The organism is Glycomyces salinus (genome assembly GCF_016428645.1).
GTDB classification, from domain to species: Bacteria; Actinomycetota; Actinomycetes; order Mycobacteriales; family Micromonosporaceae; genus Glycomyces; species Glycomyces salinus.
The window spans coordinates 1-40,925 of the sequence record NZ_JAELXW010000056.1 but is presented as its reverse complement, the minus strand read 5'-3'; the positions used below and the strand labels follow the sequence as shown (position 1 = coordinate 40,925).

Genomic DNA, 40,925 nt, shown 5'->3' with positions numbered 1-40,925 from the left:
CTGGCCCGCTATGTGCGCCTGCGCGAAGCCATGCGGCCCTACACCCGCCGCCTCATGGCCGAAGCCCACGAAGCGGGGCAGCCGGTCATGCGCGGCATGTTCCACCAGTTCCCCGGCGACGAGACCTGCTGGGACCTGGCCGACCAGTACATGTTCGGCCCCGATCTGCTCGTCGCCCCGGTCCTCGAAGCCGGTGCCACCGACCGCGGCGTCTACCTCCCGGCCGGTGCGACCTGGACCGACCTGCACACCGGCACCCGGCACGACGGCGGCCAGTGGATCACCGCCGACGCCCCGCTGGACCGCATTCCGGCCTACACCAGGGACGGCGCCCTGCCCGAACTCATCGGCGCGGTCTGACCACCAGAGGGGGACCGTTCCCTCCGATCGGCGAGCGGTCCCCGGTCCGGCCCCTGCGCTCGGTGCCGGATCGGCGGAAGGCGGCACCGCCGAAACCGGGCCGCGCCCGCACCCGGAGATGAAAATTGTTTTGCCAACTGGTTGACATTCTCGCTCATCGATCGTAATTTTCTTCATAAGGATTCTTTTATGAAAGGAATTTCGGTGAGCGTATCGATGACCAACCAGAGCGTGATCGGCCGTCTCAGGACGGAACTGCCCACGTTCCCCGATGCGCTGCGGCGGGTGGCCTCGCAGATCCTGATCGACCCCGACGCCGCGGCCCGCGCCTCCATCGTCGACCTCGCCGAGCGGGCCGGGACCTCCACGGCCACCGTCACCCGCTTCTGCCGCGTGCTCGGCTTCCCCGGCTACGCCGCCCTGCGCGTGGCGCTGGCCGCCGAGAACGGCCGCGTCGCGCAGGCCCGCTGGGAGACCGACATCGACCGGGAGATCGAACCCGGCGACGGCCTCGACCGAGTCCTCTCCATCGTGGCCGGGGCCGACTCCCGCGCGATCCAGGAGACCGCGGCCCAAGTGGACCTGGACCGCGTCGACCGCGTCGCCGAAGCCGTCGCCGCCGCGCAGCGCGTCGAACTGTTCGGCCTGGGCAGCAGCGGCACCGCCGCCCGCGAGATGGCCTTCCGGCTCGAACGCATCCGAGTCCCGTGCTGGTTCAGGGCCGACGCCCACTCCGCGCTCACCAACGCCGCGCTCCTGGGCCCCGGCGATGTCGCCATCGCGCTCTCCCACAGCGGCCGCACCAGGGAATGCGTCGAAGTGCTCGCCGAGGCCCGCGAGCAGGGCGCCCTCACCGTCGCGGTGACCTCGTTCGCCCGCTCCCCGATGGCCGAGGCGGCCGACGTGGTGCTCACCACCGCCGTCCGCGAGACGACCTTCCGCCTCGCCGCCCTGTCCGCCCTCCACTCGCAACTGCTCGTGCTCGACCTCGTCTACGTCGCGGTCGCGCAGCGCACCTTCGAGCGCACCACCGAGGCGTTCGAAGTCACCGCCCGCGCCGTGCACGCGCACCGCTTCGCCGAGGGAGCCGAACCGAACCGACGCAACAAGACCAAGGAGCGCGAATGAGCGAGACCCCGGCCCCGGCGACCCCGGAGGCGTACCTGGCGCTGATCACCGAGACGGTCCAGCGGGTCGGCCGCGACCAGGCCGACGCCGTCCGGCTAGCCGCCGACCTGATCACCGCGAGCCTCAACGAAGGCGGCGTGCTCCAGGCGTTCGGCAGCGGCCACTCCGAGGCCCTGGCCATGGAGCTCGCCGGCCGCGCCGGGGGACTGGTCCCGTCCAACCGCATCGCCCTGCGCGACGTGGTCCTCCACGGCGACCGGCCCCGCGAGACCCTCTCGGACCCCCTGCTCGAACGCGACCCCGCCGTCGCCCGCGAGCTGCTCGAAGTCAACCCGGTCGACCCGGCCGACGTCTTCGCCCTCGCCTCCAACTCGGGCATCAACGGCGTCGTCGTCGAGCTGGCCGCCCTTGTCAAGGAGCGCGGACACCGGCTGATCGCGTTCACCTCCACCGAGCACAGCTCCAGATCGGAGCCGCGCCACCCCTCGGGCCTGCGCCTGAGCGACCTGGCGGACGTGGTCCTCGACAACGGCGCGCCCTACGGCGACGCCGCCATGCCGATCCCCGGCGGCGGCGCGGTCGGCGCCGTCTCCTCGGTGACCGGCGCCGTCCTGGCCCAGATGGTCGTCGCCGAGACCGTCGGACGACTCCTCGCCGAGGGGCAGAAGCCGCCGATCTACCTGTCGGCCAACATTCCCGGCGGCGACGAGCACAACAGCGAACTGGAAGCGCGATACGCCGGACGCATCCGGCGCACCGCCTGAGACACCGGAAGCAGAGACCCCCTCATGACCGTGACTCCCGACGACCACAGCATCCACACCACCAGACGGACGCTCCTGCACGGGGCGACCGCCGCCGGAACGGTCGGCCTGCTCGGCGGCTGCGTCACCGCCGGCGGCGGCGACGAACCCGAGGCCGCGGGCCCGGTCACCGACCAGAACCCGCTCGGCGTCCCCGAAGACGCCGACCTCGAAGTCGTCATGTTCGACGGCGGCTACGGCGACGAGTACACCAGGCACGCCGCCGACCTCTACCAGGGCCTCCACCCCGAAGCCGAAGTGGACCACCAGGGCATCCAACGGGTCGCCGAGACCCTCCAGCCCCGCTTCGTCGCCGGAGACCCGCCCGACGTGGTCGACAACTCCGGCGCCGCGCGCCTCGACCTCGCCGCGCTGTCCTCCTCCGACCAGCTCCACGACCTCGCCGAACTCCTCGACGCGCCCAGCCTCGACGAGCCCGAGGTGAGCGTGCGCGACACCCTCATGCCCGGCGTGGTCGAGGACGGCACCCTCGACGGCCGCGTCGGCTTCCTCAACTTCTCCACGGTCGCCTGGGGCATCTGGTACTCCACGGCCCTGTTCGCCGACCACGGCTGGACCTACCCCGCGACCTGGGACGACATGCTGTCGCTGTGCGAGGAGATCCGACAGGCCGGCATCGCGCCGTGGACCTGGCAGGGCAAATACCCCGAGTACATGATGGACCCAATCCAGTCCATGGCCGCCAAGGCCGGAGGACTCGAACTGGTCGAGGCCGTCGACAACCTCGAACCCGACGCGTGGAAGAACGACGCGATGCTCACCGCCGCCGACGCGATCGCCCGCCTCGTAGCCGCCGGGCACATCATGGACGGCTCCGAGGCCCTGTCCCACACCGAGGCCCAGAACGCCTGGTGCAACGGTGAGGCCGCCTTCATACCCTGCGGCTCCTGGCTCGAAGGCGAGCAGCAGGAGGTCACTCCCGACGGCTTCGACATGGCGATGGGCCCGGTGCCGGCCCTCACCGCCGCCGACGCCATGCCCGACGGCGCCGTCCAGGTCGCCAGCAGCGAATCGTTCCTCGTCCCCGCCCAAGCCTCCAACCCCCGCGGCGGCCTCGAATACCTCAGGTGCCTGTTCTCGACCGACGTCGCCCGCGGCTTCGCCGAGACCGCCAAGGCCCTGCCGGTCGTGCGCGGCGCCACCGAGGGCGTCGACCTGGCCCCGGGACTGGGCTCGGTCGCCGCCGCGCTCGACGCCGCAGGAGACGACGTCTTCGGCTTCAAGTACCGCCTCTGGTACGCCCCGCTGGCCAAGGCCGTCGACGACGCCACCGGCGAACTCCTCACCGGAAGAGTCGACCCCGAGCAGTGGGCCGACCGCATCCAGACCACGGCCGACGAAGTGGCCGCGGACGACTCGATCGCCAAGCACGAGCGCTGACCGGACCCCGAAGGGAGGCCGACCGTGCGACACGGCAGAACCCGCTTTCTCATCGGAGCGCTCACCGCGCCCCTGCTGCTGTACGGCGTCTTCGTCGCCTCCCCCTACGTGCAGGCCTTCTACCTGGCCTTCACCGACTGGAACGGCCTGTCCGGGCAGGCCCGCAACGTCGGCTTCGACAACTTCACCTCATTGTGGAGCGACACGGCGTTCCTGGCCGCGCTCCGCAACAACGGCCTGATGCTCCTGGTCGTACCGGTGGCCACCATCGCGCTGGCGCTGTTCTTCGCCGCCATGCTCACCATGGGCCGGGCGGCGACCAGCGGCGTGCGCGGCTCCGGCGTCTACCGGATCGTCTACTTCTTCCCCCAGCTGCTGTCGGTCGCCATCCTCGGCGTCCTGTTCCAGTTCGTCTACACCCCGAAGAACGGGCTGCTCAACGGGGTGCTCGAGGCTCTCGGGCTCGGCGGCCTCGCCCGCGCCTGGCTCGCCGAGCCGGCCTGGGCGCTGCCCGCGGTCATCGCGGTCATGATCTGGGCCGCCGTCGGCTTCTACGTCGTCCTGTTCGCCGCCGCCATGGAGTCGATCCCGCGCGACGTCCTCGAGGCCGCCCGGCTCGACGGCGCCGGGCGCGCGGCCACCTTCCGCCGCATTACCCTGCCGTTCGTGTGGGACACCGTCCAGGTCGCCTACGTCTACCTCGGCATCCTCGCCCTCGACGGGTTCGCGCTCGTCCAGATCATGACCGTCGGGCCCGGCGGACCCGACAACGCCACCGAGGTCATCGGCCTCACCCTCTACCGCTCCGCGTTCACCTACGGGGAGTTCGGCTACGCCTCGGCCATGGGAGTCACCCTGTTCTTCATCACCTTGGCCCTGACCGCGCTGGCGCTCAGGGCGACCAGGCGCGAACGGGTGGAGTCCGCATGAGACGCCACGCCACCGAGCCGCTCCTGCACCTGGCGCTGCTGGCCTGGGCGGCGCTGGTGACGCTGCCACTGGCCTGGGCGGTGCTGTCCTCGCTCAAGACCGACGCCGAGATCTTCGCGAGCCCCTGGACGATCCCGGGCCAGCTCCACTGGGAGAACTGGGCCCGCGCCTGGCAGGAGGCCTCCATCGGCCGGTACCTGCTCAACACCCTGATCGTCGTCGGCGGCGCGCTCGCGCTGGTGATGCTGCTGGGCTCGCTCACCGCCTACTGCCTGGCGCGCTACGAGTTCCCCGGCAACCGGCTCGTCTACTACGCGCTCGTCGCCGGGATGCTGTTCCCGGTGTTCCTGGCGCTGGTCCCGCTGTTCTTCGTGGTCGACCGGCTCGGCATGCTCGGCACCTACCACGGCCTGATCCTCGTCTACGCCGCCTACGCGCTGCCGTTCACCGTGTTCTTCCTCCACGCGTTCTTCCGATCGCTGCCGACCGCCGTCGCCGAGGCGGCCTTCCTCGACGGCTGCTCCCACGCGTCGGCGTTCTTCAAGGTGATGCTGCCGATGGCCCGCCCCGGCATGGTCAGCGTCGGCATCTTCAACTTCCTGGGCCTGTGGAACCAGTACCTGCTGCCACTGGTGCTCAACCCCGACCCCGACCGGTACGTCCTCGCCCAGGGACTGGCGGCCCTGGCCGTCAGCCAGGGCTACCGCAGCGACTTCAGCGGCCTGTTCGCCGGCCTCGTCATCGCGATCCTCCCGGTGCTGGTCGCCTACGTCCTGTTCCAACGACAGATCCGCTCCGGCCTGACCGCCGGAGCGGTCCGCTAACGAGTTCATCAGGAGAGGGAGCTCGACATGTCCGTCATCACCAGATCCAAACGCCGCATAGCGTTCTTCGCGGCCGCCGCCGCCGCGGCGGCCACCGCGGTCACCGCCGTAAGCCTCACCAACCTGACCGGCGCCGCCGCCGATCCCGTCTGCGAAGAGGTCCTGTTCGACGACTTCGCCTACGACTCGGCGAGCGACCCGGACATCGACGCGCGCGGCTGGACCGTGCGCACCAACGCAGGCGGCCCCGGCGTCCCCGGCGCCTCCTGGCCCGCCTCGAACGTCTCCTTCCCGACCGTCGACGGCGCCGACTCCCTGCAACTGCGGGCCGCCACCGACGGCACGGCGGGCGGCACGAGCCACGCCGAGTTCTTCCAGGAGCGCAAATTCTACGAGGGCACCTACGCCGCCCGCGTCAAGTTCACCGACGTCCCCGACAGCGGCGAGGACGGCGACCACCTCGTCGAGACGTTCTTCACCATCACCCCGCTCGACGCGCCGATGGACCCCGACTACGGCGAGATCGACTTCGAGTACCTGCCCAACGGCGGCTGGGGCGAGCAGGGACCGATCCTCTACGAGACCACCTGGGAGACCTACCAGGCCGACCCGTGGGTGGCCGACAACATCCACACCTCGCAGCGGTCCAGCTTCGCCGGCTGGCACGACCTGGTCTTCACCGTCTCCGACGGGCACGTGAAGTACTACATCGACGGGCAGCTCGTCGCCGACCACAGCGGCAAGTACTACCCGGAGACACCGATGTCGATCAACTTCAACCTGTGGTTCATCGACACCGCCGGGCACTCCGGCGGGACCAGCGTCTACAACCAGCAGGTCGACTACCTGCTCCACAGCGCCGACGAGGTGCTCAGCCCGGCCGAGGTCGAAAGCCTGGTCGCGGGCTACCGGGTCGACGGCGTCGACCACACCGACACCGTCGGCTCCGGCGGCGGCGACTGCCCGACCCCGACCGACCCGCCGACCGACGACGACCCCACGGACGACCCGACCGACGACCCCACCGATGAGCCGACCGGCGGCCAGGACTGCGACAGCGCCACGGCCTGGGACTTCGACTCGGTCTACGTGGAGGGCGACACGGTCGTCCACGAGCGCAGCGCGGGCGGCGACCCCGCCGGACCGAAGTCCGGCGACGGCCCGCACCTGTGGCGGGCCAACTGGTGGACACAGGGGTCCGAGCCCGGCTGGACCCCGCAATGGACCGACCTCGGTGCATGCTGACCTGAACCGATGAACGTGCGGGCGCGCTCCGGCGCGCCCGCACCGCTGGGAGAAGCACATGGAGCCGTTGGCACTCGGCATGGACATCGGCGGGACCGCCTCCCGCGCGGTCGTCGCCACACTCGGCGGCGACCTCGCCGGCGAGGGGCGGGCGGGACCGGGCAACCCGCTCAGCGCCCCGCTCGAGCAGGCGGTGGCGGCCGTAGCCCAGGCCGCGCGAGAGGCGCTCGGCCGGGCGGACCCGGTCCGCGTACAGGCCGCCGTCCTGGGCCTGGCCGGCGTCAGCGAATGCTCGAACCCCGAGACCGACGCCGCGTTCCGTCGCGCCCTGGAGTCGATCGGCCTGCGCTGCGAGGCGCGGATGGTCGGTGACGCGGTGATCGCCTTCGCCGCCGGAACCGACAGTCCGAACGGGACCGTCCTCATCGCCGGGACCGGCGCGGCCGCCGCGACGGTGGCGGGAGAGGAACTGACCCGCGTGAGCGACGGGCTCGGCTGGCTCCTCGGCGACCGCGGCTCGGGCTTCTGGATCGGCCGCCGCGCCGCTGCACTGACCGCGTCGAGCCTCCAGGAGGCGGCCGGGCCGAGCCGCTTGGCCGAGACGGTGGCCGAAGCGGTCACGGGCGCACCGCACCCGACGGCCGACGACTTCGCCCGCGCCGTGTACCGCCGGCCCCATCGCGACCTGGCCCGCCTGGCGGCACTGGTCGACCGGGCCGCCGAGACCGGAGACGAACTGGCGGCGTCGATCCTCGCCGAAGCGGCCGACCACCTCGCCGCCACGGTGGCGAGGGTCCGAGGCGCGGACGAGACCGACCCGATCGTGCTCGCCGGCGGCGTCCTGCTCCGGAGCCGACAGGTCCGCGAAGGCGTGAGCGCCCGGCTGGCGACCGCCTGGCCCAACGCCGCCATCAATGTTGCAGGACCGGCGGCACCGGCGGCCGCCCGCCTCGCGGCGGCCCGAGCACGCCTTCGGTGAACTCGACCCCGGACCCACGTCGCCTTTCCACGGCCGCCGGGGCCCGGGATCTGCCGACCTCTGTCAGCCCTTGATGGCTCCGGTGAGGACGCCCTTGGTGAAGTACCGCTGCAAGAACGGGTAGACCAGCAGGATCGGGACGGTGGCGAGGACGATGACGGCCATCTGGAGCGTGATCCCCGGAGGCGGCGGCTGATCGGGCGAGACGGTAGCGCCCGGGATGCTCACTCCGGCCAGCACGTACTGCTGGAGCACGACCTGGATCGGCCACTTCTCGGCGTCGTTGATGTACAGCAGCGCGTTGAAGTACGTGTTCCAGTAGCCGACGGCGTAGAACAGGCCCATGACCGCGAGCACCGGTTTCGACAGCGGCAGGACGATGCGCAGGAAGATCCGCCACTCGCCGGCTCCGTCGATGCGGGCCGCCTCGATCAACTCGGTCGGCAGGTTCATGAAGAAGTTGCGGATCACGATCATGTTGAACGCCGACACCAGGCCCGGGATGATCAGACTCCACAGCGAGTCCAGCAGCCCGAGCGACTTGACCAGCAGGAAGTTCGGGATGATTCCGGCGCTGAAGAACATGGTCGCCAGCACCATGATGAGGATGAACTTCGAGCCGGGCACGTCCTTGGTGCGACTCAGTCCCCAAGCGAGCATCGCCGAGGCGGTGAGGGACAGGAACGTGCCGACCACGGTCACCCACAGCGAGTTCTGCAGGCCGGTCACGACCGTTCCGCCGTTGAAGATCGCGCGGTAGGCGTCCAGGGAGTACTCGGTGGGGAATACGACCCCGGCCCGCGCCTGCTGCGGCGAGGCGAAACTCATCGCGATCACGTACACCAGCGGATAGAGCATGGTGACCACGATCGCGACGATCACCGCCGCCTTGATCCCCCGGAGCCACAGCGGTGCGGGGTTCAGCCACGGCGGCAGTCCCGCCTTGCGGCGCTGCCGCACCTCCCTGGGCAGTTCAGCGGTCGCAGTGGACATCAGTAGATCCCCTCTCCACCGAGTTTCTTGGCGATCTTGTTGGCGCTCAGCACCAGAACGGTGCCGATAGCCCCCTTGAGCAGGCCCGCCGCCGTGGCCACGCCCCATTCACCGCCGAGGACGCCGCGGAAGTACACGAACGTGTCCAAGACCTGGGCCGCGTCGGCCCCGACCATGGGCTGCTGCAGCAGGAGCTGCTCGAACCCGACGGTGAGGATGTTGCCGAGGTTGAGGATCAGCAGCAGCGTGGTGACCGGGATGATCCCGGGCAGGGTGACGTGCCATATCCTGCGCCAGGCAGAGGCGCCGTCGACCGCGGCCGCCTCGTAGCGGTCCTGCGGGATTCCGGCGATCGCCGCGAAGAAGATGATCGTTCCCCAGCCGACGTCCTTCCAGATGGCCTGGGCGACCACCAGGAGCTTGAACGTGTCGGCGTTGGTCATGGCGTCGAAACCGCCCATGCCCCAGCCGGACAGGAGGTTCGCGACCAGGCCGCCCCCGCCGAGGACCTGCTGCCAGACCGAGATGATGATGACCCAGGACAGGAAGTGCGGCAGGTAGACCACGGTCTGGACCATCCGCTTGACCCGGTTCGACATCAGCGAGTCCAGCAGCAGCGCCAGTGCGATCGGGGCCGGGAACGCGAAGATCAGCTGCAGGAACGCGATGACCAAGGTGTTCCGCAGGGCCGTGACGACTTCGGGGTCGTTGAAGATCGCCACGAAGTTCTGCATGCCGACCCACGGCGACCCCGAGAAGCCGCGGAACGGCGAGTAGTCCATGAAGGCCACGACGTTGCCGAGCATCGGCACGTACGCGAACACCAGGAAGAACAACGCGCCCGGCGCGATGAAGGTGTACATCCACCGTTCGCGCCAGATCCGCTGGCGGAGGGTGGCCTTGCGGCGCTTGGGGGCCGCCCCCGAGGCGCGGCCGGCGCCGCGCTGCTCGGGGACGGCGGTCGTCTTCACTGTCACTGGTCGCCGCTCTCGAGCGCGTCGGTGTACTCGGTGCGGATCTGCTCGCCTCCCGCCGACATGTACTCGGCGATGAACGAGTCCAAGTCGTCCACGCTCTCGCGCCCGGTCACCACGCCGCGCTCGAAGTCTTCCAGCATCTCCTTGAGCTGGACCCCCTTGCTGACGAATGTGTCCGATTCGGTCTCCAGGCCCTCGAGATCGCGCACGATCGAGTGCTCGGCGGCACTCTCCATCACCTGGGCGAACGATTCGGCCCATCCCCAGTTGGACGGATAGCCGCGCCAGGACTGCTCGCCGGAGTCCACCGCGACGTACTGCACGCCGAGCTCGGTGGCGTTCTCCTCCATTCGGACCGGCAGACCGTTCTCGTCGAACTCGAAGTTGTGGCCCTCGATGCCGCTCTGGACGAACAGGTGCTCCTCCGAACCGTAGGGAGCCGAGATGTAGTCGAGGACGTTGAGCACCTCGGTGAGCCGGTCCTCGTCGTCGAGCAGCTGGTAGGACAGGCAGGTGGAGCGGCCGTAAGGGATGTTCTGAACCACGACTTGGCCGGTGCCGTCGAAACCGGGAAGGTCGAAGAAGTCGTACTTCGCGCCCGGCAGGTCGCTCTCCCGCTGCGCCAGGCCGTCCGCGCCGAGGAACTCGCCGTGATGCGTCCATGTGAGGCCCGCGCCGGAGACGATGTCGGCGGCGTTGGTCGTCATGGCGACCGGATCGAACACCCCCTCGTCCCAGGCCTGGGCGAGCCAGGTGAGCATCTCGCGGTAGTTCCCGGTCTCGATCGAGTGCAGCAGCTTTCCGTCGCCGTTCAGCTGCCAGTCCGCGCCGACCTTGAACAGGCGGCGCCACATGATCGGGTCGTACAGATTGACGCCGTAGACCTTCCGGCCCTCGGAGTCCTCGCCGAGCGCACTGACCTCTTTGAGCATGGTCAGCAACTGGTCGGCGTCGGTCGGGGCGAGGCCCACGCTGGTCTGCTCGAGCAGGTCCACCCGCATGATCGGGAAGTTGGTGATCGGCGGGACCAGCGAGGGGATCTGGTAGATGCGGCCGTCCTTGAGACTGGCCCGCCAGATGTTCTCCTTGCGCGCGGCCAGGTTGGGCCACTTGAGGATGTTGTCACCGGAAAGGACCTCGGACAGGTCGGCGAAGGCGCCGTCGCGGATCCCCTGGAGGTTGCTCGCGTCCTGGTCGTTGACGAACACCAGGTCGGGGATATCGCCGGAGGCGAGCATGGTCGAGAACTTCTCGGCGAAGACCGGCTGCGGCACGAACTGCGGCTCGAAACTGACACCGAGCCGCTCATTGAGTTCCTGCCAGTACGGGTTCTCGTCGAGCGGCTTGGACGGATCTCCCCAGGTGAGCTGGAACGTGGTGACCGTGCCGCCCGAACCGGGCTCCCTGTCGACCGATTTGAAGAACGTCTGCGGCGCTTCGGTGTAGATCGGGATCATTCCCGGGGTGTCGCTGGTGTAGAACGGCTCGACCTCGACGGGTGGCGCGGCCTGGTAGGTGGGCAGCTCGAAGTCGCCGCCCCCGCCGGCGGATCCGCTGCTGCCAGAACAACCGGCCAGTGCCGAGCCGGTGACCATGCCACCGGCCCCGACGCCAAGGGCGCCGAGGAAGTTGCGACGTGAGAATTCGACCATGTGAGGGGTCCTCCTAGCGACGTTGATGAAGTTGACTGCTTGTTCGAAGGGTTGAAGGCGCGAGTGTGGGCCGATGAGGACGGTCACGTCCGCGAACTTCGGAGGAGAACGTTATCACCATTATTGACAACGGTCAATGGTAGTCAAAGTGGAACCTGCCTGAAATACGTTCGTCTCGCGGCGCGCAATCGATAAAATAGCAGGTAGTACTGGTACGGGAAACATTTGGATAACGATATCCGATCATTGCGTCGCCACTGCTGGAGGCCGAACTTCAGGAAAACGAGAATCCCAAAGGACGGGGTCGGTTCCCGGAGATTTCCCGGTACTCGTATCCTCGTGACCATGACCTCCTCGAAGCCCTACCGCGCCCCAGTCCTAGCCGACGTCGCCAGAGAGGCCGCTGTCTCGGTGCCGACCGTCTCGCGGGTGCTCAACGGCTCCAAGTACGTCAACCCCGAGCTGGCGCGGCGGGTCAACGACGCGGTCAAGACCCTCGGATACCGCCCCAACGGCGCGGCGCGCTCGCTGCGATCGAGCCAGCGCACCCTCGTGTCGGTCCTGACCGGGGCCACCGTCAACTACGGCTACTCCCGCACCTTCGAAGGCATCGAGAACGCCGCCCGCCGCGTGGGAATGTCGGTCTCGATCACCGTCGTCGAGTCGGCCGACGACGCCCACGTCCATCACGCGATCGACCTGGCCCTGTCCCAGCCGACCGCCGGAGCGATCGTCCTCGAGTTCGACCGCGCCGGCATCCGAGCCGCCCGGTCCCTGCCCGAGGGGCTGCCGTCGGTCGTGGCCGGAGGCGGCTCGCGGCGCACCGGCGGCGTCCCGGCCGCGCTGATCGACGAGCGGGCCGCCGGCCGCAGGGTCGTCGAATACCTGCTGCGCCTGGGACACCGGACCGTCCACCACGTGGCCGGCCCCACCGAGGGCAAGCACTCGGGCCGCACCGAGGGCTGGCGGGCGGCGCTCAAGGAGTCCGGGGCGCCGGTCCCGCAGGTGATGTACGCCGAATGGGACGCCGCTTCCGGCTACCGCTGGGGCGAGCGCATCGCCGGACGGGACGACGTGACCGCCGTGTTCTGCGGCAACGACGAGATCGCCCTCGGCGTGATGCGGGCGCTGACCGACCGCGGACTGGACGTGCCCGCCGACGTCTCGGTCGTGGGCTTCGACGACCAGCCCCTGGTGTCGCTGTGGCGGCCGTCGCTGACCACCGTGGACCAGGACTTCGAGGACCTCGGCGCCCGCGCGTTCAAACTGCTCTCGCAGCTCCTGGAGGGGGAGCAGCCCCGAACTTCCGTGGCCACCCCCGAACTGGTGGTCAGAGAGTCCACCGCCCCGCCGCGGTCCTGACCGCCGGGCGCTATTGGTGACGGGCGCCTTGGAAAGGGTCGGATCGCGGCTCGGCGTGGAGTCGGCGCGTGCGCGCGTCATCGATGCTGACGCGCTTGAAGCCTCCACTCACCGTCCCGGCTCCGGCGACGATCCCGATGAAGAGCAGCGGCATCAGTATCGTGCGCACCACCATCGCCCACGGGCCTTTCGCGCCGATCCGCCCGCCGTCGCGGCAGCGAACGAGCCTAGTACCGGTGATCAGCGCGCCGAGGGCGCGTCCGTTGGTGTAGAACAGGCCGTACAGCAGCGGCACGGCGAACAGCAGCACGACCATCCCCAGCACGACCGCTCCGCCGCTGAGAGGCCGCGAGGCGTCGACCGCCACCATGGCCACTACGCCCGCCAGAATTCCCAACACGAAGACGGTGAAGTCGATCAGCCAGGTGAAGAACAGCGCCCACCCTCCGGCCGGTACATAGTACGTTCCGTTCTCGAAGGCTTCGATCTTCTCAGCTGCCATGCCGGAATCCTAGCGTTCCGTCATGGCCCGATGCCCCGTCGGCGCGAACTGGAAGCCCTGCTCACGTGCGACCGCCGACGGTCGCCCGTTGGACTCCTGCCGGTCATCCGCCTCAGTCTCGCCACGTCTCGAACCGCCGGTCAGGGCACGGACTTGATCTTCCAGACCAGGGCCCCGCCGAGCAGGGTCACGGCGGCGGTCAGGGCGTACAGCCCCGAATACCCGCCCAGACCGGCGACGATCGGGGCGGCCAGGGCCGGGCCGAGCACCTGCGGGGCCGTATTGGCGATGTTGATGATGCCCAGGTCCTTTCCGCGGTCGGCGGCCTGCGGCAGCACCTGGGTGATGAGCGCCTGGTCGACCGAGAGGTACACCCCGAATCCCGCGCCCATGATCGCCGCGGCCGCCATCGCCGTGGGCCAGGTGTGCCAGAACGTCAGCAGCACCGCGGCGAAGGCCATGACGGCGGAGGCGACGGTGATCGGGATCTTGCGGCGGCCGATCCGGTCCGACAGCACGCCACCGGCCACGCAGGTGACGATGACCCCGGTGGTGTAGATCAGCGTCAGCACCAGCACGCCCTCGTCGACGCTGTGCCCGGGGAAGAGTTGTTCGTATCCGACCGCGTCCTGCAGGAAGTACAGCAGGTAGAGCGTGCCGGTCGCGTTGCCGAGCATGACCAGGAAGCGGGTGAACCAGGCCCAGGCGAAGTCGGGGTGGGCACGAGGCGAGATCCACATGCCCGCGAGCACGGACCGCCACGAGACCGGCTTCCGGTCCGCCCGGGACAGCGGCGGGTCGCTCGTGGTCAGCACGAACGGCAGCACCAGCGCCACCGTGGCCAGGCCGATCACCAGGTATCCGGCCGCCAGGCCGGTGACCAGCATGGTCACGATGATCGCGCCGACGACCAGTCCCAGCGCCTGCGGGAAACCGATCCAACCGGAGACGGTCGCTCGCTGGCGCACCGGCACGTGGTCGGGAATGGCGGCGTTCAGGCTGGCGTAGCCGGCGTTGAGCGACGCCTGGGCGAGGCACCACAGGATCAGGACGCCCGCGACCGTCGTCTGCGTCCCGAGCATCGCCAGCGCCACCGCGCCGACGACGACCCCGCCGAGGGTCCACGGGTGCCGGCGGCCGAACCGGCCGGTGGTGCGGTCGGACAGGGCCCCGGCGACCGGGTTGGCCACCACCGCGACCAGCGCACCGGCCCCGGTGACCAGGCCGAAGGCGGCCACCTTCGATTCCGGGGCGATCGCGGCCAGTTGCAGCGGCAGCAGCACCTGGATCGGGGTGAAGAAGGCCATGTAGACGCCGAGCATCCCGGCGGTGATCCCGCCGATCCAGGCCGGGCCGACCTTGCGCCGAGGTTCGGCCAGAGTGGAGGGCACCGCCTCCGGAGCGGTGGTCATCGGCGTTGCCCGGCGATCAGTTCGCGGTACCAGTCGAAGGACGCCTTGGGGGTCCGCTCCAGCGTGTCGAAGTCCACGTGCACCAGCCCGAACCGCTGGTGGTAGCCCTCGGCCCACTCGAAGTTGTCGAGCAGCGACCACACCAGGTACCCGCGGACGTCGGCGCCCAAGTCGACGGCGGCGGCCAGGGCGCGCACGTGCGCCTCCAGGTAGTCGATGCGGAACCGGTCGGCGAAGTTCCCGTCGGCGTCCGGCTCGATCCGGTGGGAGCAGCCGTTCTCGGTGATCCACAGCGGCGGCAGCGCTTCGCGGTAGTCCTCGGTGAGGCTCACGAGCGTCTCGGTGAGGCCGGACGGCATTACCGGCCAGCCGAAGTCGGTGGTGTCCACGTTCGCGAACTCGACGATCTCGAACGGGAACGGCGATTCGGCCGTGGGGGCCGCCAGGCGCGTCGGGTTGTAGTAGTTGACGCCCAGCCCGTCCAGGGGCGTCGCGATGGTCGCCAGGTCGCCTTCCTGGACGAACGGCAGCGCCGCGCCGTCGACGCCGTAGGCCGACAGGTCCGGGTAGCGGCCCAGCAGCACCGGGTCGGTGAACAGGCCGCGGTGCAGGGCCTCGTAGGCCCGTGCCGCGGCGATGTCGGATTCGGACCCGGAGGCGGGTGCGGCGGGGGAGTAGCTGTTGGTCAGCATGACCAGTTCGGCCCCGGAATCCCGCAATTCCCCGGCCGCGATGCCGTGTCCGAGGAGCTGGTGGTGGGCCGCCGGGAGGGAGTCGAGCAGCAGCGTGCGGCCCGGGGCGTGCTGGCCGAGCCCGTAGCCGAGCGCCATGTGCTCGAACGGTTCGTTGAGGGTGATCCAGTGCTTCACCCGGTCGCCGAGGTGCTCGGCGGCGACGGCCGCGTACTCGCCGAAGCGATGCGCGGTGTCCCGGTCGAGCCATCCACCGAGCGCTTCCAGTTCCTGAGGCAGATCCCAGTGGAAGAGCGTCGCCATGGGCGTGAGCCCGGCGGCCAGCAGGGCGTCCACGAGACGGTCGTAGAAGCTGAGGCCGGACGCGTTGACGGCCCCGGACCCCGAGGGCAGGATCCTGGGCCAGGAGATGGAGAACCGGTAGACGTCGATGCCCAGGCGCCGCATGAGGTCGATGTCCTCGGGGTACCGGTGGTAGTGGTCGCAGGCGGTGTCGGCCGTGTGGCCGTCGCGGATCGTTCCGGGCGATTCGACGAAGGCGTCCCAGATCGACGTTCCTCGGCCGTCTTCGCGGACGGCCCCTTCGATCTGGTACGCCGAGGTCGCGACTCCCCAATGGAATCCGTCGGGCAGGCGGGGTATCGGGCTCAAGGGGCGCCTCCGATCCGGATCAGAGAGATTCTCGTGAATCTACCAGTTTCCGAACTCGTCGGTAACCCTTGAAACGGCCGAAGATACGAGACCGGGACCCGGCCGGGCCCCGGTCTCATGGCCTCCTCGCTCCGGTCAGCCGTCGAGGGCGGTCCGCAGCGCCGCGACGCCCTGGTCGATCTCGGACGGCTCGATCACCAGCGGCGGCGACATGCGGATGGTCTTCCCGTGCGCCTCCTTGCACAGGACCCCGAGCGCGGCCATCCGCTCGCACACCTCCCGCGCCGACGGGCCTCCCTCGGCCAGGTCCACCCCGGCCCACAGTCCGCGCACGCGAACGTCGGCGACCCGGTCGCCCGGGAGGGCCGACAGCGCCGATTCCAGGTGCTTGCCCAGGTCACGGGCGCGCTGCTGCCACTCGCCGGTCTTCAGCATCGCGATGACCTCGCTGCCGACCGCGGCGGCGACGGGGTTGCCGCCGAAGGTGGAACCGTGCGTGCCGGGGGAGAAGACGTCCATCACCTCCCGGTCGCACACCACCGCCGAGACCGGGACGACCCCGCCGCCCAGCGCCTTGCCCAGCAGGTACATGTCGGGGCGGACCTGCTCGCCCTCGCAGGCGAAGGTGTGCCCGGTCCGGGCCAGTCCGGACTGGATCTCGTCGGCGATCATCAGCACCCGATGCTCGTCGCACAGCCGCCGGACCTCGGCCAGCCACCCGTCGGGCGGCGCGATGACTCCGGCCTCGCCCTGGACCGGCTCCAGCAGCACCGCCGCCGTGTCGGGTCCGATCGCCGCCTCCAGCGCCTCGATGTCGCCGTAGGGGATCAGGTCGAACCCGGGCGCGAAGGGGCCGAACCCGCTGCGGGAGTCCTCGTCGCTGGAGAAGCCGACGATGGTGGTGGTGCGGCCGTGGAAGTTCCCGTCGAACACCACGATCCGCGCCCGCCCCTCGGGGATGCCCTTGCGGGTGTAGCCCCACTTGCGCGCGGCCTTGATCGCGGTCTCGACCGCTTCGGCGCCGGTGTTCATCGGCAGCACCGCGTCCATACCGCACAGATCGGCCAGCTCGGCGCAGAACGGCCCGAGCCGGTCGGTGAAGAAGGCCCTGGACGCGAGGGTGAGCCGGTCGAGCTGCGCCTTGGCCGCGGCGATCAGCCTCGGGTGGCGGTGCCCGAAGTTCACCGCCGAATAGGCCGAGAGCCAGTCCATGTAGCGGCGGCCCTCGGTGTCGGTCACCCAGGCGCCTTCGCCCTCGGTCAGGACGACCGGCAGCGGGTGGTAGTTGTGCGCCCCGAAGCGCGCTTCGAGGTCGGTCGAGTCGTTCACATGCTCCCTTTCAATCGGGTCGGCACCGGATCGCGGTGCCGCTGGGGGGGTTTCAGGACTGGTCGGGCACCGGGCGCTCGTCGGGGCCGTTGTAGGCGCTGAGCGGCCTGATGAGGGAGTTCGCGTCGAGCTGCTCGATGATGTGCGCGGTCCAGCCGGTGACGCGGGACATGACGAACAGCGGCGTGAACATCGGGATGTCGAAGCCCATGAGGTAGTACGCCGGCCCGGCCGGGAAGTCCAGGTTGGGCTTGAGCCCCTTGGCCTCCTGCATCCCGGCTTCGAGCTCGTCGTACATCTCGACCCACCGCTCGCCGTCGGTCAGGGCGGCCATCTGGGCGAACGCGGTCCGCATCGTCGGCACGCGGGAGTCGCCGTCGCGGTAGACGCGGTGCCCGAAGCCCATGACCCGCTCCTTGGCGGCGAGGCGCTCGGAGAGCCAGTCGCGGGCGCGCGAAGGGTCGTCGATTTCGAGCATCATGCGCATGACCGCCTCGTTCGCGCCGCCGTGGAGCGGGCCCTTGAGGGCCCCGATCGCGGCGGTTACGGCCGAGTAGATGTCCGAGAGCGTGGAGGCGACCACGCGGGCGGTGAATGTCGAGGCGTTGAAGGAGTGCTCGGCGTAGAGGATCATCGACACCTCGAAGCAGCGCAGGATCTCCGGGGCCGGGACCTCGCCGAAGCACATGTGGAAGAAGTTCGCCGACCAGCCCAACTCCGGGTCGGGCGCGATCCGCTCGAGGCCCTGGCGCCGCCGGTGGGCGTGGGCGACCACGGTGGGGAGCTTGGCGAACAGGGTCTCGGCCTTGGCCTGGTTGGCCTCCCGCCGGTTGTCGTCCTCGGCGGGGTCCTCGGCGCCGAGGCAGGAGACGGCCGTGCGCAGCAGGTCCATCGGGTGGCAGTTGTCGGGGACGCGGTCGATTACGGCGATCGTCGAACGGGTCACTTCCCGCAGCGCGCGTTCGCGCTCGGTGAAGCGGGCGAGCTGGTCGGCGTCGGGCAGCTCCCCGTACCAGATGAGGTGCGCTACCTCCTCGAACGAGCGGGAGGCGGCGAGCTGCTGGACCGGATAGCCGCGGTAGGTCAGCGAGTTGGACTCGGGCACGACCTTGGAGATCGCGGTGGTGTCCGCGACGACGCCGGCCAGGCCCTTGTGGATCGTCGGAGTCTCGGCTGCACTGCTCATGCTTCCCTCCCGGGAATCTCGAAGTTGAAAAGCTCTTGGTCGAACGCGCTGTAGGAGGCGTAGTCGACCAGGTCGTAGAGGCGGGCGCGGGTCTGCATCCGGTCGACCACCGACGCCTGCGTGCCCTCGGCAGCCAGGGCCGAGAACAGGTCGTCGACGGCGCCCATCGCCGCCCGCAGGCTGGAGACGGGCCAGATGACGAGGTTGTATCCGAGGTCTTCCAGCTGCCGGGCGGTCAGGTTCGGGGACGCCCCGAACTCGGTCATGTTGGCCAGCAGCGGGACGTCGACCGCCTTGCGGAAGGCCGCGAACTCGGACTCGTCGCGCATGGCCTCGGGGAAGACCATGTCCGCCCCGGCGTCCACATAGGCTTTGGCGCGGTCGATCGCGGCGTCCAGGCCCTCGACCGCGCGGGCGTCGGTGCGCGCGCAGACGACGAAGTCCGGGTCGGTGCGGGCCTTGACGGCGGCCGCGACCCGGCGGACCATCTCGTCGGCGGGCACGACGGCCTTCCCGTCGAGGTGCCCGCAGCGCTTCGGGTTCACCTGGTCCTCGAGGTGGCAGCCGGCGAGGCCGGCGTCCTCGAACTGGCCGATCGTGCGGGCCACGTTCGATACTTCGCCGAAGCCGGTGTCGGCGTCGATCAGCGTCGGCAGGCCGGTGGCGCGGGCGATCTGACCGCCGCGCCCGGCGACCTCGGTCAGCGTGGTCAGCCCGATGTCGGGCAGCGCCAGGTCGGCGGCGAGCGCCGCGCCGGAGACGTACACGCCGTCGAAGCCGTGGTCGGCCACCGCCTTCGCGGCCAGCGGCGAGAACGCGCCCGGCAGGCGCTGAAGCCGACCGGAGGCCAGGCCCTCGCGCAGCCGCCGCCGCTTCTGGGACGGGGTCGGTCGGGTCGTCATCAGAAGAGCCCCTTCGTGTTCGATTCGGTGAGTGCGGAGGCGGCGAGGTTGAGCGCGCGGACCTCGGCGGCGGACAGGGACTCGAGGCGGCAGGCCAGGTCGAGGAACCGGTCCTGCTCGGACTCGGCCACCACGCCCTCGGCGAGGGTCCGGAACTTCGCGATGTACTGCTCGCGCGCGAACGGCCGCGCGCCGCGCGGGTGGGCGTCGGCCACGGCCAGCTCGTCGGCGATGACGGTGCCGTCGTCGAGGGTGATCTCGACGCGGCCGCCGAAGGCCCGCTTGTCGGGGTCCGGGTCGTGGTAGCGGGCGGTCCACTCGGGGTCCTCGACGGTGCGGACCTTCCGCCACAGGTCCACCGTCGACCGGCGGTGGGACCGCTCGGGGGTGTAGGAGCGCTCGTGATGCCACTCGCGGTCTTCGAGGGCGACCGCGAAGATGTACATGATCGAGTGGTCGAGGGTCTCGCGGCTCGCGTCCGGGTCGGTCTTCTGCGGGTCGTTCGCGCCGGTGCCGATCACGTTGTGGGTGTGGTGGCTGGTGCGGATCACGACCTCCCTCACGCGGGAGACGTCGCCGACCTCGGGCGCCATGCGGCGGGCCAGGTCGATCAGGGCCTGGCTCTGGTATTCGGCCGAGTGCTCCTTGGTGTAGGTGTCGAGGATGGCCCGCTTGGGCTCGCCCGGTTCGGGCAGCGGCACCTCGTAGACCGCTTCGGGGCCCGACAGGAGGCGCGCGATGACGCCGTCCTCGCCTTCGTAGATCGGAGCGGGCGCGCCCTCGCCGCGCATGGTGCGGTCGACCGCTTCGACGGCGATCTTGCCGGCGAACGCCGGAGCGTAGGCCTTCCAGGAGGAGATCGCGCCCTTGCGGGACTGCCGGGTCGTGGTGGTCGTGTGCAGCGCTTGGCCGATCGCCTGGTAGATCGTCTCGGGGGCCAGGCCGAGGAGCGTGCCGATCCCGGCCGCCGCCGACGGGCCGAGGTGCGCGATGTGGTCGATCCGGTGCTCGTGGAGGCAGATCCCGCGCACCAGGTCCACCTGGACCTCGTAGCCGGTGGCGAGCCCCCGCACGAGTGCGCGCCCGTCGAGGCCGCGGTGCTGGGCGACGGCCAGGACCGGCGGGATGTTGTCGCCCGGATGCGAGTAGTCGGCGGCCAGGAACGTGTCGTGGAAGTCGAGTTCGCGCACCGCCACACCGTTGGCCCACGCGGCCCACTCCGGGGAGGCGCTCACCGCCGCTCCCGTTCCGAACACGGCCGAACCGGGCGAGTACGGGTGGGCGAGCGCCTGCGCGCGCGCGTTCGCTACGGGCGCGCGCGCGAGCGAGGCCGCCGCCACGGCCGCGTTGTCGATGACGCGGTTCCCGATCATCTCGGCGACCTCGGGTCCGACCGGGACCGGGTCGGCCGCGACCTGGGCGAGCCTCCAGGCCAGCTCGTCCTCTCGCGGCAGATCCTCGCGCGATGCGTGCGTGCGGACGCGATGTGTGATCACTCGGTGCCTCCTTGCGGCGTTCGGATATGTTTCACAGTATGCACATATCCGAGACTCCTTGAAACGCCAGTAGATGTGGATTCTTGTGGAAATCACCGAGGCGGTTTGTGAATCTTGTGAAAGGCCGAGGTCATGACGTTGAAGAAGGCGGGACTGCGGCTGCGGCGCTTCCGCGAGGAGCAGGGCCTGACGCAGGCCGCGCTGGCGGCCGCGCTGGGCATCTCGACGAGCTACGTCAACCAGATCGAGTCGAACCAGCGGCCCCTGACCGGGCCGGTGCTGCTGCGGCTCTCCGAGGTCTTCGCCGTCGACGTGCAGCGCTTCGCCGTGTCGGAGAGCGACCGGCTCACCGCCCAGCTGCGGGACGCGCTGGCCGACACCGCGCACACCGACCGGGCCTCGGCCGCCGAGGCCCGGGAGCTGTCGGAGTCGATGCCCGAACTGGCGCAGTACGTGGTCGACCTGCACCGCAGGTACCGGCACGCGCTGGAGCGGAACGCGGCGATGAGCGCCGAACTCGACGCCGGTGCGGCGCCGACCGCCCATGAGGAAGTGCGGGACCTGTTCTACGCCAAACGGAACCACGTGGCCGAGCTCGACGAGGCCGCGGAGCGGATCTACGAGGAGGCCCGGCTCGAACCGCGCGACCTGGCCGGGGGCCTCGCGCGGCTCCTGCGCGAGCGGTACGGCGTGGCGGTCGCCGACCTCGAAGCGGGCGAAGGGCTCCGCGTCAAGCGCCGGTTCGACGCCGAGACCGGCGTCCTGCGGCTCTCGCCGCTGCTCACCCCGGGGCAGCGGGCGTTCCAGCTCGCGACGCACCTGGCGCTGGCCGAGTGCGACGAGCTGATCCGGGCCGAGGCGGACGCCGCGGACCTGTCGGGCGACGAGGCCCGGGGCCTGGCGCGGCTGGGGCTGGCGAACTACTTCGCGGGGGCCCTGATACTGCCCTACGGGCGGTTCCTGCGGGCAGCCGAGGAACTGCGGTACGACATCGACCTGCTGGCGCGGCGGTTCCGGGTCGGGTACGAGACGGTCGCCCACCGGCTGTCGACCCTCCAGCGACCCGGCGCCCGCGGCGTCCCGTTCTTCTTCGTGCGGGTCGACCGGGCCGGGAACATCTCGAAGCGCCAGTCGGCCACCGACTTCCACTTCTCCCGGGTCGGCGGCTCGTGCCCCTTGTGGAACGTGTACGAGGCGTTCGCGCATCCGGGGGAGATCCGCACCCAGCTCGCGCAGATGCCCGACGGCCGGGCGTACCTGTGGGTCGCGCGCACGGTCACGCGCCGGTACGGCGGCTTCGGGGCCCCGGCGAAGACGTTCGCGATCGGGCTCGGCTGCGACCTCCACCATGCGAGCCGCCTCGTCTACGCCGACGGCCTCGACCTGGCGAACCCCGGGGCACTGACCCCGATCGGCCCCGGCTGCAAGGTCTGCGACCGGACCGGCTGCCCTCAGCGCGCGTTCCCCGCGATCGGCGCGCCCCTGGAGGTGACCGACCGCGAAAGCCGGTTCACCCCCTACCCGCAGAGCATCCCGACCGAGGACTGAGCCCCGGAGCCAGCCGAATCAAAAGATGAACAAGTATCGATTGAATGACGCTATGGGAGCGTGACCATTTCCGTTTCGTCCTCGGCCGCCAACACCGCCGTCGGCTCCTACGCCGTGCTGACCGTCAGCGTCCCCCACGTCTGCGGCGGCGAGCCGACCACCGAGGTCGCCATCCAGATCCCCGAGCCGATCCTGTCGCTCGCCCCCATGGTCAACCCGAACTGGGAGGTCGAGAAGGTCGTGACCGAGATGGACGAGCCGGTCGCCGACGCCCACGGCAGCGAGGTCACCGAACGCGTCGGCGAAGTTGTCTACACCGCGAACACCCCGCTGCCAGATGACCTGCGCGATACGTTCGAGCTCTCCCTGCGCCTGCCCGAGGAGACCGCCGGACAGACCCTGTACTTCCCGGTGGCCCAGACTTGTACCGAAGGGGAGCACCCCTGGATCCAGATCGCCGAGGAGAGCTCGGAGAACTAGCGGCATCTTCCCACCCGTTCCGAGCGCGACTCAACGGTTCCGCACGCAGAAAGCATGAATTTGTTCAAACATTCGGAATCCGATGCTGGGTCCGCGTTTTCACGATGAAAAGGCTGCGGAGGGTAGAGGCATCGAACCTCCAGGCTGGTGCCTGGCCCGGCTTTCAAGGCCGATTCGCCGCCGTGGCGCTACCCTCCCAAGGCGGAGCGCTGTCCGGTCCTCTGATCGGGACGGATCAGGACCGGTCGGGAGCCTGAACCCGTGGCTATACGCCCTGATAGCAGGTCTCGGCAACCGTGCCGGGTCTGGGGTGGGGCCGCCGCAGCGCCAGCCGGCGAGGGCGGCTCCCAGGAGTGAAATTCAGTGCGTGGTGGCCAGGAAGGCTGACAGGGCGCGGTCGATTTCCTCGGCGGCGAAGGCGAACGCGTTCGACACCGCCGTTGGGCGGCCTGAGCGTCGGACTCCGACCGTTACCTCAGGGCCGGGGGCGATCTTTCGCAGCCAGTAGGAGACCTCCCCGGTCTCTCCCCGGTAGGACTGGACCTCGATCGTCATGTCTCGGAGTTGGAACCGCCCGGTCATGACTGTGCCCAATTCGTCAGGCGGGTGCGGATCTCTGCGCTGAGGTCGCGCTTCCAGGCTTCGGGCCGGTCAGCATAGCCGTCGAGCCAGGCGATCGTCGGGGAGCCGGTGGTGTCCTTGACGGTCGCGGCCTGTTCGGGTGCGTACCGCTCGAAGAGGATCACGCAGCCGTCGCCGGCCCTGGGGGTCGGCGTAGACCTCGACCATGGCCGCGTCGTGCCTCCAGTCTTCGACCAGCGCCATCCGGTCCGGCGCGATGGGTGCTTGCTTCTCGTGCGGGCTGCTTCGTACGCTAGGTGTACTCGTCATCAGAGGTCCCATCTCTGTGTGGCGGCGGCGGTCTGCCGGTGCGCTTGGAACCCTCCGGCAGGCCGCCTGCTTTCCAACCGGTTCTATCCCGGTCGCCTCCTCAGGCTATGGAGACGCGCACGAAGAGTGTTGCCATGTGGCAACGCGGTTTGTAGGGTGTGGTGGACCCTGGATGCATGGAGCGGATCATGGCCCCTGAGACCATCGGCGATCGCATTAAGACCCGGCGCAAGCTGCGCGGGCTCAGCGTCCGCCAGGCCGCTGATTTCGCCGATATCGCCGCCAGCACTTGGAGCCGCATCGAACGCGGCGAGCGCGGTGCGGACAACCTGACGATCCTGTCGGGGATGGCGCAGGCGCTGCGCTGTTCAGTGGCGGATTTGATCGGGGACGGGCATCTGCCGGTCGGTGGTGAGTCGGTCGGGTTGGTCGACGATGTGCACGACATCCTCGCGGCCCTGGTGGAGACCGATCTGGGCGATGAGGCCACCAGCGATCCGGCCCCGCTGGACTACCTGACCCGCGAGGCCGCGCTCTTGGAGGACCTGTACCGCCGCGGTGACTTCATTGCCACGGCCGCGCGATTGGCGCCGTTCTTGCGCCAGCTCCACGCCACCGCCGTCACCGCTGAGGCGGCATCCGATGCCCGGCGGTCGCTGGAGTTGACCGTCCTTGCCGCTCATCGGATGATGAACGTCCTGCGCAACGTGGGCCAGCGCGCCGACGCCTACCTGGCCGGGGAGCGCGCCAGGGACGCGGCGAACGAACTCGAGGACGCCGAACTGACCGGGATTGCGGCCTTCACGCGCGCCCACGCCGCTCTCGGTTGCGGGTCGATAGAGCGGGGCCATAAGGTCGCCGAGGCGGGCCTGCGCGCCCTGGCCGGGACTGAGCGGACAAGGCGTGCCGAGGCGGTTGCCGGTCAGTTGCATCTGACCAGCGCGATGTGCCTGTACGGGCTCAAACGCGACGCCGAGGCCGAGCCGCATCTGACAGAGGCCGAGGGTCTAGCTGGTCGCACCGGTGACTGCGGTCAGGATCTGGGCTGGTTCGGGCCGACCAACATCGGCATCTGGAAGCTGGCCATCGAGGTCGACAGCGGCGACCCCAAGCAGGCAGTCCGGATCGCCCGGTCGACCAACGCGATGCGGCTCCCAGCACCCACGCGGCAGGCGAGCTTCTATCTCGACGCGGGCCGGGCCTTCGCGCGCGTCGGGACCCGCGAGGCCGACGCGACGGCCGTGCGGATGATCGCCACGGCCGAGCGGATCGCCCCGCAGCGGGTCCAGTTTCATCCGCTCGCCAGAGAAGCGCTGCGCGTGGTGGTGATGCGGGCGGGGCGCAGCTCGATCGATTCGCAGCTGCGGGGCCTGTGTGAGCGGATCGGAGTGACCGCGTGAAGACGAAGACGGTGTATCTCGTCATCTGCGGTGCCGGGCCGGCGATGCGCGCCAGCGAGTTCATCGACGCTGCGCATGCCGAGGGCTGGGACTGCCACGTCATCACCACTCCGATGGGGGCCAGGTTCATCGACCGCGCGGCTCTGGAGTCGGCCTCGGGTCATTCGGTGATCGGCGAGCACCGCGAGCCCGGGGCACCGCGTCGGGACCGGCCCGAGGCGGACGCGGTCGTCATCGCCCCGGCGACGGCCAACACGGTGTGCAAACTGGCCACGGGGATCACCGACACCTACGCGCTCGACGTCGTATCCGAATGCATCGGGCTCGGTGTACCGGTCGTGGTGGTGCCGTTCGCGAACACGGCGCTCACGGGCCGGGTGCCCTACCGTGGAGCCGTCGAGGCCCTCGGCGCTGAAGGCGTGGCCGTGATCGACCCGGGCGCGCACCTGCCGCATCAAGGTGCGGGGCATCTTGACAGCTATCCGTGGAAGCAGGCGATGGAACGAGCCGCCGCGCTCGCGACGGAATAGGAGCACCCCGTGTCGTCGGTCGATGATGTCCTTGCCGCCGCTTCAGGGGCCGAGCAGCCGCTTGAGCAAGCCCAGCAACAGGCTGCCACTGCATCCCAGCAAGCGGGTGAAGCAGCGGCTGGGCTGGAGGCGGCGAAGGACGGCGCCCAGCAGCTCGCCCAGGCCAGTAATGCTCTCGGCATGGAAACGAAAGCGGCCGAAGCCGACGCCGTCCGGGCCGAGGCCGAAGCACTTGCGGCACGGTCAGCGGCCGTGGGTCAGCAGCTGGGCGATGCGGCCGGGGAGCTGGCCGCGATCAAGGACGAGCACGGCGAGCTGCTCGCCCGTATCCAGGCCCTGGCCGGTTGAGACGGCGGCGGCACCAGTCTCCGCACCTCCGCCAGCCCGGCCCCGGCGTCGGGCCCGGTTCCGGCCGCCTCGGGGTGGGATGCTGCCTCGGATCTGGCCGAGGCTCGGGGTGCGATGCGCAGGCTCGGTGAAATTCCGATCATGCGCGAGGTCCACATCCTTGACGGCGACGAGGACGGCGGCGGGCACCGTTGGGGCTCGGCAGTCCCCGGCAAGACGAAGTTCCCCCGAGATTGGGACGATGACAAGATCCTCGCATCGATCGCCGACGTCGCTGCTCGGCCCGACCGGACCCCGGTGGCGCGGCCGCACGGCGGATGGATCTGCGAGGGGATGCGTGAGGGAGTGGAGATCCGAGTGGCGACCAACCGCGACGGAACGGTCTGGACGGCCCACCCGCTTCGCGGTCCTGGAGTAGAAACGAACCCGTGGTGATGGTGATGGACGAGAACGCATTCAATCGATCGGCCCGCCAGATCGCGGCGCGGATCGCACCGAGGGTGCCCGAAGACGAGTTCGCCTCGATCTGGCAGCAGATACGCGGCGGTGAGGCACAGGCCGCCGTTATGCCGCTTGTAGCACTCTTGCGGCGGCACAGCGTAGCACTCACGATCGAGGAACTGGGCATACTGGCCGGACTGCTCGGTGAGCTTGACGAATCGGCGCAGCAGCTTGAGGACCTGCCGCAGGCCCCACCCTCAGGAAAACCTGAGGCACGCGAGCTAGCCCGGCGGACGCACGCCATCGTCGAACGGCTGGCCCCGAAGCTCGAAGCGAGGTGGGCCGAGATCATCCGCGGTGCTGCCGGGGCCGGAGAATGGAGATTCGCCGCCACGGAAATGGCCGCAGTCCTGGCCTCCAGCCAGATCGAGGTATCAGTGGCCGACCGTGACGACCTGCGATGCCTGGTGAGCGATATGGATGCTTCGACCGAGGACGTCGACCAACTCAACGTCGGCCCGGTCAAGGACTAATCCCTGGATCACGCTGCTACAGGTTCACTACGACACATTCGACTCTGACGACCAGACCAGGTCACGTTCGGGCCAGGCCAGCACACGTATGGATCTGCCCTCAAGGTCGGCGCCCGGCTGGCGACCTCGTACTATTCCGACTCGCCCTCTGCACACGCGGGGATCACCAAGTGCGATACCCAGCGCCGGACCAAGGTCAACATCGCCGAGGCCGTGCGTGTTCTCCCGGTGGTTGCCGGTCGGCGACCTTCGGACCGATAACCTGGCAGCGATCGTGTCCGGAGCATCCTGGAAGCGGACGCGCGCCGAACTCAGGGAGCACTTTTCCGAACGGGGCACGTCGGCTCGCACCGACACTGGGCCGGTCACGATGCCCTGTGTGCCGAACATGTGCAACCCGGACTGCGGTCCGTCCTGCTCTCCGGCGTGCCGACCGGCGAACAACTGCCGCCCGGTGGGAGCGTCTGCGCCGTCGTACTAGAGAGGTGAGCGAGTTGCTGGTGGAACGGGCCACGGTCGAAGCCACGGAGGGAAGGGCTGCGTCCTCGTGGCCCTTCACCCTCGCACCGGTCCAAACGCTCACGAGCGAGGGGCTGAACTTCACCAAGCCCGTGACGTTCCTCGTCGGCGAGAACGGCTCCGGCAAGTCGACCATCATCGAGGCGATCGCCGAGGGATTCGGTCTGGACGCCCACGGCGGGCGAGCGGGCCGCAAGTACGGCAACGACCGGGAGAAGGCCCCGCTCGGGGAGGCCATCGACCTGGAATACACGCGGGCCGGCTCGCGGATGCAGACCGGCCCGCGCTCGAAGAAGCGCGGGTTCTTCCTCCGCGCCGAGACGGCCTTCGGGTTGCTGCACTTCGTCAGCGGCATGAGCGGCTACTGGGACGAGAACCTAGCCGAGATGAGCCACGGCGAAGGCTTCCTGACCGTCCTGGAGACCAAGTTCGCCGAACCGGGGCTCTACCTCATGGACGAGCCCGAAGCCGCGCTCTCCTTCACCTCCTGCCTGCGCCTGGTCGCGCTCATGCACCGGCTCGGCGAGATCGGCGCGCAGGTCATCTGCGCGACCCACTCACCGATCCTCGCCTCCACACCAGGCGCCGAGATCATCGAAGTCGGCGAGCACGGCATGGAACGCGTCGCCTGGAGCGACTTGGAACTCGTCGCTCACTGGCGGCGGTACCTGGACGACCCGGACTTCTACCTGCGGCATCTCATCGGCGAAGCGGGACCGGCGTGAGCGGGGAGACCAGTGCCGCGGACGAGCGGTTCAAGGCTTTCATGATCGGCAACCTCGGCAAAGCGGCCGAGCAGTTCGGGGCTACCGTCACCGGGGAACCGCGCTTCGGCTGGCTCCTGCGCTCGCTGGCCTTCGGAGTGGCCGCGGGCACGGCACCGGGGGAGTACGCGCGAGCGAAGACCGCGCTTGTCCAGGAGTTGACCGACCGAGCCCGCGCCGAACGCGGGCTGCCGCCTGAACCGGTCTGGGAGAAGCGCTGACTCAGTGGGGCGGCGAGCGTGGAGGTGAGGGGATCGACCACGCAGTGCAGTAGCGGTCCGTAGTGGCTAGCAGCCGCCCGTCGGTACCGAGTCTAGGCCCCTGCGGCGGTTTCGGTCTCGGCATCGGTCTTCGAGAGATGGCCGGATGCGCATCTCTTTGGTATTCAAGGCCACTCGAAACAGGACTTTAAAATGAAAACGATTATCGTTACTATGATCATTAACGGCCCCCATCCCCCGAACCGAAGGAACCCCCGATGACCACCACCCGATCGCGCCCGGCGCTCGCGCTGGCCGCCACGGCCCTGGCCGCCGCCCTGGCGGTCCCGGGGGCTGCCACGGCCCAGGGCGACGGTGAGCGCACCGTCCTGTCGACCGGCCACGTCGACGCCATGCAGGTCACCTACGACGACGGCGAACTGGGCCTGCGGGTCAAGGACGACACCGGGAACACGCCGGTCTACCGCGACCCCGGCGACGTGCTCTTCCATGTCCTGCCCGAGGCCGAGACCACCATCCCCGACGAGGAACGGTACGAGTTCCTCGGCGAGGGCGGCGCCCCCATGTGGCTGCTCCCGCTGTCACAGGACCCGGACCTCCTGTGGCCCGGATGGAGCACCGAGCCGCTGTCCCGCGGTCAATTCGAGAACGACACGGTCACGATGAGCCTGGTCGGGGCCGAAGGCCCCGGAGAGGTCGTGCTGTGGTCGGTCGACACCTTCGGCCAGCCGCAGGTCCGCTTCTCCACCCGCGACGGCCTGCCCGACGCCCTCGGTGTCAACGTCCCGGCCCACGTGCACTCGATCTGGAGCTTCACCGCCGCCGGCTCCTACACCCTGACCTGGGAGGTCACCGGCACCCTCGCCGACGGCACGACCGTCGCCACCCGGGAGGTGGACTACCGCTGGCACGTGGGCGAGTTGGCCGACGACGAACCCGGGGACCCCGAACCGCCGGAGGAACCCGACCTCGACGACCGCCTCGTGCTGGACGAGGGCCACGTGGACGTCTTCTCGGTCGACCTCGACGACGACGCGCTTTCGCTCGACCTCAAGGACGACACCCGCCTCCACGACGACGCCGCGGTCATGCGCGACCCCGGCGAGGTCGCCTTGCACGCCGTGCCCGAGTCGAAGACCGAACTGACCGAACAGCAGCTCTCGCAGCCCGGATGGGACGCGCTCGGTGTACCCGGCGATACCGTGTGGTGGCTGCCCGACACCGACCAGCAGGGCATCCTCTTCCCCGGCTGGAGCACCGAGTCCATCCAGGACGACGAACTCGAAGGCGACGCGATCACCCTCTCGCTCACCGATGTCGACGGCCCCGGCGACCTCAAGATGTTCCAGATCGGCGATTTCGGCGACGCGAGCGTCCTCGTCGACTCCGGAAACGGACTGCCCGACGCGATCGACACCCGCTCCGGCACCCACGCCCACGCCAACTGGCTGTTCACCGAGCCCGGCGTCTACACCCTCACCTGGCGCGCCGGGGCCGAACTGCCCGACGGGACCACCGTCCAGTCCGAGCCCGAAGAGTACGTCTTCGTCGTCGACGAGTGGCCCGACGGCGGCCCGGGGGACCCCGGAGACCCCGGTGATCCCGGCGACCCCGACCTGGAGAACACCCAGACCATCACTGCCACCGTCGACACCGACACCGGCGGCCTGGTCCTCAGCGTCGACCCCGACGACCGCACCGTGACCCTCCCGGCCATGACCCTCAACGGCACCGCCACCGCCTGGACCACCGAGGGCGAACTGCGGCCGGTCACCGTCACCGACACCCGCTCGGCCGACCCCGGCTGGAACGCCACCGGCCAAGTCTCCGACTTCTCCTCCGGCGACGGCGGATTCGAAGGCGGCCACCTCGGCTGGGCCCCGAACCTCGACTCCAGCGGCGAGGACCAGGACGTCCGCCCCGGACCGGCCGTGGACGGACTCCTCGACGGCGGCCCCGGACTCGGCTCCTCCCAGATCCTCGCCTCCGCCACCGAAGGAGCCGGCAACGGCACCGCCGTCCTCGGCGCCGACCTGAACCTCCAACTCCCCACAGACGTCGAGTCCGGCACTTACACCGCGCTCGTCACCTTCACCGCCATCTGATTGAGAAGGGAACACTGTTTTGCGCACCACCTCGAAATACGCCGCAGCGGCCGCCGTCGCCGCCGCGGTCCTGGCCACGGCCGCCCCGGCCGCGGCCGAGGAGACCTCCGGAGGCTGGACCGTCCTCGACGAGGGCCACGTCGACGTGTTCGGCGTCGCCTACGAGGACGGCGAACTCCACCTCCACGTCCACGACGAGGAGACCGACACCGAATACGAGCCCGGCGAGGCGATCCTGGCCGCCAACCCGGAGGCCGAGACCACCGTCCCCGACGACCCCGACTACGAGTTCCTGGGCGAAGCCGGGGACCCGGTGTGGATCCTCCCCGACACCCACGTCGAGGGCCTGCTGTTCGCCGGCTGGGCCACCGAGGAGATCCCGACCGGGGCCTTCGCCGACGACACGCTCACCATCACCGTCCAGGACTCCATCGGCAGCGGCGACGTCGCCCTCTACACCGTCGACGACTTCGGCGACCCCGACGTCATGTACGACTCCGACGACGGCGCCGGCTCCTGGGACGTCGGCGCCCAGGGCCACGGCCACCTCAACTGGGGCTTCAGCGAACCGGGCTTCTACCGGTTCACCGTCGAAGCCGAGGGCGAACTGGCCGAGACCGGGGAGACCGTCTCCACCGGCGAGACCAGCTACTGGTTCTGGGTGAAGGAGTGACCCCCATGCGCACCAAAGCCGTCAAGACCGCCGCGATCATCGGGGCCGCCGCGGCACTGGCCGCGGCCGGTCCGGCCGCGGCCCAGCAGACCACGATCAGCGAAGGCCACGTCGACGCGCTCTCCTTCTCATACGACGAGAACGCGAACGAGATCGAGATCGACGTGGACCTCCACGAGGCCGGGCAGGTCCTCGATCCGGCCGATGTCACCTTCGACGTCCACGACGAACACCTGGCGACACTGTCCGACCCGATCGAATGCCGCGCCGACACCGGCGACAACTGGGTGCTCCCGCGCACCGAGGAGTCCGGGCAGATCTGGGCGGGCTGGTCCACAGAAGGGCTCGACCTGTCCGATTTCGGCGGCGACATCCACGTGGACCTGATCGACGCCGACACTCCCAGCGGCGGCGAGGTCGCCGTTTACGACGCCACCTCCGGAACCACCAGGTTCCACACCGACCCGGCCTGCGGCGCCTCCGGCACCGACATCACCGAGTCGCACCACCATCCGACGTGGGTGTTCACCGAACCGGGCACCTACGAACTGACCTTCCAGGCCGAGGGCGACCACGCCACCGACGGCGCGGTCCAGTCCGACCCGGTCACCTACACCTTCGAGGTCGGCGGCGTTTAGCGCCCCGACCGCCTCCTCCAGGCGGGGCGGCCCGCGCCGCACTCCCACAGGGGCCGCCCCGCCACTACCCCGGAAGACCCATGCGACTACTGCGAACCCTCGCCACCGCCTCAGCCCTGGTCGTCCTGACCGCCGCACCGGCCGCCGCCCAGGAGGACGAACCGTCCGCGACCACCTGGGGCGTGGTGCCCTCCAGCCAGGACGGCCCGGACGGGCGGGCCGCGTTCGACTACGCCCTCGACCCCGGCGAGACCCTTATCGACTTCGTCGGCGTCTCCAACTTCGGGTCCGAACCGATCACCGTGGACCTGTACGCCTCCGACGCGCTCACCACAGAGGCCGGCGCGTTCGACCTGCTGCCCTCCGACGCCGAACCGGTCGACGTCGGCTCCTGGGTCGGCTTCAACGAGCGGCGCTTCACCATCGAACCCGGACAGCGCCTGGACGTGCCGTTCGCGCTCGCCGTCCCCGACACCGCCACCCCCGGCGACCACGTCGGCGGCATCGTCGCGGCCGTCACCGAGACCGCGACGGACGACTCCGGCAACGAGATCGATGTCGAACGCCGCGTCGGCGCCCGCATCCACCTGCGCGTCTCCGGCGAACTCGATCCGAGCCTGGTCCCCGAGATCGAGGACGAGACCTACCACTACGAATGGAACGCGTTCGCCCCCGGCTCGACCGGCTTCGACTACACCGTCACCAACGCCGGGAACGTGCGCCTCGAAGGCGACCTGGTCGCCCGCGTCTCCGGTCCCTGGGACGTTCTGGAGCGGGAGGTCCACGTCGCAGAACTCCCGCAGATACTCCCCGGCGACAGCTATTCGGGGTCCGCCGAGCTCGACCGAATCTGGCCGCTGGCCAGGGTCGAGATCGAGCTGCTCGTCCGCCCAGAGGCCGTCGCCGAAGCCGACGCCGAGGCCGCGATGCCGACCGGGACCGACACCGAGACGCTCTGGGCGCCGCCCTGGCCCCAGGCGGCCGTCGCGGCGGCCCTCGCGCTCGCGATCTGGGTCCTGCTGAAGATCCGCAAGCGGCGCAAAGCGAAAGCCGACACCGGTGAACCGGAACCCGAGCCGAAGAAGGAGCCGATCGAAGCATGAAACGCGCCATGACCGCAGCGGCCGCCGTCGCCCTGCTGGCGGCCGGATGCACCGGCGCCGCCGGCGGCGGGGACGCCGTGGAGGTCGTCGTGACCACCGAGCTGATCAAGGACTGGACCGAGATCGTCGGCGGCGACCGAGTCCAGGTCGAGAGCATCGTCCCGCCCGGCGGCGACCCGCACTCCTACGAGCCCAGCCCGAACGACGCCGCGACCGTCGGCCGCGCCGAACTGGCCTTCACCAACCACCTGCTGCTCGAAGAGCACGCCCTCATCAAGCTGTTCGACTCGAACGTGCCCGAGGACATCCCCAACCTGTCGCTGGCCGAGAACGCCGAACCTTACGGGGCCAAACTGATCCCGCTGGTCGAGGACGTCGGTTTGGACGTGGTCTGGCTCGGGTTCGGCGTGCGCGGCGACACCGAGACGCGCTCGGCGGAGATCGCCATCAACCTCACTGGAGTCGAGGGCCCCGGCCAGGCCACCATGTTCCTGACCGACGCCTTCGGCGCCCCCGAGGTGTACTGGGACTCCGCCGACGGACTCGACGACTCCGACGCGATCACGCTCCCGCCGAACGCCCACACCCACGTCAACTGGACCTTCTCCGAACCCGGAGTCTACGAGCTGACCACCGACGCCTCCCTCACCGACGCCGGCGAGACCACCGAGGCCGGTCAGACCACGTTCACCTTCGCCGTCGGCGTCAACCCGCGCGAGGTGACCGAGGACGCGACCGTCCTCGACGACGGCCACGCCGACCTCACCGTCGACCTGGACACCGGGGGCTTCGTCGTCCGCGACGACGAGCGCGGCGACCTCGACCCCGCCGATGTCGTCATAGACGTGCCCACCAAGTCCATCGAGGAGGTCCCCGACGCCGAGCCGTTCACGTTCCTCGGCGAGGCGGGGAGCGAGATCTACCAGCTCCCGCAGGCCGTGCTCGGCAAACACGTCCACGGCGAGATCGACCCGCACCTGTGGCACAACGTCGCCAACACCAAGGCGTACGTGCAGGTCATCTGCGAGGCGCTGATCGAGGTCGACCCGGACGGCCGCGAGACCTACGAGTCCAACCGGGACGCCTACCTGGCCGAACTCGACGACCTCGATGCCGAGGTGGCCGCCGCGATCAACTCGATCCCCGATTCCGACCGGCAGCTGATCACCACCCACGACGCCTTCGGCTATATGGCCGACCGCTACGACATGCAGATCGCCGGGTTCGTGGTGCCCAATCCGGCGGCCGAACCGAGCGCCAAACAGGTCGAGCAGCTCAGCGAGACGATCGCCGACCTCGACGTCCCCGCGGTGTTCGTCGAACCCAACCTGCACGCCCGCGCCAACGTGCTGCGGCAGGTCGCCGAGGACCAGGGCGTGGACGTCTGCACCCTGCACGGCGACGCCCTGCCCCAAGATTCACCGACCTATCTGGACATGATGCGGCAGAACGCCTCCGAGCTGAGCCGCTGCCTGGGAGGAGACCGATGAGATTCCATCGAACGGCCATCGCCGCCGCGGCGGCGGCGACGCTCGCCGCGACCGCGGCACCCGCGGCCGCGCAGGAACCCGAGGGCATCGCCGAGTTCGACAGCCAGACCGCCGGACTGACCGTCCAGGCCCCGGACGAACTGGCGACCCTCCCGGCGAAGGTCCCCGACCGCGAAGACTTCGCGTTCCTCGGCGACCCCGGCGACCTGGTGTGGGTCGCCGGATCCCCCGACGGCTCCGCCTTCCCGACCATCGACGCGACCGGCGTCGACGGCGACCTCACCGTCCGGCTCGACAAGGCCGAAGGCCCCGGCGACGCCTGGCTCTACACCTTCGACGGCCCGGGACTGGCCGAACCGCTGGCCTCCACCGCCGCAGACGACACCTTCGAAGTGCGCGCGGGCACCACCACCGTCGTCGTCCTCGCCGTGGACGAACCCGGGCAGTACACGCTCGAACTGGGCGGCCGGGAATCCGACGGCGGACACGGCTTCGCCCCGACCACTGGTCACGCCCAGGCGGCGGACGCGAGCGCCGTGGCGACCTACCAGGTCACCGCCGCCGACGTGACCGCCGAAGAGGTCACCGAGACCCTCGCCGACGACTCCGGCGACTCCATCGGCGGCGCCCAGACCTACACCTCATGCGAGGTCATCGACTCCGGCCACATCGACATCGGGCCCCGCTTCGTCGACGGGGAATGGACCGCGCAGCTGCGCGACGACCGCGAATCCGAATCGGTCTGGAGGGAACTGGGCGACACCGTCCTGCACGTCCCCGACGCGGCGCTCGCACCGATCCCCGAGGGCGACTTCGGATTCCTCGGCCAGGCCGGAGACGAGGTCTACATGCTCCCGCAGACCCAGATCGCCGACGTCGTCTGGCCCGGCTGGAACACCCAGGACTCCAAGGTCATCGACGGCGTCCCCGGCGCGATCGACTGGAACCTGACCGAAGTGGATGGTCCGGGGCAGTTCGCGCTGTTCCTCACCGGCACCTTCGGAGGCGCCGACATCCTGTTCGACACTGCTGAGGGCCTGCCCCAGACCGTCTCCATCCCGCACAACACCCACGCGCACGGCAACTGGACCTTCTCCGAACCCGGCGTCTACCTGCTCACCGTCGAATTCGCCGGAACCACCGGCGACGGCGAGGAAGTCGCCGACACCGGCGTCATCCAGGTCGCCGTCGGCGACCAGACCGACCCGGGCGACGCCTGCCTCGCCGGATCGGGAGGCGGCGGCTCCAGCGACGACGACGATGACGGCGACGAAGGCGGATTCCTGCCGACCACCGGCGCCGGCTGGCTGGCCTTCGCCGGCATCATCGCCGCCGCGCTGCTGCTCGTCGGCGGCCTGATCATGTTCCTCAGCCGAAAGCGCAAGCGGGGGCCGACCGATGCGAACTGACGACGACCGGGCCGGCCTGAACATCGAGGGCCTGACGGTGGCCCTCGGCGCTCACCACGTCCTCGAGAGCGTCGACCTGGCGGTCGAACCCGGCGAGACGGTCGGGCTCATCGGCCCCAACGGCGCCGGCAAGACCACGCTGCTGCGGGCCGTCCTCGGCCTGATCCGCAGTGAATCCGGGACCGTCCGCGTCGGCGGCGACCGGCCCGAGGCCGCCCGCTCCCGGATCGGCTACGTCCCGCAGAAGCACGAGTTCGCCTGGGACTTCCCGATCACCATCGCCGGAGCCGTGCTCAACGCCCGCACCGGAACCCGCTGGTTCGGCCGTGTCGGACGAGACGACCGCGACGCGACCGAGACCGCCATCGAACGAGTCGGACTCACCGAGCTGCGCCGCCGCCCCGTCGGCGAGCTCTCCGGCGGACAGCGCCAGCGCGTCCTCGTCGCCCGCGCCCTGGCCCGCCGACCCTCGCTCATGCTGCTCGACGAGCCGTTCACCGGCGTCGACGTCCCCACCCAAGAGCTCCTGACCGAACTGCTCACCGGCCTCGCCGCGGAGGGAACCGCGATCCTGATGACCACCCACGACCTGGCCCAGGCCCGCGCCACCTGCACGCGGATCTGCCTGCTCAACAAGACCGTCGTCGCCGACGGCCCGCCCGGCGAACTGGCCGACCCCGACCTGTGGCTGCGGGCCTTCGGCGTGGCCGCCTCCGGCGAACTGCGGACGCTCCTCGGCGCGGGGGAGGAGACGCCGTGATCGAGTGGCTCACCGAACCCTGGACGCACGTGTTCATGCAGCGCGCCTTCGCGGTCGCGGTGATCTCGGCGGTGGTGTGCGTCGTGGTCGGATCGTTCGTGGTGCTGCGCGGCATGGCCTTCATCGGCGACGCGGTCGCCCACGCCGTCTTCCCCGGAGTGGCGATCGGATTCGTCCTCCACATCAACATGTCCCTGTCCGGCGCGGCCGCCGGAATCGCGACCGCGCTGGCGATCGTGCTCATCAGCCAGACCCGCAGACTCAAAGAGGACACGGTCATCGGGATCTTCTGGGCCGCCTCGTTCGGCCTGGGCATCGTCATCGTCTCCACCCAGGCCGCCTACACCGGAGACCTCACCTCATTCCTGTTCGGACAGATCCTCGCGCTCGACGACGGCGACGTGATCACCGTGGCACTGATCGGCGCGGCCCTGGTGACCGCGATCGCGCTGCTGCGCCGCCAACTGACCGCCGTCAGCCTCGACCGCGAGGCCGCCCGCGCCGCGGGACTGCCGGTGCTGGCGCTCGACATCGCCCTATACGTCATGGTCACCGTCGCGATCGTCATATCACTCCAGGCGGTCGGCAACGTCCTGGTGCTGGCGCTGCTGATCACCCCGGCCGCGACCGCCCGCATGCTCACCGACCGGCTGGGCGCGATGACGCTGCTCGGCGCCGCGATCGCCGCCGCCGGAGCGATCGCGGGCCTCTACCTGTCGTTCCACTACAACCTGGCCGCCGGGGGCCTGATCGTCCTGGTGCTCACCGCAGTCTTTCTGATCGCTTGGCTTCTGGCTCCGCGTCACGGGGTGCTTCGCCGGGTGAAGCGGAGGACGACCGCCGCATCGAACCGAACATCGAACGCACCCGGCTGACGAGCTTGTCGATCAGCAGCCCGACCAGCGCCCCGGCGGTGATGCCGAGGGTCATGGCCAGCAGCGGGCTGTCGCGCAGGAGGTGCCCCGCCCCGATTCCCATCGCGGCCGAGTACGCGGCCCACAGCACGGCCGCGCCGGCCGCGGTGGGAAGGTACCGCGCCCGGGGGTAGCCGACCGCGCCCGCGGTCACGTTGACGGCGATCCGGCCGACCGGGATGAACCGACCCGAGAGGATCACCGCCGTGCCGCGCCGGTCCAACAGGTCGGCGGCCTTGGCGAGCGAGGCCCGCCCGCGCCTGCCGCGGAACATCCGCAGCCGCTCCAAAGGCACCCGGGAACCGATCTTGTACGCGGTCAGATCCCCGAAGAACGCTCCGATCGCGGCCACCAGGACCAGGACGCCCAGGTAGAGCGGCGGCACCTGCCCCGTCACCGACAGCGTGGCGACCCCGATCACGATCGACTCGCTGGGCACCGGCGGGAAGAACCCGTCCACGTAGCACAGCAGCAGAACCGCGAGCAGGAGCCACGGAGAGGGGCCCATCGACACCACGGCCGACTCGATGCCGGACAGGACGTCCCCTATGAAGGTCACCGGATCCATGGCCGGACCGGGAAACGGAGCGAGAAGCGATGGTGCATGGTCGCAACGCTATGGGCACCAAAGCCGAACCGAAATACCGCTGGCTGTACACATTCGGGGGGCCAACCGGAAGTCGGGAGTATAGAGAAGCCCACCCGCCGAACGGGCTCGGCCACTCCTCCGGCCAGGGACCGCCGCGACGGTAGAGGAAGCTCCACCATCGGACTGCCGCCAGCCTCCACGAAGTCGGCAGTCAGCTGTATTTCGTTCGGCCCCAAGGCTCCATAGCTTGGAGCCATGCCTGAAAGTCCCGCCTCACCACCCGACCCGACGGCGCCGCCCCTGCGCGTGCTGGTCGTGACCGAGTCGTTCCTTCCGCAGATCAACGGCGTCACCAACTCGGTGTGCCGAGTCCTGGAACACCTCGCCGCCCGCGGACACACGGCCGCCGTCGTCGCCCCCACCGGACCCGACGCCTACGCCGGAGCCCCGGTGCACCGAGTCGGCGGCATTGAGCTGCCCGGCTACGAGGGCTTCACCGTCGGCCTTGCCACCCGGCGTCGCCTCCGCCGGACCATGCAAAAGTTCCGGCCCGACTTCGTCCACGTCGCGTCCCCGTTCGTGCTCGGCCACGCCGCGATCAGGGCCTCCCGCGCGCTCGGGGTCCGGACGGTCAGCGTCTACCAGACCGATGTGGCCGGCTTCGCCCGCCGGTATCGCCTGAAGGCGGCCGGATCGCTGATCGAGCACCGGCTCCGGCGGATTCACGGCCTCTCCGATCTGACCCTGGCCCCCTCCACGGCCAGCCTCGACCAACTCGGCCGCCTCGGCGTGCCCCGCGTCCGATTCTGGCCGCGCGGCATCGACACCGGGCGCTTCGCGCCCGAGTGGCGAAGCGAGCCGCTGCGGACGCGCCTGCTCGGCGCCGCGGCCGGCCCCGACGCGACCGACGACGTGCTGGTCGGATACGTCGGGCGGCTGGCCAAGGAGAAGGACCTGCACCATCTGCGCTCGGTCCAGGACGTCCCCGGGGTGCGGCTGGTGCTGGTGGGGGAGGGCCCGGAGGAGGAGCACCTCCGCGAGGCGCTGCCCGGGGCGCTGTTCACGGGGCCCAAGTACGGCGATGAACTCGCCGGACTCGTGGCGTCCCTGGACGTCTTCGTGCACTCCGGCTCCGACGAGACCTTCTGCCAGTCCGTGCAAGAAGCCCTCGCGTCCGGGGTTCCAGCGGTCGGGCCCGCATCCGGCGGGCTCATGGACCGGATCGACGACGGCGTCAACGGGTTCCTGTACGGCTGCGGTGACCTGGCGGGACTGCGATCCGCGGTCGGGCGACTGGCCGGCGATCCGGAGCTGCGGCGCTCCATGGGCCGGGCCGCGCGAGCGGGAACCGAGGGCCGTGGCTGGGAGTCGGTGAACGACCGGCTCATCGAGCACTATCTGAGCCTGGTGCCACACCGGGCCGGGACCGGCGCGGCCGCGGGGTCCGTCGCGGGAGCAGTGCATGGACTGGCCGTCTGAACTGGTGATCGACCTCGGCTTCGGGGGAGTGGCGGTCGAATCCGTGATGCCGGCCTGGGGCTTCCTCGTCTTCGTGTCGCTGGCGATGGCCGTTCCCATGGGCCCGGCGGAGGCCACGGCCGCGACGGCGGGGGCGCTGGCGGGCCCGGCCTCGGCCCCGCAGTGGCTCGCGAGCCTCGTCGTGGCCGCGGGCATGTTCACCGGGGACCTGCTGGCCTACGGCGCGGGCGGACCGATCGCCCGCCGCCTGCGGCGCCGTTCCAAAGCCGCGAACCGGCTCGACTGCTGGCGGCGGCGCCTGGAATCCCGTCCGGCACGGCGCGACATCGCCGTGATCGGCCTCCGATTCGTCCCCGGCGCCCGCACCCCGTCGGCGCTGATGGCCCGGGGGAGCGGCATCGGTCTCGCCCGGTTCTGCGTCTTGACCGCTGCGGGCTCGGTCCTGTGGGCGGGAGTCTGGACGACCCTGGGGAGCGCGATCGCCGAATTCTCGGGACCGATCGCGAGCACGGCGGCCGTCATCCTGGCCCCGGTCGCCCTGCTGATCGTATGGAGATGCCTGGCCTTCCGAACCCGAGTCTCCGCCTGAACGGTGCCCTCAAGTCGGCGTAGTCCCAACGTAGTTCGATTGAGTCGAGTGTTCGAGTTCGGAGCCTGTCGACCGTCCGATGCCGGATTCCGTGGCCGGGTCGCAGCGAGCCCGAGTTCAGGCGGGCGGCGACGAAGGGGTGAGTGGACATCCGGTGTCTGCGGCGTGCCTCGGGCCAAGTGACCCCGGGTTGCTGCGAAGGAGGCTCGCCGCATGTCAAGCACGAACGGTGCCGGGCGTGGATCGCTTGGGACGCCACCGGTCCCGGGTGCAGAACGTGAAAGCTTTCCCACCCTGCGGGTGATGGCAAGGGCTGGTTCAGCTGTCACCATTGATGTAGCACAGACAGACGGAAACTGACCGGATGATCTAAGGATCGAACCAGGGAGGTGTGAGATGGCGAGGAGCATGAACCCGGCGGAGCGGAGTGAGACCGCCCGCGCCATCCACGCCCAGTTCGATCAGGCGGCCGCGGTCATCAACTCGATGCACGCCCAGGTCCTGTCCGGGGTCATCGAGGCCCAAGCCTGGAAGATCCATCGTGATGTGGATGGGTTCTCGGCGCTGCGGGACTGGCTGGTGTCCAAGTTCGACTTCCACTACAAGACCGCGGCCGACCTGGCCGCGATCGCCCGCCAATCCCGCAAGTTCGGTGTCCTGGCCGAGGCCGCTACTTC

Annotated in this window: 42 protein-coding genes and 1 tRNA gene; 29 read left to right on the top strand and 14 right to left on the bottom strand. The window is 69.9% G+C overall.

All coding sequences use genetic code 11. The annotated features are described in order from the left end of the window. From JFB92_RS16115 to JFB92_RS16080, 8 genes are all read left to right on the top strand, one after another. On the top strand, positions 1-360 hold a 360-nt coding region (locus JFB92_RS16115; RefSeq protein WP_307789186.1), incomplete at its 5' end, for a glycoside hydrolase family 31 family protein. A gap of 216 nt (positions 361-576) precedes the next feature. Then, positions 577-1,488 (top strand): MurR/RpiR family transcriptional regulator, encoded by a 912-nt coding sequence (locus JFB92_RS16110; RefSeq protein ID WP_199040995.1) that lies wholly within the window; start codon positions 577-579, stop codon positions 1,486-1,488. Continuing rightward, entirely contained in the window at positions 1,485-2,252 is a 768-nt protein-coding gene (locus JFB92_RS16105; RefSeq protein WP_199040987.1) for a sugar isomerase domain-containing protein, read from the top strand. The genes JFB92_RS16110 and JFB92_RS16105 overlap by 4 nt, the downstream gene beginning before the upstream one ends. Before the next feature lie 24 nt (positions 2,253-2,276). After that, on the top strand, positions 2,277-3,692 hold the full coding sequence (ngcE, locus tag JFB92_RS16100) for an N-acetylglucosamine/diacetylchitobiose ABC transporter substrate-binding protein (RefSeq protein ID WP_199040983.1): 1,416 nt from the start codon (positions 2,277-2,279) through the stop codon (positions 3,690-3,692). Between the two features lie 24 nt (positions 3,693-3,716). After that, on the top strand, positions 3,717-4,622 hold the full coding sequence (locus JFB92_RS16095) for a carbohydrate ABC transporter permease (RefSeq protein ID WP_199040980.1): 906 nt from the start codon (positions 3,717-3,719) through the stop codon (positions 4,620-4,622). Further along, entirely contained in the window at positions 4,619-5,446 is an 828-nt protein-coding gene (locus JFB92_RS16090) for a carbohydrate ABC transporter permease (RefSeq protein ID WP_199040976.1), read from the top strand. The genes JFB92_RS16095 and JFB92_RS16090 overlap by 4 nt, the downstream gene beginning before the upstream one ends. 27 nt (positions 5,447-5,473) lie before the next feature. After that, positions 5,474-6,691: a family 16 glycosylhydrolase gene (locus JFB92_RS16085; protein WP_199040973.1), complete on the top strand. Its 1,218-nt coding sequence runs from the start codon at positions 5,474-5,476 to the stop codon at positions 6,689-6,691. Positions 6,692-6,749: 58 nt separating this feature from the next. Next, entirely contained in the window at positions 6,750-7,670 is a 921-nt protein-coding gene (locus tag JFB92_RS16080) for an N-acetylglucosamine kinase (protein WP_199040970.1), read from the top strand. 63 nt (positions 7,671-7,733) lie between these two features. On the opposite strand, the gene JFB92_RS16075 is transcribed toward JFB92_RS16080, so the two are convergent. Genes JFB92_RS16075 through JFB92_RS16065 form a run of 3 tightly spaced genes read right to left on the bottom strand, consistent with a single transcriptional unit; the run spans position 7,734 to position 11,292 of the window. Then, the gene (locus tag JFB92_RS16075) at positions 7,734-8,663 is read right to left on the bottom strand and encodes a carbohydrate ABC transporter permease (protein WP_199040967.1); all 930 of its coding nucleotides are present in this window, start codon (positions 8,661-8,663) and stop codon (positions 7,734-7,736) included. Further along, positions 8,663-9,640, bottom strand: a complete 978-nt coding sequence (locus tag JFB92_RS25625; protein ID WP_199040963.1) for an ABC transporter permease — start codon at positions 9,638-9,640, stop codon at positions 8,663-8,665. The genes JFB92_RS16075 and JFB92_RS25625 overlap by 1 nt, the downstream gene beginning before the upstream one ends. Continuing rightward, positions 9,637-11,292 carry an extracellular solute-binding protein gene (locus tag JFB92_RS16065; RefSeq protein ID WP_199040959.1) on the bottom strand — a complete coding sequence of 552 codons (1,656 nt, stop codon included), beginning with the start codon at positions 11,290-11,292 and terminating at the stop codon, positions 9,637-9,639. Before JFB92_RS16065 ends, JFB92_RS25625 begins: the two co-directional genes overlap by 4 nt. Positions 11,293-11,637: 345 nt before the next feature. Between JFB92_RS16065 and JFB92_RS16060 the strand changes: the two genes are divergently transcribed. Next, complete coding sequence (locus JFB92_RS16060; protein ID WP_199040956.1) at positions 11,638-12,654, top strand: LacI family DNA-binding transcriptional regulator; 1,017 nt, start codon at positions 11,638-11,640, stop codon at positions 12,652-12,654. Positions 12,655-12,664: 10 nt separating this feature from the next. Here the strand turns inward: JFB92_RS16060 and JFB92_RS16055 are convergent, their stop codons facing one another. The 7 genes from JFB92_RS16055 to JFB92_RS16025 form a co-directional block, all read right to left on the bottom strand. Beyond that, positions 12,665-13,156, bottom strand: coding sequence for an RDD family protein (locus tag JFB92_RS16055; RefSeq protein ID WP_199040953.1), 492 nt, complete (start codon positions 13,154-13,156; stop codon positions 12,665-12,667). 140 nt (positions 13,157-13,296) lie between these two features. After that, on the bottom strand, positions 13,297-14,568 hold the full coding sequence (locus JFB92_RS16050; protein WP_199040950.1) for an MFS transporter: 1,272 nt from the start codon (positions 14,566-14,568) through the stop codon (positions 13,297-13,299). Beyond that, complete coding sequence (locus JFB92_RS16045) at positions 14,565-15,911, bottom strand: GH1 family beta-glucosidase (RefSeq protein ID WP_199040947.1); 1,347 nt, start codon at positions 15,909-15,911, stop codon at positions 14,565-14,567. Before JFB92_RS16045 ends, JFB92_RS16050 begins: the two co-directional genes overlap by 4 nt. A gap of 135 nt (positions 15,912-16,046) precedes the next feature. After that, positions 16,047-17,240 (bottom strand): ornithine--oxo-acid transaminase, encoded by a 1,194-nt coding sequence (rocD, locus tag JFB92_RS16040; protein WP_199040944.1) that lies wholly within the window; start codon positions 17,238-17,240, stop codon positions 16,047-16,049. A gap of 52 nt (positions 17,241-17,292) precedes the next feature. Continuing rightward, the gene (locus JFB92_RS16035; protein ID WP_199040941.1) at positions 17,293-18,426 is read right to left on the bottom strand and encodes a bifunctional 2-methylcitrate synthase/citrate synthase; all 1,134 of its coding nucleotides are present in this window, start codon (positions 18,424-18,426) and stop codon (positions 17,293-17,295) included. After that, entirely contained in the window at positions 18,423-19,328 is a 906-nt protein-coding gene (prpB, locus tag JFB92_RS16030) for a methylisocitrate lyase (protein ID WP_199040938.1), read from the bottom strand. Before prpB ends, JFB92_RS16035 begins: the two co-directional genes overlap by 4 nt. Beyond that, positions 19,328-20,824 carry an MmgE/PrpD family protein gene (locus tag JFB92_RS16025; RefSeq protein ID WP_199040935.1) on the bottom strand — a complete coding sequence of 499 codons (1,497 nt, stop codon included), beginning with the start codon at positions 20,822-20,824 and terminating at the stop codon, positions 19,328-19,330. The genes prpB and JFB92_RS16025 overlap by 1 nt, the downstream gene beginning before the upstream one ends. 138 nt (positions 20,825-20,962) lie before the next feature. Here JFB92_RS16025 and JFB92_RS16020 point away from each other — a divergent pair, with 138 nt between their 5' ends. Continuing rightward, the gene (locus tag JFB92_RS16020) at positions 20,963-22,372 is read left to right on the top strand and encodes a short-chain fatty acyl-CoA regulator family protein (protein ID WP_372451653.1); all 1,410 of its coding nucleotides are present in this window, start codon (positions 20,963-20,965) and stop codon (positions 22,370-22,372) included. A 60-nt stretch (positions 22,373-22,432) separates the two neighbouring features. Further along, positions 22,433-22,852 carry a YcnI family copper-binding membrane protein gene (locus JFB92_RS16015; RefSeq protein ID WP_199040929.1) on the top strand — a complete coding sequence of 140 codons (420 nt, stop codon included), beginning with the start codon at positions 22,433-22,435 and terminating at the stop codon, positions 22,850-22,852. Between the two features lie 116 nt (positions 22,853-22,968). On the opposite strand, the gene JFB92_RS16010 is transcribed toward JFB92_RS16015, so the two are convergent. The 3 genes from JFB92_RS16010 to JFB92_RS16000 all read right to left on the bottom strand — a co-directional run bounded on the left by JFB92_RS16010 (position 22,969) and on the right by JFB92_RS16000 (position 23,598). After that, positions 22,969-23,049: transfer RNA gene (locus tag JFB92_RS16010), tRNA-Ser, on the bottom strand. Between the two features lie 163 nt (positions 23,050-23,212). Next, positions 23,213-23,407: a hypothetical protein gene (locus tag JFB92_RS16005; protein ID WP_199040926.1), complete on the bottom strand. Its 195-nt coding sequence runs from the start codon at positions 23,405-23,407 to the stop codon at positions 23,213-23,215. Positions 23,408-23,430: 23 nt separating this feature from the next. After that, a complete protein-coding gene (locus JFB92_RS16000; RefSeq protein WP_199040922.1) occupies positions 23,431-23,598 on the bottom strand; it encodes a hypothetical protein in 168 nt (55 codons plus the stop codon). A gap of 321 nt (positions 23,599-23,919) precedes the next feature. Between JFB92_RS16000 and JFB92_RS15995 the strand changes: the two genes are divergently transcribed. The 15 genes from JFB92_RS15995 (at position 23,920) to JFB92_RS15925 (ending at position 37,552) form a co-directional block, all read left to right on the top strand. After that, entirely contained in the window at positions 23,920-25,143 is a 1,224-nt protein-coding gene (locus JFB92_RS15995; protein WP_199040919.1) for a helix-turn-helix domain-containing protein, read from the top strand. Next, entirely contained in the window at positions 25,140-25,673 is a 534-nt protein-coding gene (locus JFB92_RS15990; RefSeq protein ID WP_199040915.1) for a flavoprotein, read from the top strand. Before JFB92_RS15995 ends, JFB92_RS15990 begins: the two co-directional genes overlap by 4 nt. Positions 25,674-25,682: 9 nt before the next feature. Next, positions 25,683-26,021: a hypothetical protein gene (locus JFB92_RS15985; protein ID WP_199040912.1), complete on the top strand. Its 339-nt coding sequence runs from the start codon at positions 25,683-25,685 to the stop codon at positions 26,019-26,021. A gap of 141 nt (positions 26,022-26,162) precedes the next feature. Then, positions 26,163-26,456, top strand: coding sequence for an EndoU domain-containing protein (locus tag JFB92_RS15980; RefSeq protein WP_199040909.1), 294 nt, complete (start codon positions 26,163-26,165; stop codon positions 26,454-26,456). Then, positions 26,456-26,995 (top strand): DUF6189 family protein, encoded by a 540-nt coding sequence (locus JFB92_RS15975; protein ID WP_233163375.1) that lies wholly within the window; start codon positions 26,456-26,458, stop codon positions 26,993-26,995. The genes JFB92_RS15980 and JFB92_RS15975 overlap by 1 nt, the downstream gene beginning before the upstream one ends. A 494-nt stretch (positions 26,996-27,489) precedes the next feature. Further along, the gene (locus tag JFB92_RS15970; RefSeq protein WP_199040992.1) at positions 27,490-28,239 is read left to right on the top strand and encodes an AAA family ATPase; all 750 of its coding nucleotides are present in this window, start codon (positions 27,490-27,492) and stop codon (positions 28,237-28,239) included. After that, positions 28,236-28,499 carry a hypothetical protein gene (locus JFB92_RS15965; RefSeq protein ID WP_199040903.1) on the top strand — a complete coding sequence of 88 codons (264 nt, stop codon included), beginning with the start codon at positions 28,236-28,238 and terminating at the stop codon, positions 28,497-28,499. Before JFB92_RS15970 ends, JFB92_RS15965 begins: the two co-directional genes overlap by 4 nt. Before the next feature lie 257 nt (positions 28,500-28,756). Next, positions 28,757-30,604, top strand: a complete 1,848-nt coding sequence (locus tag JFB92_RS15960) for a choice-of-anchor M domain-containing protein (protein WP_199040900.1) — start codon at positions 28,757-28,759, stop codon at positions 30,602-30,604. Positions 30,605-30,623: 19 nt separating this feature from the next. Continuing rightward, positions 30,624-31,277 (top strand): choice-of-anchor M domain-containing protein, encoded by a 654-nt coding sequence (locus JFB92_RS15955; protein ID WP_199040897.1) that lies wholly within the window; start codon positions 30,624-30,626, stop codon positions 31,275-31,277. A gap of 5 nt (positions 31,278-31,282) precedes the next feature. Then, positions 31,283-31,915 carry a choice-of-anchor M domain-containing protein gene (locus JFB92_RS15950; RefSeq protein ID WP_199040894.1) on the top strand — a complete coding sequence of 211 codons (633 nt, stop codon included), beginning with the start codon at positions 31,283-31,285 and terminating at the stop codon, positions 31,913-31,915. Between the two features lie 80 nt (positions 31,916-31,995). Next, positions 31,996-33,018, top strand: a complete 1,023-nt coding sequence (locus JFB92_RS15945) for a WxL protein peptidoglycan domain-containing protein (protein WP_199040891.1) — start codon at positions 31,996-31,998, stop codon at positions 33,016-33,018. After that, positions 33,015-34,508: an anchored repeat ABC transporter, substrate-binding protein gene (locus JFB92_RS15940; RefSeq protein ID WP_199040887.1), complete on the top strand. Its 1,494-nt coding sequence runs from the start codon at positions 33,015-33,017 to the stop codon at positions 34,506-34,508. The genes JFB92_RS15945 and JFB92_RS15940 overlap by 4 nt, the downstream gene beginning before the upstream one ends. Continuing rightward, a complete protein-coding gene (locus JFB92_RS15935) occupies positions 34,505-35,917 on the top strand; it encodes a TIGR03773 family transporter-associated surface protein (RefSeq protein WP_199040884.1) in 1,413 nt (470 codons plus the stop codon). The genes JFB92_RS15940 and JFB92_RS15935 overlap by 4 nt, the downstream gene beginning before the upstream one ends. After that, positions 35,907-36,677 carry an anchored repeat-type ABC transporter ATP-binding subunit gene (locus JFB92_RS15930; RefSeq protein WP_199040881.1) on the top strand — a complete coding sequence of 257 codons (771 nt, stop codon included), beginning with the start codon at positions 35,907-35,909 and terminating at the stop codon, positions 36,675-36,677. Before JFB92_RS15935 ends, JFB92_RS15930 begins: the two co-directional genes overlap by 11 nt. Further along, positions 36,674-37,552 (top strand): anchored repeat-type ABC transporter permease subunit, encoded by an 879-nt coding sequence (locus JFB92_RS15925; protein WP_307789182.1) that lies wholly within the window; start codon positions 36,674-36,676, stop codon positions 37,550-37,552. Before JFB92_RS15930 ends, JFB92_RS15925 begins: the two co-directional genes overlap by 4 nt. Here JFB92_RS15925 and JFB92_RS15920 read toward each other — a convergent pair. Further along, positions 37,440-38,159 carry a DedA family protein gene (locus tag JFB92_RS15920; RefSeq protein WP_199040878.1) on the bottom strand — a complete coding sequence of 240 codons (720 nt, stop codon included), beginning with the start codon at positions 38,157-38,159 and terminating at the stop codon, positions 37,440-37,442. The two genes, JFB92_RS15925 and JFB92_RS15920, sit on opposite strands and share 113 nt — an antisense overlap. 321 nt (positions 38,160-38,480) lie before the next feature. Between JFB92_RS15920 and JFB92_RS15915 the strand changes: the two genes are divergently transcribed. The 3 genes from JFB92_RS15915 to JFB92_RS15905 form a co-directional block, all read left to right on the top strand. Further along, complete coding sequence (locus JFB92_RS15915; protein ID WP_504778738.1) at positions 38,481-39,659, top strand: glycosyltransferase family 4 protein; 1,179 nt, start codon at positions 38,481-38,483, stop codon at positions 39,657-39,659. Next, on the top strand, positions 39,643-40,248 hold the full coding sequence (locus tag JFB92_RS15910; protein ID WP_199040871.1) for a DedA family protein: 606 nt from the start codon (positions 39,643-39,645) through the stop codon (positions 40,246-40,248). Before JFB92_RS15915 ends, JFB92_RS15910 begins: the two co-directional genes overlap by 17 nt. A 396-nt stretch (positions 40,249-40,644) precedes the next feature. Next, a partial coding sequence (locus JFB92_RS15905) for a hypothetical protein (protein WP_199040868.1) occupies positions 40,645-40,925 on the top strand: 281 nt, incomplete at its 3' end.

Coding starts and splice junctions, on each gene's coding strand:
- JFB92_RS16110 (WP_199040995.1), top strand. CDS start 577: ATGACCAACCAGAGCGTGATCGGCCGTCTCAGGACGGAACTGCCCACG.
- JFB92_RS16105 (WP_199040987.1), top strand. CDS start 1,485: ATGAGCGAGACCCCGGCCCCGGCGACCCCGGAGGCGTACCTGGCGCTG.
- ngcE (WP_199040983.1), top strand. CDS start 2,277: ATGACCGTGACTCCCGACGACCACAGCATCCACACCACCAGACGGACG.
- JFB92_RS16090 (WP_199040976.1), top strand. CDS start 4,619: ATGAGACGCCACGCCACCGAGCCGCTCCTGCACCTGGCGCTGCTGGCC.
- JFB92_RS16085 (WP_199040973.1), top strand. CDS start 5,474: ATGTCCGTCATCACCAGATCCAAACGCCGCATAGCGTTCTTCGCGGCC.
- JFB92_RS16080 (WP_199040970.1), top strand. CDS start 6,750: ATGGAGCCGTTGGCACTCGGCATGGACATCGGCGGGACCGCCTCCCGC.
- JFB92_RS16075 (WP_199040967.1), bottom strand. CDS start 8,663: ATGTCCACTGCGACCGCTGAACTGCCCAGGGAGGTGCGGCAGCGCCGC.
- JFB92_RS16065 (WP_199040959.1), bottom strand. CDS start 11,292: ATGGTCGAATTCTCACGTCGCAACTTCCTCGGCGCCCTTGGCGTCGGG.
- JFB92_RS16060 (WP_199040956.1), top strand. CDS start 11,638: ATGACCTCCTCGAAGCCCTACCGCGCCCCAGTCCTAGCCGACGTCGCC.
- JFB92_RS16055 (WP_199040953.1), bottom strand. CDS start 13,156: ATGGCAGCTGAGAAGATCGAAGCCTTCGAGAACGGAACGTACTATGTA.
- JFB92_RS16050 (WP_199040950.1), bottom strand. CDS start 14,568: ATGACCACCGCTCCGGAGGCGGTGCCCTCCACTCTGGCCGAACCTCGG.
- JFB92_RS16035 (WP_199040941.1), bottom strand. CDS start 18,426: ATGAGCAGTGCAGCCGAGACTCCGACGATCCACAAGGGCCTGGCCGGC.
- prpB (WP_199040938.1), bottom strand. CDS start 19,328: ATGACGACCCGACCGACCCCGTCCCAGAAGCGGCGGCGGCTGCGCGAG.
- JFB92_RS16005 (WP_199040926.1), bottom strand. CDS start 23,407: ATGACGATCGAGGTCCAGTCCTACCGGGGAGAGACCGGGGAGGTCTCC.
- JFB92_RS15995 (WP_199040919.1), top strand. CDS start 23,920: ATGGAGCGGATCATGGCCCCTGAGACCATCGGCGATCGCATTAAGACC.
- JFB92_RS15980 (WP_199040909.1), top strand. CDS start 26,163: ATGCGCGAGGTCCACATCCTTGACGGCGACGAGGACGGCGGCGGGCAC.
- JFB92_RS15975 (WP_233163375.1), top strand. CDS start 26,456: ATGGTGATGGACGAGAACGCATTCAATCGATCGGCCCGCCAGATCGCG.
- JFB92_RS15960 (WP_199040900.1), top strand. CDS start 28,757: ATGACCACCACCCGATCGCGCCCGGCGCTCGCGCTGGCCGCCACGGCC.
- JFB92_RS15950 (WP_199040894.1), top strand. CDS start 31,283: ATGCGCACCAAAGCCGTCAAGACCGCCGCGATCATCGGGGCCGCCGCG.
- JFB92_RS15945 (WP_199040891.1), top strand. CDS start 31,996: ATGCGACTACTGCGAACCCTCGCCACCGCCTCAGCCCTGGTCGTCCTG.
- JFB92_RS15940 (WP_199040887.1), top strand. CDS start 33,015: ATGAAACGCGCCATGACCGCAGCGGCCGCCGTCGCCCTGCTGGCGGCC.
- JFB92_RS15935 (WP_199040884.1), top strand. CDS start 34,505: ATGAGATTCCATCGAACGGCCATCGCCGCCGCGGCGGCGGCGACGCTC.
- JFB92_RS15930 (WP_199040881.1), top strand. CDS start 35,907: ATGCGAACTGACGACGACCGGGCCGGCCTGAACATCGAGGGCCTGACG.
- JFB92_RS15920 (WP_199040878.1), bottom strand. CDS start 38,159: ATGGATCCGGTGACCTTCATAGGGGACGTCCTGTCCGGCATCGAGTCG.
- JFB92_RS15910 (WP_199040871.1), top strand. CDS start 39,643: ATGGACTGGCCGTCTGAACTGGTGATCGACCTCGGCTTCGGGGGAGTG.